Origin of the sequence: Streptomyces sp. NPDC001668, from assembly GCF_042893155.1 — a bacterium.
Classification (GTDB): Bacteria; Actinomycetota; Actinomycetes; order Streptomycetales; family Streptomycetaceae; genus Streptomyces.
The window spans coordinates 805,536-860,540 of the sequence record NZ_JBIAUQ010000002.1 but is presented as its reverse complement, the minus strand read 5'-3'; the positions used below and the strand labels follow the sequence as shown (position 1 = coordinate 860,540).

Genomic DNA, 55,005 nt, shown 5'->3' with positions numbered 1-55,005 from the left:
CTCCCTCGGGAGAGGCGGGGCCGGACGGCACAGCCGTGACCTCGCACGCCGCCCGCTCTGCGGCGTCCCGCGACGCACTGGTGTCCGCGCTGCGGGAGGTCGGAGCCTTCGTGTTCGACACCGACGGAGTGATCACCGACTCGGCCCGCGTGCACGCCGCCGCGTGGAAGACCGCCTTCGACACCTTCCTGCGCGACCATCCGCCTCAGGAACCGGGCGACCGGCGGCCCTTCGACATCCGGGACGACTACCTGCGGTACGTCGACGGGAAGTCCCGCCTCGACGGTGCCGCGGCCTTCCTCGCCTCGCGTGGTGTGGACCCGACCGCCGAGCGGGTTCTGTCCGTCGCCGCGTACAAGGAGCGGCTGTTCACCGAGCGGCTGCGCGAGCACGGCATCGACGCCTATCCGGGCACGGTGCGACTCCTGCACGCCCTGCGGTTGGCCCGGGTGCCCCTGGCCGCCGCGTCCGCGTCCCGGCACGCCCCCGAACTGCTGACCCGGGCCGGTGTGCTGGACCTGTTCGACGCCCTGGTCGACGGTGGTGAGGCGGCCCGTCTCGCCCTGCCGGGCAAGCCGCGGCCCGATCTGTTCCTGGAGGCGGCACGGCGGCTCGGTGTCCCCGCGGAGCGCACCGCCGTCGTCGAGGACGCCCTGGCGGGCGTCGAGGCCGGCCGGCGGGGCGGTTTCGACCTGGTCGTCGGAGTCGATCGCGCGGACGGTGCCGGTACCCGGGAGCGACTGCTGCGCCACGGCGCCGACATCGTCGTACGCGATCTGGACGAACTGCTCACCCGAGGAGCATCAACGTGATGGCCCTGACCTGGGAGTACGAAGGTTACGACCCCGAGCAGGAGAGGCTCAGGGAATCCCTGTGCACGCTGGGCAACGGCTACTTCGCCACCCGCGGGGCGCTGCCCGAGTGCGCGGCGGACGACGTGCACTACCCGGGGACGTACGTGGCGGGCTGCTACAACCGGCTCACCTCCGAGGTGTCCGGGCGCCGGGTGGAGAACGAGGACATGGTCAACGTGCCGAACTGGCTGCCGCTGCGATTCCGCCTCCGCGGTCGCCAGTGGCTCACACCGGACACGGGCACGGTGCTCGAACACCGTCTGATCCTGCACCTGGCCTCGGGCCTCCTGGAGCGCCGGAGCCGGTACGACCTCGGCGAGGGGCGCGTGCTGTCGGTACGTCAGCAGAGGCTGGTGCACATGGCCGATCCTCATCTGGCCGCGCTGCGCACCGAGTTCACGGCTGAGGGCTTCTCCGGCGAACTGGAGGTCGAGGCGGCGCTCGACGGCGGCGTCTCCAATGCCGGAGTGCCGCGCTACCGCGAGCTGGACGGCCGCCACCTGACCCATGTGCACACCGGCACCGCCGCGCCGGACACCGTGTGGCTGCGCTGCCGCACCCGCAGCTCGGACATCCGCATCGGCATGGCGGCCCGCCTGGCCGCCGACGCACCGCTCACGGTCCAGCACGCACCCGGGCAGACCACGCAGCGGGCCGAGTTGCATCTGGCCCCCGGCCGCGTCGCGACCGTCGACAAGATCGTCGCCCTGCACACGTCCCGGGACCCGGCGATCAGCGATCCGCTGGACGCCGCGATCGAACGGATGGGACAGGCTCCCGGCTTCGACGAGCTCCTGGACGCGCACATCACCGCGTGGGACCAGCTGTGGCGCCGGGCCGAGCTGGACGTACCCGGGGAGGCGGGCGGCATTCTTCGGCTGCACCTCTTCCACGTGCTGCAGACACTGTCGCCGCACACCGCGGACCTCGACGTCGGTGTGCCGGCCAGGGGGCTGCACGGCGAGGCCTACCGCGGGCACGTGTTCTGGGACGAGCTGTTCGTGCTGCCGTATCTGAACCTGCACTTCCCCGAGGTGTCCCGCGCCCTGTTGCGCTACCGCCACCGGCGCCTCGAACGGGCCTGCGGCGCTGCCCGGGCGGTGGGCCGCAGGGGCGCGATGTACCCGTGGCAGAGCGGCAGCGACGGGAGGGAGGAGACCCAGCAACTGCACCTCAACCCACGCTCGGGACGCTGGCTGCCCGACCACTCCCACCTCCAGCACCACGTCGGGTCGGCGATCGCCTACAACGTGTGGCAGTACTGCCAGGCGAGCGGCGACGCCGAGTTCCTGCACACCAAGGGCGCCGAGATGATGTTGCAGATCGCCCGGTTCTGGGCGGACTCGGCCACCTGGGACGAGCGGCTGGGCCGGCACCGCATCAAGGGCGTGGTCGGTCCCGACGAGTACCACGAGGCCTACCCCGGCGCGGCCGGACCCGGCATCGACGACAACGCCTACACCAATGTCACGGCCGCCTGGGTGCTCACCCGCACCCTCGAACTCCTCGACGCCCTGCCCGCACCACGTCGGCAGGAACTCGTCGAGCGCACCGGCCTCGACGGCGGCGAACTCGAACAGTGGGAGGACGTCTCCCGCACCCTCCACGTCCCCTTCCACGGTGGCGTCATCAGCCAGTTCCAGGGATACGGCGAACTCACCGAGCTCGACTGGGGCGGCTATCGGCAACGCTACGGCGACATCCGGCGCCTGGACCGGATCCTGGAGGCGGAGGGCGATACCGTCAACCGCTACCAGGCTTCCAAGCAGGCCGACGTCCTCATGCTCGGATACCTCTTCTCACCGGCCGAACTGCAAGGTCTCTTCCAGCGGTTGGGTTACCGACTGGAAGAGGAGACCTGGCGGCGCACCGTCGACCACTACCTGAACCGCACCAGCCACGGCTCCACCCTCAGCGGCCTGGTACACGGCTGGGTCCTGGCCCGGGCCCGGCGCGCCGAGGCGTGGAAGTTCTGCCAGGAGGCACTGCAGGGCGACATCGCCGACGTGCAGGGCGGCACCACCGGCGAGGGAATCCACCTGGGCGCCATGGCAGGCACGCTCGACCTCGTGCAGCGTGGGCTGACCGGCCTCGAAACCCGTGAGGGAGCGCTGTGGCTGGACCCCGTACCGCTGCCGGAGCTGTCCTCCTACGGTTTCGCCCTTCGCTACCAGGGCCACTGGGGCGTACGGCTGCGCCTGGAACGGGAACAGCTGGAGATCGCCGTACCGTCGTCCGACCGGTTCCCCATCGACGTCCGGCTGCCCGATCGCGCGCTCAGCGTACGACCGGGGGAGACCTGCCGGCTGTTGCTCTCGGGCTGACGCTCACCCGGGGACAACGGCCGGCTGCTGTACCGAGCGGCCCAGGAGCAAGGGCCGTTCGGCACTGTGAGCGGGACCCCGGCAAGCGAGACCCTGACAGCGACGACAAGCGTCACACGCCATGACGAGCCGCCTGGGCGGCCCCTGTCCGCGCACCGAGGAAGTGACCCGCGATGTACTGGAACCACCACGACATGAGCGGATGGGACTGGTTCGCGATGTCGATCAGCACTGTCCTGCTGTGGACCCTGCTCATCACCCTCGCCGTACTGATCTACCGCACCCTGAACCGTGCACCCGACTCCATGCGCAGCACGGCCGCCGCGTCGCCCGAGCAGCTGCTCGCCGACCGGTTCGCACGCGGGGAGGTCGACGAGGAGGAGTTCCGCAACCGTCTGGCCGTACTGCGCGCGGAAAACACGGGGAAGGGAATTGCGGGCCTCGGCGCACGCTGACCGCTGCCGGCCGGTTTCCGGTGGAGCCGGGTGCTCCGGTGCCGGCCGGCGCGCGCATTCCGGCGATCGGGTCGGCCGACATCACACCGGCCCGATCGACGGCGCCCCCGCGCCCGGCCGCACGAGGTGGGCGGTGAACCAGTCAAGGGCCAGGCACGAGACCGCGTCCGAAGCCCCCTGTTCCGTGAAGAGATGAGTGGCGTACGGTTCTCGAAGCGCATGTGTGCTCACCTCCCTGGTGTGCCGGCAGCGCAACGGCCGCAAGCCGCCGCCACTGCCATTGCAGCGCGCGGGTACCGGGGCCGGGCAGAATCGAGCGGCCCCTGGTGGAGGGACCGTTCGGACCTTTTCCCGGGCAAGGCGGGAACCGGTCGTTTCGCGGTACTGCGCCGGTGCCGTGGGTGTGATGTCACCCGGTCTTCTGGTTCCATCCGGGCCCCACCAGGGCCCATTCCCTGTCCCACTGCTGCAGGCGATGCTGGTCGAGCCGCCACCGGGCGAGAGATCCTGCTCCGAAGACGAGACCGGAGAGGGCGAGCGTGGCCGCGACGCCGAAGAGACCCGCCGCGACGGAGGCCTCGGTCGCGCCGGTCGGCTCGGTGGCGAGCGCACCGCGGCTGTCCTGCCACACCGTGACGGCCGATCCGGTCCGCAGGCCGGTCTTCACCAACGTCTGTCCGGTACGGGTGGCGCCGCCGGGCGTCGTCCAGCGGACCGTCACCAGAGCCCGGTAGCTCCCACTCCTCACCGACGAGGTGCTCTGTGGGGTGTCGGTGAGGAGTACGGCCCGGACGGGATGCCGCTCGGCCCGCTGCTGGGCGAACACCTCGTCCGCGGCGTGCGCCGTCACCAGTGCGGCGATCGTGCCTCCTACCAGGACGACCGCCCACATCACCACCAGGATCCATGCTTCGCAGACGTCGTCGTGGCGGCGCAGCGGATTGTTCCGCCACCGCCACAATCGCTTCCGCGTGACTTTGTTGCCGCCCATCGCTCCCCACCTCCTTGTCGTCGTCACCCTTCCGAAGGTGACAGCGGGGGAGCGAAGGCGACATGGGCCGACCAGGCGGCATACCTGGGCCGACCGGCCCCGTTCCGTCGTCGGCGAAAGGCCGGTCAGCCCGGACCACGGCCGCCGCGGGAGGCGGATCCGCTTTCCCGTGGTCATCAGCAGATGCGCGGCAACTGCTCGCCCAGCGGCATGTCCACCACCCGACGGGCACCGACCAGCGTGCGCAGTGTCACCCGGCCGCCCGGGCCGTGCGGCAACACCTCGCCGATGCGGACGGCGTCCCGGCCCTCGGGCAGCGACCGCAGGGCGGCCAGTGCCTCGTCCGCCGCCGGCGGTGCGACGAACGCGACCAGACAGCCCTCGTTGGCGACGACGAGCGGACCCACGCCGAGCAGGTCGCAGGCGGAGGCGACCGCCTCCGGCGGCCGACGGGCGCAGCACCTGGTGATGCTGCCCGACGCCGGTGGTGTTGACGAAAATCTTGTTCATGGGCAGCCTCGGTGTCCAGCGGTCACACGGTCTCGGACACACCGTTCGACGTGGGGGCCGGGATTGTCTTGGTGGGGAGTTCAGCGGGCAGTGCTGGGGAGGTGGCCGCTGCTGTTTCCCGGGCGAGGAAGGAGCCGAGTTCGCCGATGGTGCTCATGAGGGGAGCGGGGAAGACGACGGTGGTGTTCTTGTCGACGCCGATCTCCACCAGGCTCTGCAGGTTGCGCAGTTGGAGGGCCAGGGGGTGGGCCATCATCGTGTCAGAGGCGTCGCCGAGCGCGGCGGCGGCCAGGGACTCGCCCTCCGCGTTGATGATCTTCGCTCGCTTCTCCCGCTCGGCCTCGGCCTGGCGGGCCATGGCGCGCTTCATGCTGTCGGGCAGCTGGATGTCCTTGAGTTCGACCAGGGTGACCTCCACGCCCCATTCGACGGTGGCGACGTCGAGGATCTCGCGGATGTCGAGGTTGATGCGGTCGGTCTCGGAGAGCGTCTCGTCGAGCGTGTGCTGTCCGACGACTTTCCGCAGGGTGGTCTGGGCGATCTGGTTGATCGCCGCGTGGACGTTCTCGACGGCGATGACCGACTTCACCGCGTCGACCACCCGGAAGTAAGCGACCGCGGACACGTCCACACTCACGTTGTCCCGGGTGATGATGCCCTGGGACTGAATCGGCATGGTGACGATCCGCAGGGACACCCGGTGCAGCACGTCGACGAACGGGATGATGATCCGCAGTCCTGGAGACCGGGTTCCGACCAGGCGGCCGAAGCGGAACAGCACTCCTTGCTCGTACTGCTTGACGATTTTCACGGCCATCGCGAGTGCCAGGACGGCTAGCACCGCGACGACGATCAGAAGGAAGACCAGAACTTCCATGTGCTGCTCCTCGGATGAGGACCACGTCGTTGTCGCGAGGTCCCGGTGATGGGTCGGCGGCGCGTGAGCCACGCTGCCACTTGAGCGGGGCGTGGGACGGGGTGCGGACCGCGGGCCGCCGTGTGTCCAGCATTGCTCGCCGCGTACGTCTGCCGCTTGGGCCGAACGGTCCCGACGTGCCCCGGGATTCCCGGGGATGTTCAGCTGATGCCAGCGGAGAGCGACTCTCCCCTCCAAGGCCGACTCGGCGTGATGCCCGAAGCGGGGATGAAGACCGCGCCGCCGTGAACGCGGCCATGAACGACTACGCGGACGCTGGACTGCGTGTCCTGGCCGTCGCCGTCCGTCAACTGCCCACCGGGGCAGTGGCCCCCGCCCGGCGCGAGGAAGCCGAACGCGACCTGTGCCTGCTCGGCCCGGTCGCCATGACCGCCCTCCCCGCCCCCAGGTGGCGGCCGCGATCGCCCGTGGCCATCAGGCCGGCATCCGCGTGCACGTCGTCACCGGCGACTACGGCGGACGATGAGGGCCGACCGGCCCAAGCCAGGACCGACGGACCCGGTCACGCTGGACACACCGGGGGCAGTCGATCGAATGGGAAGGAACGTCATGAAGGGCTTCGTCTTCCACGGCCCGGGACAGTCCTCCTGGGACACCGTCCCGGATCCTGGCATCAAGGACGCCACCGACGTGATCGTGCGCGTCGACGCCGTCACCATCTGCGGGACCGATCTGCACATCCTCAAGGGCGACGTGCCCGAGGTCCGCCCCGGCACCGTTCTCGGCCACGAGGCGGTCGGCGAGGTCGTGGAAGCGGGCTCCGACGTGCGGACCGTACGGCCCGGGGACCGGGTCCTGGTCTCCTGCATCACCGCCTGCGGGCGCTGCGCCTACTGCCGCAAGGCCATGTACGGCCAGTGCCGCGGCGGCGGAGGCTGGATCCTCGGCCACCTCCTCGACGGCACCCAGGCCGAATACGTGCGTGTCCCGCACGCCGACCTCTCCGTCCACCCGCTGCCCAGCACGCTGGACGCGAAGGACGCCGTCCTGCTGGCGGACATCTTCCCCACCGGGTACGAGGTGGGCGTGCTCAACGGACAGGTGCGTCCCGGAGACACCGCCGCCGTCGTCGGAGCGGGCCCGGTCGGACTGGCGGCGATCGCCACCGCCCGACTGTTCTCGCCCGAGCGCGTCGTCGCCGTGGACCTGGCCCCCGCCCGACTGGACGCGGCGAAGCGGTTCGGCGCGGACGCCGTCGTGGATGCCCGCGAAACCCCCGAGCAACTGATCGCGGACCTCACCGACGGGCTCGGCGCCGACGTCGTCATCGAGGCGGTCGGCGTGCCCGAGACCTTCGAACTGTGCACCCGCATGGTGCGCCCCGGCGGCCACGTCGCCAACGTCGGCGTACACGGCAAGCCCGCGACCCTCCACCTCGAAGACCTGTGGATCAAGAACATCACCATCACCACCGGCCTGGTCGACACCCACTCCACACCCACCCTGCTGCGCATGGCGGCGGCCGGACGGCTGCCCACCGGCGCGCTGGTCACCCACACCTTCCCACTGGAACTCATGGAGGAGGCCTACGACGTCTTCGCCAAGGCGGCCGACACCGGCGCCCTCAAAGTGGTGCTCGGCGGGACCCGCCACGGGGAAGTCGCCGTCCCGGCGGCCGGATGAAAGGACGTGAACAGCCATGGCTGACCCGTTCCCGATGAGCGTGACAGCGGGCTCACCCAGGGGTGACCTCGGACGCCGGATCGCCGTACGGCGCAAGGCACTTGACCTCTCCAGGGAGGAGGCGGCCGCACAGACGGGCGTGGCGGCGAGCTACCTCCAGTACCTGGAGGAGTTCCCTGGTGCCGCTCCGGGCCGGAGCGTTCTGCTCAGGCTCGCCGAGGTCCTGCACACCACCGTGACCGACCTCGCCGGAGGCGACAGCGACCAGACGCCCGGCCCGGGGCGAGCCGGCTCCGACCCGACGTTCGCCGAACTGACCGTCCAGGAGTGCCGCGAGCTGCTGTCGACGCATGGGGTGGGCAGGGTCGCGATACCGACCGTTTCGGGACCCGTCATCGTCCCCGTCAACTACAGCGTGGTCGACGGCGCGATCGTGTACCGGACCGCTCCCGGTGCGATGCCGTCCCGGGCAGCGGGCTGCCAGGTGACCTTCGAGATCGACCGTATCGACGACGCGTTCAGCGAAGGCTGGAGTGTGCTGGCGATCGGCCGGGCACGGACCGTGACCGACGCGGACGACGTACGGCGTCTGACGGAACACGCGTTCAGCACGCCGTGGGCCGGGGGCCCGCGCGAGGAGTGGGTCCGTATCGACGCGCTGAGCCTCACCGGACGCCGGATCACCACGCGTCAGGGGACGTTCTCCGAAGCGAGGGGGACCGATGGCCCCTCACCCGCCGACCCTGCGGAGCGAAACATGGACTGAGACCCGCAGACCCGCACACGGGACGAGAAACGGACTGGCTGATGTATTCCAACGATGGGTTCCGCGAACTGGAACGACACGAGTGCCTGCGCCGGCTGGGGCAGGCACTCGTCGGCCGCATCGTCCACACCCGCCAGGCCCTGCCTGCCGTCCTGCCCGTGAACTTCTCCCTGGACCACGACGGGGCGGTGCTGCTGCGTACCTCCGCGGCCTCGGAGCTGGTGCGCGCGATCGACGGCTCGGTGGTCGCCTTCGAGGTCGACGAGGTCGATGCCGTCGCACACTCCGGCTGGAGCGTCGTCGTCACCGGGTCGGCCACCGTGGTGACCGACCCGGCCGAACACGAACGCCTGACCCGAACCGGGCCGTCCTCCTGGGTGCCCTCGCCCCAGGAGGTTTTCGTGCGCGTCGAGCCCGAGCTGGTGACGGGACGTGAACTCGTCGGCGGGCGTTCGATGTACGGGGTGGATCTCACCGGTGCGACCTGATGACCGGCGCCCGTGCCTGCGGCGGCCTGCTATCCGTAAGCCCTTAGCTCCGGCGAGGGGCACTTGGCACGATCCGACGTGTGGGACGGCACAGCAGACATCGCGACAGCACCTCGTCTCCCAGGTCCTGCTCAGACAGTTCACGATGCCTGGGCCGAAGGGCAGTGGCTGGCAACTGCTTCCGTTCGACCTGCGAAACCCCGCACGCCGGCACAAGCCAAGAGGCACACGAGCCTGCGGCTGGGCCGAGAACTTCGTCGCGTTCGACTCCGTATCCGCCGAAGAGCTGTGGTGCGCAGTGGAGCGGCGCGTCCCGTCAGCGTTGTCCGCCGTACACGCCGGCACCCCCTTCGCCGACCCGCTTCATGCGGCCGCCCTTCATGACCTGATCGTGCTCCACTACGTCCGGTCGTACCACTACCGCCGTGTGCACATCGACGCCTTTGCTCGGGCACGTGTGGGTTTGGTCGGCCAGCTGGTCAGGAACCACCCGGCGCAGTTGGGCCGCGAGGCGCTGCGCGAGACGGGCCCGGGGTCGTCCGCGACCATGAGAGCGGGAAGATCTTCCGCACCAGCGTCGAGGACATGTTCCACAAGGTGCGGGCCATGGCGTCGACTTGGCGGCTGGAGGTGCTCATGCCCGAGACAGGCCAGTTTCTGATCGGGGACAACCCCGCAGTGACCATCCGTCGGGAAGGGACGAACGTTTCGTACGGTGTGGCCTTCGGCGTCGCCAACACCCTCGTACTGCCTATCGGCCCAGGGCACTTGCTGGCGCTGGGGCCGGAGAACGTCATGGGCACCGTGTCCCGTTCCGTCGTCGACGAGCTCAACACCGTGCACCCCCGGAGCGGCCTGGAGGCGTTCGCCCAGGACGCCGCACAGTGGCGAACCGTCACGGACGTGAGTGAGGGCTCGACAGCGGGGTGTTGAGGGCGCCCCTGAACGGCATCGGGGGATGGTTTCCGACTCGTACAGTGACAGAAATGCCTCAGGAGAGTCTGTGAGCGAGCAGCGACACGGTGCCTGGTGGGCGCCCGAATCCCCGACGGAACGTGTGTCGGGATCGCTGACCGGTGTCGGCGGTGCCTGGCGGCTGACACTCGTCGGCGGTTTCCAGGTGGACCGGGGCGGCGACGGGCTTCATCTCGTCCCGCCGACGACCATCAACAAGCCCGGCACCACCGAGAGCACGAACGACCAGTGGGTGACGACATGGCGCGTAGGCAGCCTCGTACGCGGAGGCCATGTCAGAGACACCACACGATTCTCCAGCGCTTTCTTCGAGATCACCGGCCTTCCGGCGTGGTGGCCCCTGAGCGGCTTGCGCGGTCCACAGGTGCGCCCAGGGCCCTACGTCGCGCCCGAAGACGTCGTCGCCTCCCTTGACAACGGCTCGATCACCATCGGCGTTCGGGACGAGCGCCTTTCGGGACGGCGTATGAAGTCGGTACGTGAGCGGGTGATCGTCAGGGCGTCCCGAACCCCGGGTTCACCCTGGACGACCTCGACAAGGACATCACAGGGCCGATGAGAGCCCTGGTGGCGATCGGCGTCGACGAACCGGTCACCGTCTTCAACCTGCCCGTCAGCCCCGAGGCCCCGCCTTCCGAGGGGAGACTCTCCCTTCGACCGTGCCTCCTCCTTTCCCTCTGTCACCTGCTGTGGAGGACATGGCATCGTTCCTGCTCTCGTGGCTGGAAGTGGCTCGCCGCTGCTCGGTCCCGTTGGACGCGGTAGAGCCCCGTCCGCGTTCGGGATCCCTGCAACTGCAGTTCCTGGACGTCGTGAACGCCGCGGAAACCCTGCACCGTGCCCTGCACGCCGACCCGACCGAGTACCCCTTCGCGGAGCGCGTTCGCAAAGGCCTTGAACAGTCGGAGATCACGTTCACGTCCCGTGAGCGACGGAATGTCCGCGACGCGATCAAGTTCACGGAAGTGACGCTGGAGCAACGCCTCCTCGCTCTGGCCGAGGGCCTTGGCCCAGACGTCTGCGCATGGCTGTTCGCCGGGACCGTCCGCCCCTGGGCCTTCGTCACCGCGCGCATCCGCAACGTGCTCAGCCACGGTTTCTCAGCATCCGACGGCGTCCATGAAGAGCCTGGCGCGCTTGCCGGAGCGCTGCGCCTGACGGAAGCGGTGATCACACTCCGGCTTGTCACCGAGGCGGGCCTGCCTTCCGGCGCAGACCTGCTTGCCCGGCTCGACCGACACCGCGGCCTGCGCTCGCTCTCGAAGCAGACGGTCGCCGACTGGGACGCACTGGCACACCGGATCAGTCCGCAGCAGTGGGCTCTGCCGGATCCCGGCCCTCAACTCGCCATCGGCAATGCCGAAGCCATGGAACAGGGGACGGATCCAACTACTCCGGTGCGCCCCGCGTAACTGCGGGGGAGCAGAGGTGTTACTGCCCTCGCCGGGGGTGAACGGCGACAGATTCCCTCTCGGTGAGCCAGCGCGCGTCGGGTCTCTCCCTTTTCTCTTCGTCCGTGACGGGACGACGCCTGGACCGTACGGCCCCACAAGAAGGGGCCGTACGGCGTGTCAGCAGGTTCCCGTGGCCCCTGCCCCGGTTCGTCCGCGCAGGACGAGCATCGCCAGCGGAGCCGTTGTGCGCATGGGCGGCCCCTTCCCGCCGAACGCCGTGAGCACGCAACAGTCAGAAGGGAAACGGAACATGACTCTCCATCATGTGGTCGCCGGAGTGGACGGTTCGCTGGTCTCCGTCCGGGCGCTGGACCTGGCCGCAGACGAAGCCGCGCGCCGCGGTGCCGAACTGCGTGTCGTGTACGCCGTGCCCGACAGCGACGAGGCGGGACCCGTCCTGGCATCCGCGGTCACGCGCGTCCGTGAGCGTCACCCCGCGCTGCCGGTGGTGACCAAGGACGCCGTCGGCGGTCCGGTGCGCACGCTCGTGCGTGAGAGCGAGAGCGCGGATCTCACCGTCGTGGGGACCCGGGGCATGGGCGGCTTCGCCGGCCTGCTGTTCGGCTCGGTGAGCCTGCGGCTGGCCGCGCAGGTGCACGTCCCGTTGCTGGTAGTCCGCGGCGATCACCCGTGCGACGGCGGCCGGCACGTGCTGCTCGGCCTGGAGGACGACAGCGACGAGGACACGGCGCTCTACGCCTTCCAGGAGGCCGAGCGCCGCGGTGTCCCGCTGAGCGTCCTGCACTCCTGGACACACCGGCACGTCACCCCCGAACTGCCCTCACTGGTCCCGGGGACGAGCCCCGGCCAGAAGCAACTCGCCCAGCAGGAAAGGGCAGAGGACTCCGTTCCGCGCTTCAGCCTGGCCCGGCTGAGCGAGCGGCACCCCAGCATCCAGGTCGAGAGCCGCACGGTCCGCACCGGGCCGGCGCACGCCCTGCTGGAGGCCACGCGCGACAGCGCCGTCGTGGTCGTCGGCGCGCACCACCGCACTCACCGGTTCGGCCCGCGGCTTGGCCCGGTGGCGCACACCCTGCTGCACCGCTCCCACTGCCCCGTGGTCGTGGTGCCCACCGCCAAGTGACCCGGCAGACAGGGCCGTCCGGGCCCTCGACCGGGGACCTGCAGTCCCTCTACCGCCACCGCCCCTCGCGAGACATTGAGGGCGCAACGAGAGTCGTCGAATCCCAAGCGTCGTTCCCTCGAAAGGGATGAGCATCATGGCAGTCCACAACCACCCCCAACACCACCCGCGATTCCGCTTCCCGTCCTTCCACCGGACCGCAACGGCACAGGCCGCCACCGACACGACGGCGGCGACCACTGCGGCGCGTGCCTACGCGTTCGCGTCGCTGCGTCTGCTGACGGGGTTCGTCTTCCTGTGGGCGTTCCTGGACAAGACGTTCGGGTTCGGTTACGCGACTCCGTCCGGCAAGGGCTGGATCGACGGCGGCTCGCCCACCAAGGGTTTCCTGAGCTCTGTGGCGGCCGGCCCGATGGAGTCCACATTCCATGACTGGGCCGGTGCAGGCTGGGCGAACTGGCTGTTCATGCTCGGTCTGCTCGGTGTCGGCATCGCGCTGGTCTCCGGTGTCGCGCTGCGACTGGCCGCTGTAGCCGGTACGGCGATGATGGCGCTGATGTGGATCGCCGAATGGCCGCCCGCGCAGCACCTGTCCGACGGCACGCTGAGCATGTCGTCCAACCCGTTCGCGGACTACCACCTGATCTACGCCGTCGTGATCATCGCCCTCGCGGCGGCGGGCGCCGGTGCCACGTGGGGTCTCGGCAAGGTCTGGGCCACGCTGCCCATCGTCCGCGACCACAACTGGCTGAAGTAGACAGCCGGATGCCCGTCGCGACCGGGGCGCCACCGCCAACTGGCGGTGGCGCCCCGGTCGTTCATGCGCAGCCGCGAAGCGTCACCTTCGGCCTGGACGGCTCGGCCGAACGCCTTGCCGCTGCGGACTGGGCCGCCGCCCGCGAGACGGCTTTGCGCTGTGACGTCGTACTCCGTCTCGAGCGGTGCGAACTCCACGAGCCGTAACCGAGTTCACCTCGAAGCGGCCGAGCATGGCGCCCCCACCCTGCGGATCGTGCACGACTGGAAGGAGCCGTCCGGTCCGCCCGATGCCGCTGCCGAGCCGAAGCGGGGGGCCGCTGATCGACCTACTGAGGGCGTGGCGGGACAAGCTCCCGGGCGTCGAGGTGATCGAGGAGGCCGCGGTCGGGCAGGCCGGTACACGCCTGGCCGATGTGGCACGTGACGTCTCGCTGTTCGTCATGGGCCACAAGCACCGGGGCTGCCCGCTTGGCGCGCTCGTCGGCCCGGTGACCCATGCGGTCCTGCGCGGCGCTGATGCGCCCGTAGCGGTGGTTCCTCACGGCTGACGCGTACATGGCCGTGCCCGCCCGGGCGGGCACGGGAGAGTCAGGTGTCAGGCTTCGGCCGACTGGTCGACGGGGACGAGCAGGAGCCCGGTGATCAGGTCCGGGTGGATACGGACCGCGTAGTCCATCGGCTGCCGCACCCAGGGATACAACAGCGCCTGATAGCGGGCCAGTTCGCGGGCGTCGGTGACCAGGTGGGCGTATCCCGTGACCACCACGCTCCAGCCGAGGCGCGTGTCGGGGTCGATGGCGTCCGCTTCGTAGGCCACGACGACCCCCGGGCCGTCGGCTTGGAGGGTGTGTGAGGTCAGGGCCGCGCCTTCATGCGTACGGATGACGATGTTGCCGTCGTCCACGATGTGGTTCACCGGGCGGATGGTCGGCAGTGCCTGCCGGGTGAAGGCGATCCTTCCCAGCGGCACGCTGCCCAGCAGCCGCAGTGCCTCCGTGCCGTCGATCTCGACGGTCCGGCGCGGCGGCTCCGCGGCGACCGGCTGCTCTCGGTCCGGGGCCCCGGGAGGCCTCCCTGCAAGTTCGTCACTCACTGGTCGATGTCTCCGGCCGACGCTCCACCCGGACGCCCTGATGGCGGTCGGTAGGTGGGGTGTCTGTGTTTGATCAGGCCATTTGAGCCGCCCCGGTACCCGTCGGGCTAGGGCCGTTCGGCCCTGTGCTGTGTCCGCTCGGCCCTTTGCCCCTGACGCCTCCGTGCGGGCGGCGGTCAGTCGTCGACGCGGTGGGTGAGACCGTTGACCATTCCGGCGACGCCCTCCAGCTGCCACACCGCCCTGATCGCCTTCGGGACGTCGCTACGGCGTTCCACCGGCCCGGTCAGCGTGACCAGACCGTCCCGGACGAGCACCGTGACGGCGTCGGGCGCCAGACCGAGGGCGCCGACCATGACGTCGTCGATCACCTCACGGCGGACGTCCTCGTCCGTACGGAGGAAGACCCGGAGCAGATCGCGGCGGGTGGCGATGCCGATCAGGCGGTCCTCCTCGTCCACCACAGGCAGCCGCTCGATGCCATGACGTTCCATCACCCGAGCGGCGCCCGGGACGGGCTGCTCCGGGTGCACCGTGACCGCGGGCGTCGACATCAACTGTTCCGCGGTGCCGGCACGGCCCTCGCCGACGTCGGCCCGGTGCGCCTGCTCACGCACCAGATCGGTTCCGGAGATCACTCCGATCACCTTGTCGTCGTCATCGACTATGGGCACCCCGCTGATCCGGTGCCGCTCCAGCAGTCGGATCACTTCCCTGAACGATGTCGTGGGATGCGCCCGGACGACGTCACTGGTCATCACTTCACCGACGGTGCGGGATTTCACGGCACTTTCTCCTTCACCTGCGCCGGAGGGGAACAGCCTCCCCACTGCGATGCCGGGAGCGGCCGTTCCTCTCGTGCCGGGCGACGGGCCGTCGCCCGGAGCATGCCTCACAGATCCTGCCGACCGTCCGCCGGGCCGCCGCGCCACGGGGGCGGGGTGGCCGACCTGCGGGCTGTGTCCTCACGGTGAACGGCCCGGTCCAGGCGGCTGCGCAGCCGGTCCTGCAACCGGTCCGCGAGCTCGTGCGCGCTCGCTTCCCGCGCATGGACGACGAGGAGCTCGCGCCCCACCCGGATCTCGGCCCCGGCCGACCACGGCTGCTCGGCGTGGTGCGCCGCGGCCCTGGTGATCCGCACCTCGCCGCCGACGGGAGCGAGCCCCGGGCGGTCGAGGACCGCGCTCAGCTTGGCCCGCAGGTAGGTGAGTGCTTCCTCGTCCACGTCCCCCTCGGTCCGTACCTGTACGGCGGCGGGGGAAGGGATGTGGCTGCCGGCGTCCTTGAGCGTCATCTGCTCCACTCCTTTGATCGTTCGTCAGCAGTTCCAGACTGGCCCTGGTGCCGAGGGCGCACACAGGGCCGCCCGGCCCTGCGTGCGGGCCAGTGGGTCCCCTTTCCGTGTCGTCGGACCAACTGGTCAAGGACGGCATCGAGCGGAGCGGTCAGGCGGGCATCGCCGCTCAGGACGGGTGCCGCCCGGAGACGAGGGCCGCTGATCGAGTCCTCGGGTTCCGGAACATCTCTCCAGGTACTTGATCCCCGTATCCTCACCGGCGTGGGGCGGCTACCGTGGCACATGACCGGAGCGGTGGGCCGGCGGTGTGTTGAGGGGATCTGGAGGATCACCAGTGGGAAGCCCTGAGGAGTCCCGGGTGGCTCGGGTCCGGCTGCCGCAGCTGAAGATGGACGAGCTGCTGGAGGAACTGCAGGCCCGTCTGGACATCGCTCGGGGTACGCGCGACCGGGTGCACAGTCTCCTGGAGGCGGTGCTTTCAGTCGGCCGGGAGCTGGACCTGGAGCAGGCCCTGTACAGCATCGTGGAGGCGGCGGCGGTTCTGGTCGACGCCGAGTACGCCGCGCTCGGCGTGATCACCCCGGACGGCAAGGCACTGTCGGCCTTCCATACCGTCGGCGTCACCGAGGAGCAGATCGCCGAGATCGGCCCCTATCCACAGGGCCACGGCATCCTGGGCGAGCTGATCCGCCACCCGGAGCCGTTGCGGCTCGCGAAGATCTCCCAGCACTCCGCCTCGTACGGCTTTCCGCCCAACCACCCGCCGATGAACAGTTTCCTCGGTGTCCCGATCCGCGTACGCGACCAGGTATTCGGGAACCTGTACCTGACCGAGAAACGCGGAGGTGGGCAGTTCGACGAGGACGACGAGTCGGTCCTGTCGACCCTGGCCGTCGCGGCCGGTGTCGCGATCGACAACGCCCGCCTCTACGAGGAGTCCCGGCTGCGCGAGCGCTGGCTTCAGGCCAACGCCGAGATCACCCACAGCCTGATGTCCAGCGGCGCGCGCACCGACGTCCTCGCCCTGATCGCCGAGCGGGCCGGCGAGATCACGGGATCGGCCCTCGCGGTGGTGGCGCTGCCGATGGAGGACACCGGATCGCTCGCCGTGGAGATCGCCGTCGGGATGGACGCGGAGGCGCACCAGGGGCTCATCCTGTCCATGGACCGCAGCCTGATGGGGCTTGCCTTCGCCCGCGCCGCCCCCGTCACCAGCGCGGACGTAGGAAACGACGGTCGCATCTCGCTGGATCCACCGCGCTTCGGAGGACTCGGTCCTGCCGTGGCCGTGCCCATCGGTACGGCAGAGGCTGGTGTGCGCGGCGTCGTCCTGCTGGCGCGGGAGGCCGGGCGGCAGCCCTTCTCAGCCACGGAGACCGAGACCCTTCAAGACTTCGCCGCCCAGGCCGCCGTCGCGATGGAACTGGCCGACCACCGTCGGGACGCGGCGGAGATCGCTGTTCTTCAGGACCGCGACCGCATCGCCCGCGACCTGCACGACCTGGCTATACAGCGGTTGTTCGCCACCGGCATGACCCTGCAGAGCGCCGGCCGCTTCATCGAGCACGAGGAGGCCGCCGAACGCGTGGCGCGGGCGGTGGATGACCTGGACGAGACCATCAAGATCATCAGATCTACGATCTTCGGCCTGCGGGCGCGTGACGGCGGCGCCGGGACGGGACTTCGGGCTCGTGTCGTGCGCGCGGCCGGCGAGGCCTCTGCGGTGCTCGGCTTCGCGCCCAGCGTACGGATGGAGGGACTGGTCGACACCGACGTGCCCCGGGAGACCGCCGACCACGTGATCGCCGTGCTCTCCGAGGCGCTGACCAACATCGCCCGGCACGCCCAGGCCGGCCGCGCCGACGTCGCCCTGGTGACCGACGGCCGCGAGGTGCGCCTGACGGTCACCGACAACGGGGTGGGCGTACCGGCCGAGGGCCGACGCAGCGGGCTGCGCAACATGGAGGAGCGGGCCCGTCAACTGGGCGGAGACCTGGAGTGGACCACTCCGCAGGGCGGCGGCACCGCGCTCGTGTGGAAGGTACCGGTGACCGGGAAGCAGGCGCCTGCTCCGCCACCGTAGATCGTTCCTCCCCAGCCCTGGCCGGACCGCGAGCACCGAACGTCATGCGGTTGCTGCATCCCCATGCCCGGCGCACCGGCGACCGCTCCGGAGAAGGCATGTGGGAGGTTCGATGCGAACTCCCGTCACCACCTCGGCACCCGCGCTGTGCACGGCACACGAGCAGTTCGTGACCACGCCCGGAGTGTTGCCGCAGACGCGAGACCTCGTCGCCGAGTCGTGGCGACGCTGCACTCTGCGCGGCGTACACCCCGACGGCAGTCGGCCGCTGCGCGCGACCGCTGCGGAACTGGCCGCGTACCGACGCACCCGTCCACTGGCCGCGGCGCTGCCCCTGTTCCGGGAACTACTGGGGGACGGTGCCGCCGGCGACGGACACGTCTTCGCAGTCGCCGACACCGACGGCACCCTGCTGTGGGTCGAGGGCGTCACCGCGGCGATCGAACGCGGTGAGCGAATGTACTTGGCCGAGGGAGCCGTCGGGTCCGAGGCCCGTTCGGGAACCAACGCCCCAGGTACGCAGTGGAGTTGGGGCGCCCTGTCCAGATCGTGACCGGTGAGCACTACAGCTCCGCCGTGCACGCCTGGTCGTGCGTCGCCGCCCCGGACGTGACCCGTCCACCGGACGCGTCCTCGGCCTCTCCGGCGGCGGCACCATCGCCACATCCTCATGAACAACCTCGACCTCCTCACCGCGATCACCGTCTTCGTGCTGAGCGTCCTGGTCGGCATCGAGGTCATCACCAAGGTCCCGGCGACCCTGCACACCCCGCTCATGTCCGGTTCCAACTCGGTGTGTTCAAGGCCCGGCCCACCGCCGGCACCCCGGACAAGGTCAGCACCGAGACACCGGACAAGGAGGTGCGACCGCCATGGACACCGTCTCCAACGCCGTCCACTGCGTCTTCCTGATCGCCGCCTGCTTCGTGATCGGCCTGCACCTGATGAACCACCGACGCACGGGCCGCCGCGGCAACACACTCTCCGCCGGGGCGATGGCCGTCGCGATCGTGGCGACGGTGTGGCTCGTCGTCCACGAGGGCCCAGAGCCGGCCGGCTCGTTCTGGTCAGTGGCGGTGTCGTCGGCACCTCGCTCGGCCTGTGGGCCGCACACGGGATCAAGATGACCGCCATGCCTCAACCGGTCAGCATCTTCAACGCCGTTGGCGGTGGCGCCGCCGTCATCGCGGTCAACGACCTGCACCAGGCCGACCATCCGGCCGCGACGGGCGCACGTGTCTCGGTCCGGGGCGCCCTGAGCATCGTCATCGGCGCGGTCACCTTCTCCGGCTCGCTGGTCGCGGCGGGCAAGCGCCAGGGCCTCGTGGCCGGCTCTCCGGTGGTGTTCCCAGGGGCGCGCCTGCTCAACGTGCTGCCCCCGGCGTCCTTCGCCGTCGGCACCGTCTGGCTGGTGCCGGCCCCGGACTCGCTCATTGCCCTGTACGGATTCGTCGTCGTGGCTTTGCTGTTCGGCGTGACGATCGTCCTGCCGATCGGCGGCGCCGACATGCCGGTGGTCATCGCCCTGCTGAACGCGTTCACGGGGTCGGCGGTCGCCATGGCGGGCTTCGTCCTCAACGAGACCCCCTGATCATCGCGGGCATGCTCGTCAGCTCCTCGGGCGGCATCCTCACCAAGCCGATGGCCGACGCCATGAACCGGTCCATCATGAACATCGTGATCGGCGGCTTCGGCACCGTCGACAGCGCTCCGGCGACGACCGGATCCGGGGCTCCGGCCCAGTTGCGCGCCCTCTCGGCCGACCACGTGGCGATCCAGCTCGCGTACGCGCGCAAGGTCATCTTCGTCCCCGGGTACGGACTCGCCGCCGCCCAGGCACAGCACGAACTCGCCGACCTGGCCAAGCTGTTGACCGAGCACGGCGTCGAGGTCAGCTACGCGGTCCACCCAGTGGCCGGAGGTATGCCGGGACACATGAACGTGCTCCTGGCTGAGGCCGACGTGCCGTACACACAGCTCAAGGAGATGGACGAGGGCAACCAATGACGTGACCAACCCGATCGCCCGCCGCCCTGGCAACGCGATCTCCGGCATGCGGAATGTTCCTCACCGACGCGGAGAAGGGGCTGACCGAACCCCGGCGGTGCTTTTCACTCGTGCGGGACGATCGCGACCGGGCAGCGGACGTGGTGAATCACCGCGTGGTCGACCCGGCCGGTGTGCGCGCCGACCTTGGCCGGTCGGTTGCGGCGGCCGACGACCAGCAGACCGGCGTCTGCGGCAGCGCCCTGGATCAGGTGCGCTGCATGGTCGTTCGCCACGCGCTCATGGACCTCGACTGTCGGATACTTCTCGCGCCACGGTCCGAGGACCCTGGCCAGGTCCCGCTCGGCGTCGTCCTGCGCGCTCGTGTTCTTCGCTCCGGGCCCCGGCGAGATCGACTGCTGCCACGCATGCACCACACGCAGCGGTGCGGACCGCAGAGCAGCGCTCTCGAAGGCGAACGCGAGAACCTCCTCGCACGGACGCGCCGTGTCGACGCCCACCACCACGTCGCGGTACGCCGTACGGGCCGACGGCGCGCCGTCGGAGCCGGGCATCCGCTCGCTCTCGGGGGTCTCGTCGGCACGGACCAGTACGACCGGCCGCGACGCGTGGGCCACGGTGGCCAACGCCACGGAACCGGCCAGGAACCCGCCGAACCCGCTGAACGCGCGGCTGCCCAGCACCAGCAGCTCGGCCTCCGCACCCGCCGCCACGAGGGCGTCGGCCGGGGGCCGGGAGATCTGGTCGGCACTGAGACAGACCTGCGGATAGCGCTCGTTGACCCGGGCCACGGCCTCACGCAGAATCCGCCGCGCCCAGAACCGGGGCGCATCCAACTCGGGCAGCTTCGACGTCTCCGGCGACGCAGCCTCCCACGCCTGCACCAGGCGCAGAGGCATACCCCGGCGCAGTGCTTCCCTCGCCGCCCAGTCGGCGGCGGCGAAGCTCTCGCGTGAACCGTCCAGTCCTACGGCAACAGGGCGCAGCACGGTCAACACCTCCCTGCAACGATGCCCGCGGACTGGGCCGTGGGCCCTCTACCACCAGGGTCGTCGTGACCGCACAAGGGCAGGAGTGCCCATCGGGGCCGAGAAGGGGACCACTTGGCCCATGTGTCGAAATACTGCTGTGACCGAGGCTGATGGTGTCCCGTGACGACATCGGAGGACATCATGCACGGCACTCCCCACATCGTGAACGATGTGATGACCCGCACCGTCGTCGCCGTTCGACGCGACGCGGCTTTCAAGGACATCGTCAAGGCCATGCAGCGGTGGAAGGTCAGCGCCCTGCCCGTCCTGGACGACGGGGAGCGAGTGATCGGCGTGGTCTCCGAGGCCGACCTGCTGCCCAAAGAGGCGTTCCACGACGGTGACCCGGACCAGTACTCCGAACTGCGCCGCCTGTCCGACCTGACGAAGGCCGGGGCCGTCACAGCAGGTGAGCTGATGACCGCCCCGGCTCTCACGGTCCACGCCGACGCCACCCTCGCCCGGGCCGCGCGCACCATGGCCCAGACCCGGACCAAGCGGCTCCCCGTGGTCGACGACCAGGGCCTGCTGAAGGGCATGGTCAGCCGCTCCGACCTCCTGAAGGTGTTCCTCCGGGACGACGAGGACATCGCGGACGAGATCCGCCGCGAGGTCGTCGCCCGTCTGTTCCCGGAGGTGGCCGAACCGATCCGGGTGGAGGTGTGCGACGGCGTCGCCACTCTCACCGGCCGGATCCCAGACACCGCCCTCGTCCCCGTCGCCACCCGCCTGGTGCGGGCGGTGGAGGGCGTGGTGGACGTGGACTGTGTGCTCGTGGGACCACCCCGCCGTCCGGACCCCGAGCCTTTCTGAGAGCCGGAAGAAGATCGGCCGCCAGGGCCGACCGGGTCGTCCACGGGGCCGGTCGGCCCACGCGTGCGACGCCTTCGCGCGGGACGCTGGAAGTGGAAAAGAGAGGGAGGGACACCATGAGCGGCATGATCGAGCGGCTGCCTGGCTGGCCGACACTTCCCGACCTGTTCGGTTGGGTCGAGACCGGGTTCCCGGGCACGCACGTTGTTGCGGGGCTGCACCACATCCGGATCGAGGAGAACCTGACGGACGGGATGTACGTGGTGCGGGCCGAGCTTCCGGGCATCGACCCCGCCAAGGACGTCGAGATCACGGTTTCGGAAGGCGTTCTGACCCTGCGGGCCGAGCGCAGTGAGGAGACCACGGAGAAGTACCGCACGGAATTCCGCTACGGGACGTTCGCCCGCGCCCTCCGGCTCCCGGCCGGCGCGCAGGGCGACGAGGCCGCCGCCGCGTACAAGGACGGTGTCCTGACGATCACGGTCCCGGTGCCTGAGACGAAGACGGGCACCCTGACCATCCCGGTGCAGCACGGTTGAGCACACGTACAGGCCGTGTCGCGCCAGGTGTGCGCGGCCGGGGCGGTTCTCCCGGCCGCGCACATCATCGAGCCCCGCTCCTTCGACGAGAAGAGCGCCATGACCCTGAACGGAGTGGCACCGTCGGTACAGCCGGTGAAAACCCGCACCAGACCCCCACTGCTCACGTTCCTGGGCGGGGTGGGGACGGTGACCGGCAGTAAGTTCCTCGTCGAGAGCGACCACGCGCGCGTACTCGTCGACTGCGGCATCGGCTGCCCTGCGACGCCGCCGACATCGAGGCGGTTGTCGTCACCCACGCCCATCTCGACCACTGCGGATACCTGCCCAAGCTGGTGCGTCACGGCTTCCACGGCCGCATCGTGACGACCGGGTACAGCGCACGCCTCATCGAGATCGTGCTCCGGGACAGCGCCAAGCTCCAGATGGAGGCCGCCCAGCACGCCAACGACCACGGCTGGTCCAAGCACCGCCCCGCACAGTCGCTGTACGACGACGCGGACGTCGACCGCGCCCTCGGGCTCATCGACCCGGTACCGACCGGCGCGAGCACCGAACTCGCCCCGCGCACCCGCCTCACGACCACGCACCGGAGCCGACCGGCCCCACCTCGTCGTACTCCGGACGGCACTCCTCGTACCCCTCCGGCGCGAGAAGCCGGCCCGGACCCCAGGGGTCCGAGCCGGTCGGCCCTCCACCCGCTCTGGTGCTACGAGGCACCGCTCACGGCCAGTGAGGGTGAGCCGACGGCTTCCAGCGGTCCCCGGGACCGGTCCGCGACCGGCACGGTCACCACGGGGACGGTTGCGTGCCGCAGGCACTCACGTCCCACCGGACCGACCGAAGGCAGTCCGAAGTTCCCGTGCGCCTTGCGTCCCAGGGCCAACAGCAGGGCGCCGCGCGCCTGTTGGAGAAGTACGCGGGCGGGCGGCCCCTCCACCACGATGCGAAGAACAGCATCGCCGGTCCGGGGTCCCAGGGCCTCGCGCACGGTGGCGGCGAGGATCTGCGTGGCCCGTTCGCGCTCCTGGGCGAGCGTCTGGCCGACGGGCGCCGGGGCGTAGGGCGCGTGTCCGTTCGTGGACGGTTCCCAGGCGTGCACGGCGACGAGGTCCGTGTGCAGGACTGTTGCCTGCTCGGCCGCCCAGCGCAGGGCCGCCATCGACGGCTCGGAGCCGTCGACGCCCACCACGATGGCGTTGCCGTCGGTGTGTCCAGTCATGGCAGCCTCCTTGGTCGGTCTCCTGTCACCACGATGGCCCGGACACGGCGGCCGTGGCGTGGGCCGACGGGGCCGTGTCCGGGCCCGACGGGCCCTTGCCGTCCGGGCCCTGAGGGCCCTGCGCCCCCACGGGTGCCGTGCTCAGGACGCGGCTTCGGGCTCGTCACCTCCCTGGTCGAGCCGGAACGGCGGGTAGACGTCGGTGAGGAGTGCCGCGTAGGCGACCACGCGCAGCACCCACCGGTTGAGCCCGATCACCAGGTCGAACAGGCCGCGCGGGTAACGCCCAGTGGCGGCCGGCGACACCCCGGCGAATATGGCGAGCAGTGCGATGAGGCCGGCCGAGGCCCAGGGCACCTTCAGCCCGCCGAGCAGGAACGCCAGGATCAGATGGTGCGGAACGGCCAGGAGCCACCACTTCACCAGGACGAGACCGCGGGACAGCTGTTCCGGGTAGGCCACGTCCCAGTGAGCGGGGTAGTCGGGCACGTCGGCGAGGGTGAAGGGCGGGTAGCGGTCGGTGCCCAGGGCGCCGTACGCGTAGTACGCCACGCGCCAACTCCAGCGCAGCACACCGGTGTTGAAGTCGAACAGTGGGCGCGGGTAGCGGCCGGTGAACAGGATCGAGAAGAGGGCCACCACGCTCATCCCCAGGAACGCCACCCACAGGAAGAACAGGACGACGTAATGGGGGAGGGCGAGCAGCCACTTCACCGGCCACAGCCAGCGCGAGGACGTGTCCCGCACGCTCCATGTGCCCTTCCACGACGGCGTCATCAGTCAGTTCGAGGGCTACGGCGACCTTGCCGAACTCGACTGGGACGGCTACCGCGAGCAGTACGGGGACATCTGCCGCCTGGACCGGATCCTGGAGGCGGAGGGCGACACCGTCAACCGTTACGCGCCTCCAAGCAGGCCTTCAGCAGGCTGGGCCACCGGCTGGACGAGGACACGTGGCGGCGCACCGTCGACCACTACCTGTGCCGCACCAGCCACGGCTCCACCCTGAGCGGTCTGGTCGTCCGCCGGTCCCGACGGCTTCGTCGCCGGACGCGCTGGTGGCCGCCGGGGATCGTCTTCGTGATGTCGACGGGCGGTGCGGGGGAGATGGCTGCTGTCTCCCGGGCGGGAAGGTACCGAGTTTGCCGATGGTGCTCATGACATGAGGGGTGCGAGGAAGACGACGGAGGTGTTCTTGTCGTCAGCGATGTCCACCAGGTTCTGCAGGTTGCGCAGTCGGAGGAGCCAGGCCGCAAGGTCGCCTTCGTCCCGTCAGCCGCCGTTCTGCGTGGCCGTCTTGGAATAGTTGTCCTTCCAGGCTGCCTTGGCGCCCGAGTCGCCGATCCGGTAGACGTCCACCACGGCGCCGACCGCGACAGCGAGGGAAACAGCCACGACCACGCCCCGAACCAGTACCGAGGGCGACCATGAGGCCCCCGCCGCGCCGTCCGCGGCGGGGGCCGACCGGCGGGCCGTCCACCAGACGACGGCCGAGATCACGAAGAGGCCCAGAGCCCACGGGAGCAGGCCGTCGCCGAGTTCGGCGTGCTTGCGCACCAACGGGTTGCTGCCGACGTGCTGTTCGAGCCACTCTCCCGCGTGGGTGGCCACCGGCACGCTGGCCAGCGTCACGAGCGCGAGGATGGGGAGCAGCAGGCCGAGTCGGCGGGCACCCGCGGGCCAGGCCGCGCACACCACGAGTGCCAGGGCGCTCAGGGGCACGAGCACGATGACGAAGTGCACGAACAGAACGTGCACGGGTAGTCCGTTGACGACGGTGAGGCTCATGAGGGCTTTCTCCATGGGGGGTTGGCCGGAGAGTGGGCGGTACGGGAGCGTCGGAACTCTTTCACAGGGAGTTCTCAGTTCCCTCTGAGTCTCATCAGGAGCACTGGCCGCGTGGCCCCCACGGGCGGGCGGGCTCAGGGAGCGAGTGAGAAGTAGCTCTCCTCCTCCTGGCTGAAGTGCGGGCAGAGGACTGAGTGGAGCCCGTACAGGCAGGCGCGCAGGTCGTCGATTTGTTCCGGCTTCAGCGTGCCCGTCTCGTCCGCCATACGGAGGTGGGTCGTGACACGTCGGGACAGGCGGGCGATCTCGGTGTGGACCCGGCTCATTGTCTCGGTGGTTTCCGGTCCGCCGAGCTGTCTGTTCAGCGCGGGATAGAGCTGGTGTTCCTCCGCGTATTCGTGGGGGAGCAGCCGGGTGGTGAGCAGCTCGTCGACGTGGCGTACGGCGGCCAGCGATCCCGGACCGGCCTGCGCGGAGAGCAGGACGGTCCGGGATCGCGGATGGCGTCGAGGGCGTCCCGGAGGTCGTCGTGTTCGGCCGCGAAGCGGTGGATGACGTCCTCGGCGTCCGGTTCGAGAGCGGTCCGGGCGCCACGGGCCGGCAGCAGTGCGCGCAGGGCGTTGAGGATGACGGCGACGTCGATGCCTTCCTGGAGCAGGGCTCCGACGGCGGGCGGCAACCAGCCGAGGAGGGCCGCGATCATGGCGAGCAGCGACATCGCCATGCCGCCCGCGGCGCTCTGTACCGCGATCCGGCGGGCCCGTACGGCGATCTCCATGGCGTCGGCGAGGCGGTCCACACGGTCGGTCGTGAGGACGATGTCGGCGGCTTCGGAGGTCGCGGTGGAGCCGCGAGCGCCCATGGCCACGCCGATGTCGGCGGCGGCCAGGGCGGGCGCGTCGTTGACGCCGTCGCCGACCATGACGGTGACGGCCCGCGTGCGTTCCTCCTGTACCGCCGCGACCTTGTCGGCGGGGAGCTGACCGGCCCGGACGTCGTCGAGGCCCAGGACGGCGCCCACTTCGCGGGCGGGTTCGGCGCGGTCACCGGTGAGCATGAGCAGCCGGGTCAGCCCCGCCGACCGCAGTCGGCGGACCGTACGCGGGGCGTCGTGGCGCAGCGGGTCCTGGAGCAGGACGGCACCGGCGAGGGCGTCGTCGACGGTGAGCCAGGCGACGGCGGCCCCATCGAGAACGGCGCGGTTGTCCACGGCACGGGCCCAGTCGGGGAGGGCCGCCTGAGGGACATCGGACTTGCCGACGCCGACACGGAGGCCGTCCGCTGTGCCCGCGGGTCCGCGCCCTGGTTCCTCCGTGGCGTCGACGGGCATGGACAGCGTGAGGTTCCGGGCTCGTGCTTCGCGGACGATCGCCTCGGCCGGCACATGCGCGGAGACCTGGTCGAGCGATGCGGCCAGCCGCAGCACCTCGGACGGCGTCCGCCCGGGGGCGGCGGCGACCGCCAGGACGTGCGGTCGGCCGACGGTCAGGGTGCCGGTCTTGTCGATCACCAGGGTGCGGGCCCGGCCCAGGCGCTCCAGCGCCCCGCCGTCCCGGACGATGACGCCGCGGCGGGCCGCCCGGGACAATCCGGAGACGACGGCGACCGGTGCGGCGAGCAGGAGCGGGCAGGGGGTCGCCACGACGAGAACGGCGACCGCGCGGACGGCGGACCCGCTCAGCAGCCAGGCGAGAGCGGCCAGCCCATCGACAGCGGCAGGAACCAGGCCGCGTAACGCTCCGCCAACCGCACGGTCGGTGCCCGCTCCGCACCCGCGTGCTCGGCCAGTCGCACGATCTCCGCGTACGTGCTGTCCTGTGCGGTGGCGCTCGCCCGGAGTTCGAAGACACCGCCCGCGTTGACGACGCCGCTGCGTATGGGCTCGCCGGTGCCGCGCTCGACCTGGGCGGACTCGCCGGTCAGCACGGACTCGTCGAGTTCCGCCGTACCGGCCAGGACACTGCCGTCGACGGGGACCACGTCTCCGGGGCCGACCACGAGCACGTCGCCGACGACGACCTCGGCGAGCGGGACCACGGCCACGTCCTGGCCGGTCCGGCGGCGCGCCGAGCGGGGGCGTGCTCCAGCAGGGCCCGCAGGTCGTGCGAGGCCCGGCGCTCGGCAGCGGCGTCCAGTGCCCGGCCGACGAGGACTTCGCACTCGCCGAGACCTTGTCCGAGCTGCGCAAGCGGTACCCGGACGTCACCCTGCGCTGCCGTCGGCCGCAGGGCCGATCCCGCCGAGCCCTCGCCGAGGCCGGCGCGGACAGCCAGCTCCTGGTGGTAGGGGTACGTGGCCGGTCCCGGTTCGGAAGCTGCCTGCTGGACCCCGTCGGGCGGACCGCCCTGCGCGAGGCCGACTGCCCCGTCGTCCTGGTCCGCTGCTAGCCCCCGGTGGACGGCCGCAGCAGCAGAGAGTGGCCGGTGGAACACCGTCTGGTGTTCCACCGGCCACTCGCCTGTGCGGCGGACGATCGGATCCAGGGCCGTGGCCTCGGACGACGGTCACTTCACCGGGCGGCCACACCCGGCATGGCGGTCAGCGGTGCGCCCCGCTCCAATGACTGACCCGCCGTACGGCGTGGTGAGGCGGGCCCCTGCCTGCCGTAGCCGAGGCGGAGCACCATCTGTGCGTGCTCCCGTCGGCCGTCCGCGAGTTGCTCGCGCAGGTCGGGCCACTCCAGCGCCTGGTGCAGGAGCGATGCCCGCACGCCGTGGACAGTGGCCACCAGCAGGAGGCGTTCGAGTGCCTCTCCGGCGCGCAGCCAGTCCGTCCGGCGGTCGTGGAGGGTGGACAGTACGGCGATGGAGGGCCGTTTCTCGAAGGGGCGGGCGGCGAGTGCCGTCGGGTGCCGGTGGGCGCCGAAGTCCCGGACGGGTATCTGCTCCCGGGAGTCCTGCGGACCGATCGTCTCGGGTGGCATGCCGAGTGACTCGGTGTCGGGCGGGTGGACCCAGCGGCGACTCTCCACGGCCCGGCCGGTGTCCGCGATGTTGCGCCGCTCCGCCTCCCGCGTCAGCCGCAGCAGCCCGTCGGTCCGCGTGGGTCCGGGGAGGTCCAGTACGGCGCCTTCCGCGTGGGCGGCCTCGGTCAGTTCGGTCAGTACGGCGGCGGGCACCGGCCGGTCGGAGAACGGGAAGCGGCTGCTGTGCCGGCGCCACACCGCGTCGTACAACTCCGGTGCCGCCGGGAACCGTGCGATCCCGGCGAGTCGTACGGTGGCGAGCAGGTCCGGTTCGTCGGGCCGGGGGAGGCGTCGGGTCACGGGCTCCCAGCCGTGGTGGGCGACCGCGATACGCAGGTTGAACAGTGCACAGCCGACCGAGATGTGCAGGGCGCGTCCCGTCGGGTCGGTGTGGCGCAGGCCGCGTTCCGCGACGGCCCTGATCTCCAGTGTGACCGTGTCCGGGTCGAGCCGGAAGCGCCAGGGCTGGGTGTTGTGGATCGAGGGTGCGGCGACGGACGCCGCGATCAGCGTTTCCAGGGTCGGGACGTCGAGAACCGTGCTGGGCATGGGGTCTCCTCCCCGCCCCGCGCCCGAAGGCGGCCGGGCTGTTGGCTGTTCCTGCCCAGCGTGGTGCCGCCGGGAGGGCCGGAGGGAGGGGCCGTACGGCCTCTGGTTGCGCCGGACGTCCCGACGCGCGGCTCAGGCGCCGGAACGGTCGCCGGACTCGGGCTGCTCCAGATGCGAGGCGAGCACGGCGGCCTGCACCCGGCGGTGGACCCCCAGCTTGGCGAGCAGCCGGGAGATGTGGTTCTTGACGGTCTTCTCCGACAGGTAGAGCCTCTTGCCGATCTCGCGGTTGGTCAGGCCGTCCCCGATCAGCGTGAGGATCTCCCGCTCACGCGGGGACAGGCTCGCCAACTCCGGTGCGAGCTCAGGGGCTTGAGTGGGTTCGGCCCGCAGCGAGCGCATCAGGCGGGCCGTGGTCGCTGGGTCGAGCATCGACTGCCCGGAGGCGACCGTCCGAACCGCGGAGACCAGGTCGCTGCCCTTGATCTGCTTGAGCACGTAACCGGACGCGCCGGCCATGATGGCGTCGAGCAAGGCGTCCTCGTCGTCGAACGAGGTCAGCATCAGTACGGCCAACTCCGGCATCTGGTCGCGCAGTTCGCGGCAGACGGTGATGCCGTCGCCGTCGGGGAGACGGACGTCCAGGACGGCGACGTCCGGGCGTACGGCGGGGGCTCGTACCAGGGCGTGCTCGACGTTCTCGGCGTCGCCGACCACCGAGATGTCGTCCTCGGCGTCCAGGAGGTCGGACAGGCCGCGTCGCACGACCTCGTGGTCGTCCAACAAAAAGACACGGATCGGGTCCTGCGCGGTGAAGCTGCGTGCCTCGGTCATCTCGACCCCTTGTTCCCCGGAGTGTGGACGGACTGCGGGCCGTCCGTGAGCACGATCATCACGCGCCCGGCCCGGAAGCACTAGGGCCGACCGGCCCAACCGGCCCTTTCGGCGTGTCCTCATCGGCCCCCTCGCGACGGTCGGGCGGCCCATCCCCGCGGCGATCACCCGGTGGGACCGTCCTGTTGTTCTCGTCTTCATGATGCCCGTGAGGGGGTGTGACCGATGCGGAAGACCAAGTGCGTGAAGGTCCTGGGGTGGCGCTGGCGGCGCAACGAACTGCGTCGGCACAGCGACGCGGTCGAGGCATGGATCGTCCTTGCCGCCTGGGCGTTCGCGACGGCCGGTGGTGCCGTCGCCGGGGTGGCGGGCGCGCAGGCCGTCGCGAACGCCCAGGCGAGGGACGGTGCGGAGCGTCGGCCGGCCACCGCCGTGCTGCTCCGCACCGTGCCACGCGGTGCGCGCGCCGCGGCCGACTACAACCGTGTGCGGGCGGAGGTGCGCTGGACCGACGCGCAGGGCTCCGTCCGTACCGCCACGGCGGACGTGAAGGCCGGAACCGCCGCCGGCGGCACGGTGACGGTGTGGACGGACGGGAACGGCCACCTGGTGGACGAGCCCGCGAGCCCGGCCGTGGCGACGGCACGCACGGTGTTGGCCGGTACGGGGACCGGACTGGCCGGCGGACTGTTCGTGCTCGCGGGTGGTCGTCTGATCCGGCTGCGGGTGGAGCGGCGGGCCACCGACCGGTGGGGCGAGGAGTGGGAGCTGACCGGGGAGCGCTGGGGGCGCAAGGCCGGCTGAGACGCCGTTGCCTCGTCGGCAGTCGGTGGCCGGCGGGGCAACGGCTCACGGGCTCACGGCACTTCGCGCTACGCGGAGCGCTCCTCCGGCCCGTCGAGTCCGAACTCCACGTCCACGACCCCCTCGACGGCCCGCGCCAACCGCGCGGTCACGGGAACCAGGGACGTGTCCCGCACCCGGCCGCCGAGCCGTACGACTCCGTCCTGTACCTCGACCCGCACCGTCGATGCCGGACCCGGGAACAGGTACGCGACCACCTCGTGCCGTACCTCCTCCGCGATCTCCTCGTCGTCCCGGAGGAACACCTTCAGCAGGTCGGCGCGGCTGACGACGCCCTCCAGCCGGCCCGCGTGGTCCACGACGGGCAGTCGCTTGACCTTGGCCCGGGCCATGGTCCGGGCGGCCTGCGCGAGGGTCGCATCCGGCTCCACGGTCAGGGCGGGGGCGGTCATCAGCTCGCCCCGCCGTCACCGAGCCGGCCTTCGCGAGGTCGGACAGCCGGCGCAACTGGGTGTACCGGTCGGGGTCGTTGTCCCGGAACTCCTCCTTGGGCAGCAGATCCGCCTCCGAGACGATCCCGATCACCCGCTCCGCCGCGTCGAGCACGGGCAGGGCGCTGACCTTGCGCTCCTGCATCGTGCGCACGATGTCCTTGAACGCGGCCCCTGGAACGACGGTGGCGACGGTGCGGGTCATCACGTCGCTCACGATGTGCGGTGTTCCACGCATGGTCACTCCTCGCTCGTCACGGTCCGCCGGCGCGGTCACCGCATGCTCCCGCTGCCGTACGGGGCGTACAGGTCCAGCAGCCGGATGCGGGCCGCGCGGAGCCTGTGGGCCACGATGTCGCCCACCCACTGGGCGATGTTCATGCCGAACGCGGGATCGTCCTTGCACAGCGCGCGCACGGCTGTGGCGTCGAACTCCCAGGCGCGTACCGGTGTCGTCGCCTCGGCGCCCAGGTGCCAGGTGTGCGGGCCGAACAGCCAGGACCAGCCGACGAGTTCGTTGTGTCCCAGCGATTCGATGACGGCGGCCTGGCGGCCGGCCACGTGCATGTCGAGGGCGATCGTGCCGGTGCGGATGATCCAGAACCGATCTGCGCCGGCGCCCTCCTCGAAGAGCCGGGTGCCCTGGGGAATCGACACCTCCCGTGCGAGCCCCATCAGGCGCTCGCGGTGCTCCACGGGCAGGGCCCGCGGCATGCCGTGGCGGGTGAAGCGTTCATGGCGTGCCTCCAGAGAATGTTGCGGACCCACCACCTCCAGCGTGTGCCCGTGGGTCCCGCCCTGCCATGGGCCACCTGGCCCGCAGACCGGGCCGACCGGCGCCCCGGGGGAGCCCTGCGGCACCCTGTGCCGTCGCGTCTCTCGCGGTTCGATGAGATCGAGAGAAGTACTCGACAGACAGAGCTCGACACACAGAGGGGGTGGACACCGTGGGCACGACCTTGACACCGGAGTTCTGGAGGCAGTTCGCCGTCCTGCTGGTGATCGCGACCGCGGTCACCGTCGTGGTCAGCGCCGCACTCGACGCGCTGGTGCTGCGGATGCGCGCCCACCGGACGCCGCGGCGGCCCTCGACCTCTCCAGTGGTTCGCACGCACCGGCCGGCCGGGCGGACGCCCGTTCACCACTGACGCACCGTTCGTGAAGCGTGACACCCGCAGTCGCCGATGCACTTCGGTGACCTGCGGGTTCGTCGCTTCTCGGAACCTGAGGGTGTTGTCGGCGGCCCAGCGGTGGGCTCGTACGATCGGACAGTGATCAGGCAGACTACGGTGCGCATGGGGCGGAAGCAGGTCCTCGGGGCTGTCGTCTGCGGTGTGATCGCCCTCTCCCTCTTCGGCGTCGCCGTCTACATGGCCGTCTCGGCCGTCGGGCGCCTGGGGCTGGTCGGGCAGCAGCTGATCTGCGGGTCACGTACTGCGACGCGTCCGAGCCGGCTACGACATCCCGGGGCGGCGGTCATCCCGACCTCGTCTGTCGGGGGTTCGTGGATCCGGCGCAGGTCTCCGACGACAGGACACACTGGATGACGGCGACCGGCTTCCCCTCCGAGCCCCGCCTCGGTGCGCCCGTGTAGCTGTCCAAGGAACCGTGGGGGTCCTGGGTGCCGGTGGATCAGGGCGACTGGAACCGGCTGGGCCGCGCCCTCTCCCCGCTGATCCCGCTCGCCTTCGCCGGCTTGTTCGTCAAGGTGCCCGTTGCCGTCCGCCGCGGCCGGAGGAACTCCGGGCAGATGGTCGCGGGGTCCTCGGCGTAGGAGAGGGCCGCGCCCCCGATGCCGGCGCCTGGTCCGTCGGGCCGGGGGCTGGGCAGAACACATCGCTGGACTTGGGGCATCGGCCACCCGTGCCCTGGTCGGCGTCGCGCCGAAGTCGCCATGCGTCGAAGCGAGTTCGATGCCGCGAATTCTGCCGAGCCAGCCGACGAACAGCCGTGTGCTGACCGGAGCCTGTCCTGCGAGAGGCCTAACAGGCCCTGAGGAAGGGGCCGTTCAGCCTGGCACCGGCGGACCAACGGCATCAGGTGACGGACGTCCCGGCGCACCAGAGTGAGGGGTGCAACGAACGACCCGACACCTCGAAAGGACCACGATCATGGCTGTGCACGAGCACCCGCACCGCACCGCCGGCTTCCACCTGCCGACGTTCCGCAGGAACGGGTCCGCGTCCGAGGGCGCCGCGACGGCAGCCGCCACGGAGACCACCACGGCGCGTGCCTACGCCTTCGCGTCCCTGCGCCTGCTCACCGGGTTCGTCTTCCTGTGGGCGTTCCTGGACAAGACATTCGGGTTCGGTTATGCGACCCCGTCCGGGAAGGGCTGGATCGACGGTGGCTCGCCGACCAAGGGCTTCCTGAGCAGTGTGGCCGCCGGTCCGATGGAGTCGACGTTCCATGACTGGGCCGGTGCGGGCTGGGCGAACTGGCTGTTCATGCTCGGTCTGCTCGGTATCGGTGTCGCGCTGATCTCCGGTGTCGCGCTGCGGCTGGCCGCGGTGGCGGGCACGCTGATGATGGCACTGATGTGGATCGCCGAGTGGCCGCCGGCGAAGCACCTCTCCGACGGCACGCTGAGCATGTCGACGAACCCGTTCGCGGACTACCACCTGATCTACGCCGTCGTGATCATCGCCCTCGCGGCGGCGGGCGCCGGTGCCACGTGGGGTCTTGGCAAGGTCTGGGCCAAGCTCCCGATCGTCCGCGACCACAACTGGCTGCGCTGACCACAGCAGACACGGCGGGTCCTCGTGCGGGGGCCCGCCCTGCGGCTGCCCATTGGGCCGAACGGCCTCTGCCGGGGACCTGCGCCCCCTGCCGCGGGAACCCCTACGCCACGAAGCTCGAATCAGACATCCGTTCAGGAGGAAGAACCATGGTCCGCACTGTTGTCGCAGGTCTCGACGGTTCCCCCGAGAGCCACGCCGCCGCCGAATGGGCGGCCCGCGAGGCCGGGCTGCGCGGCCTGCCGCTGAAGATCGTCCACGTCTGGGAGCCCGCCCCGGACCCGTTGGCCCAGGCTCCGCCGCTGGGCGCAGAGACGCAGCAGCACTGGAGCCGGCGCATTCCGCGCGAGGCGGGCGAGGGCCTGCGCCTGCGTCATCCCGGTCTGGACGTGACCGAGGACCAGGTGACCGGCACGCCCGCGGACGCGCTGCTCGACGCGGCGAAGGACGCCGAACTGCTGGTCCTCGGCTCGCGCGGACTGAGTGGCGTCGGTGGATTCCTCGTCGGCTCCGTCGGCCTCTCCGTGATCGCCCACGCCGAGCTGCCCGTGATCCTGGTCCGGGCCGGCGAACAGGCCGCCGACGAACACGAGACGGACCCGGCGGGCAGTCCGTCGACCGGCACCCCGTACCGGCCCGTGGTCCTCGGCCTCGACGCCGGCACCCCCGCCGACGCGGTGATCGAGTTCGCGTTCGCCGAGGCCGCCCGCCGCGACACCGGCCTGCGTGTCGTCCACGGCTGGAACCTCCCGCCGTACTACGCCTACGGCCTCGCGATGGACGCGGGCCTGAACGACGAACTCTCCCGCGAGGAGACGACCGCACTCACCAAAGCCCTGAGCCCCTGGCGCCAGAAGCACCCCGACATCGAGGTCGCCCTGGAGCCCCGCGTCGGCAGCGCCGCCAACCACCTGGTGGACGCCTCCCGCGAGGCTTCCCTGGTCGTCATCGGCCGCCGGATCCGCCGTGGCGCGCTCGGCGCCCACATCGGCCCGGTCGCACACGGCGTCCTGCACCACGCCGTCGCCCCCGTGGCCGTCGTCGCCCACGACTGACCCCACGCCCCACGCCCCGCCCCCGTCCCCCCTCTCCCTGAGGAGCAGTAGTCATGAAGGCAGCAGTTGTACGGGCGTTCGGTGAACCCCTGGTCATCGAGGAGCGTCCCGATCCCGAGCCCGGCCCTGGCCAGGTCCGCGTCCGTGTGGAGGCGTCCGGGCTGTGCCACACCGACATCCACGCCGCCCACGGAGACTGGCCGGTCAAGCCGAACCCGCCGTTCGTGCCCGGTCACGAGGGTGTGGGCCTCGTCGAGAAGCTCGGCGACGGCGTCACCCACCTGAGCATCGGGCAGCGGGTCGCCGTGCCGTGGCTCGGCCGGGCCTGCGGGCGGTGCGAGCACTGCCTGTCCGGCTGGGAGACGCTGTGCGAGCGGCAGATCAACACCGGGTACGGCTGCGACGGCGGGTACGCCGAGAAGATGCTGGCCTGGGCCGACTTCGCCCAGCCGGTGCCCGACGGCGTGAGCGCGATCGACGCCGCGCCACTGACCTGTGCGGGCGTCACGACGTACAAGGCCCTCAAGGTCGCCGGCGTCCGGCCCACGCAACTGGTCGCGATCTCCGGTGTCGGCGGGCTCGGCCACTTGGCCGTGCAATACGCGAAGATCGCCGGCGCCACCGTCGCCGCGATCGACGTCACCGACGAGAAGCTCGAACTGGCCGCCGAACTCGGCGCCGACCTCGTCATCGACGCCCGCAAGGATGACGTCGGAGAGGTCCTCAAGCGGCACGGCGGTGCCCACGCGGCGATCGCGCTCGCGGTGAACGAGGCCGCGTTCGCCGCCGTCAACTCCGGTCTGCGGCGCGGCGGGAAGCTCGTCATGGTCGCCCTGCCCGCGCACGGCAGCATCCAGGTCCCGATCTTCGACACCGTGCTGAACGGCACCTCGGTGATCGGCTCGATCGTCGGCACCCGGCAGGACCTCTCCGAGGTCTTCCATCTGCACGCCGCCGGCCGGACCAAGGTCATCTGCGAGACCCGCCCGCTGAGTTCGGTCAACGAGTCCATCGACGAGGTGCTGCGCGGCGAGGTCAAGGCCCGGATCGTGTTCGACCTCCTCGGTGCGGGGCGGTGACGGAGATGACCAAGGCCCTTCCGATCGTGGTCGGCGTCGACGGTTCCGAGCCCAGCCTGCGGGCCGTCGACTGGGCGGCCGACGAGGCCGCCGTACGCGGGCTGCCGCTGCGGCTGGTGTACGCGTCGCTGTGGGAGCGGTACGAGGGCACCTCGCTTGCCGAGGACCTCGCCAAGCCCGACGAGCAGGTGCGGGCCGAGGACATCGTCGACAACGCCGCACGCCGGGCGCATCGCCGTCATCCGGAACTCGACGTGAGTGTCGCGGTGTTGGCGGAGGAGCCCGAGTACGCGCTGGTGCGGGAGAGCCGCAGCGCCTCGGCGCTGGTGACGGGCACCCGCGGCCGCAGCGGCCTCGCCGAGGCGCTGCTCGGCTCCGTGAGCCTGACCGTGGCCGGACACGCGCAGTGCCCGATGATCGTCGTCCGCGCCAACCACGACAACCAGGCTCGGACCGGCACACACGGCCGCGTCGTCGTGGGGGTCGGCGAGAAGCCGGCGGGCTCGGCAGCGGTGCGCTTCGCCTTCGAGGAGGCGCGGCGACGCGGGGTGCCGGTGGAGGCCGTACGGGCCTGGCGCTGGCCCGCGCACGAAACCACGGACCATCCCCTGATGTCCGGCGAACCGGCCCGGCTGCACGAACAGCAGGCGGCGGAGGCACTGGAAACGGCCCTCCAGGACGTACCCGCCGACGTCGAAGCGCACCGCCGTACGGTCGAAGGCCCCACCCGGACCGTGCTCGTGGACGCCTCGCGCGACGCCGACCTCCTGATCGTCGGAGCCAAGCGCCGCCCCGGGCACTACGGACTCCAACTGGGCCGCGTGGCCCACGGGGTACTGCACCACTCCACCTGCCCGGTCGTCATCGTGCCCGAGCAACTGTGAGCACGGTGACCGGCTGCTCGGAGAACCGCCGCGTGATTCGGACGTAGGTCTGCAGATCGCGCGGCGGGCACTCGTCGCCTTCACCAACTCTGCTTGTAGGCAGAGCAGTTCGAACTCACACGTCTAACGCGGCAGCCTCGCAGTGTCCTTGCCGGCCCTGCCGCTTCCATCGCCCGTTGACCGATGTCGATGACTTCCGGAGCCTCTGATGCCCAAGGCCGAAAACCTGGACTCAACCGTACTTTCCGATGAGGAACTGCACACCCTGGACGCCCACTGGCGCGCCGCCAACTACCTTGCCGCAGGCCAGATCTACCTGATGGCGAACCCGCTGCTGACCGAACCCCTGAAGCCGGAGCACATCAAGCCCCGGCTGCTCGGCCACTGGGGTACCTCGCCCGGCCTCAACCTCGTGTACACCCACCTCAACCGGGTGATCAAGGCGCGCGGCCTCGACGCACTGTGCGTGTGGGGCCCCGGACACGGCGGCCCGTCCGTGCTCGCCAACTCCTGGCTGGAGGGCAGCTACAGCGACACCTACCCGGACGTCTCGCGCGACGGGACAGGCATGGAGCGGCTCTTCAAGCAGTTCTCCTTCCCCGGCGGTGTGCCGAGCCACGTGGCGCCGGAGACACCCGGATCGATCCACGAGGGCGGCGAACTCGGCTACTCCCTCGCCCACGCCTACGGCGCCGCCTTCGACCACCCGGACCTGCTGGTCACCTGTGTCATCGGCGACGGCGAGGCGGAGACCGGCCCGCTGGCCGCCGCCTGGCACTCCAACAAGTTCCTCGACCCGGTCCACGACGGCGCCGTCCTGCCGATCCTCCACCTCAACGGCTACAAGATCGCCAATCCGACCGTGCTGTCCCGCCTGCCCGAGTCCGAACTCGACGAGCTGCTGCGCGGCTACGGCCACGACCCGATCCATGTGACCGGAGACGACCCGCTCACGGTGCACCGTGCGATGGCCGCCGCGTTCGACGACGCGCTGGACCGTATCGCCGTGATGCAGCGGACCGCCCGCGAGGACGGCGTCGCCGAGCGGGTGCACTGGCCGATGATCGTGCTGCGTACGCCCAAGGGCTGGACCGGTCCCGCCGAGGTGGACGGCGTCCAGGTCGAGGGCACCTGGCGCGCACACCAGGTCCCGCTGTCCGAGGTGCGCGAAAACCCGGAGCACCTGGGGCAGTTGGAGGCCTGGCTGCGCTCCTACCACCCGGAGAAGCTGTTCGACGCCGACGGCCGGCCCGTCGCGGACGTCCTCGCCTGCCTGCCCGAGGGCACCAAGCGCCTCGGCTCCAGCCCGTACGCCAACGGCGGTCTCCTTCTACGGGACCTGCCGGTCCCGTCGCTCGACCAGTTCGCGGTGCCCGTCGACAAGCCCGGAACCACCCTGCACGAGCCGACCCGCATCCTGGGCGACCTCCTGGAAAGGGTCATGCACGATACCGCGGCGAGCCGTGACTTCCGTGTCGTGGGCCCGGACGAGACTGCCTCCAACCGACTGCAGGCCGTGTTCAACGCCAGTGGCAAGGCCTGGCAGGCCGGGTTCCTGCCGGTGGACGAGCACCTGGACCGGCACGGCCGGGTCCTGGAGATCCTCTCCGAGCACACCTGTCAGGGGTGGCTGGAGGGCTATCTGCTCACCGGTCGGCACGGGCTGTTCTCCTGTTACGAGGCGTTCGTGCACATCGTCGACTCGATGGTCAACCAGCACATCAAGTGGCTGAAGACCTCACGGGAGCTGCCGTGGCGGGCGCCGATCGCCTCGCTCAACTACCTGTTGACGTCGCATGTGTGGCGGCAGGACCACAACGGCTTCTCCCACCAGGACCCCGGCTTCGTCGACCACGTCCTCAACAAGAGCCCCGAGGTCGTCCGCGTCTACCTCCCGCCGGACGCCAACACCCTGCTCTCGGTAACGGACCACGTGCTGCGCAGCCGTGACTACGTCAACGTGGTCGTCGCGGGCAAGCAGCCCTGCTTCGACTGGCTGTCCATCGACGAGGCCCGCGCCCACTGCGCGCGCGGCGCCGGGATCTGGGAGTGGGCGGGCACCGAGAACGGCGGCGAACCGGACGTCGTCCTGGGCTGCGCCGGCGACGTGCCCACCCTGGAGGTACTGGCCGCCGCCCAGTTGCTGCGCCACCACCTGCCCCAGCTCGCCGTGCGCGTTGTCAACGTCGTCGACATGACCCGGCTGCTGCCGCGTGAGGAACACCCGCACGGGATGAGCGACTTCGAGTACGACGGGCTGTTCACCACGGACAAGCCGGTCATCTTCGCCTACCACGGCTACCCGTGGCTCATCCACCGCCTCGCCTACCGTCGTACCGGCCACGCCAACCTGCATGTCCGCGGCTACAAGGAGATGGGCACCACGACCACCCCGTTCGACATGGTGGTCCGCAACGACCTCGACCGCTACCGCCTGGTCATGGACGTCATCGACCGTGTCCCCGGCCTCGGCGTGCGCGCCGCCGCCGTACGCCAGACCATGGCCGACGCCCGCACCCGCCACCACGCCTGGATCCGCGCACACGGCACCGACCTGCCCGAGGTAGCCGACTGGACCTGGAACGCCTGACCCGCTCCCGTACATCCCCTGCGCCGCAAAGGAGTTCACTGCCATGACCGTACGCGTCGGCATCAACGGCTTCGGCCGGATCGGCCGCACCTATCTGCGCGCCGCCCTCGACCGCGCCGAAGCGGGCACGCAGGACGTCGAGGTGGTCGCGATCAACGACATCACCTCGCCCGCCACCCTCGCCCATCTCCTGGAGTACGACTCGACGTTCGGGCGCATCGGACGCGAGGTCCTCCACGACGACAGCTCGATCACCGTCGACGGCAGGCGCATCGCCGTCAGCGCCGAACGCGACCCGGCGGCCCTGCACTGGTCCGACTACGGCGCCGACATCGTCGTCGAGTCCACCGGCCACTTCCGCGACCGCGACTCGGCCGCCCTGCACCTGAAGGCGGGTGCCCACACCGTGCTGCTGTCCGCGCCCGGCAAGAACGCGGACGCCACCATCGTGATGGGCGTCAACGACACGACGTACGACCGCAGCCAGGACCGGATCGTCTCGGCAGCCTCCTGCACCACCAACTGCGTCGCCCCGATGGTCAAGGTGCTGAACGACGCCTTCGGCATCGAGCGCGGCATGATGACCACCATCCACGGCTACACCAACGACCAGGCCCTGATCGACGGCCCGCACAAGGACCTGCGCCGGGCCCGCTCGGCCGCGCTGAGCATCATCCCGACCAGCACCGGCGCCGCGCGCGCCGTCGGCCTGGTACTGCCTGAGCTGGCCGGCGCCCTGGACGGCATCGCCGTACGCGTCCCCGTCGAGGACGGTTCGCTCACCGACCTCGCGGTGGTGCTGCGGCGCGAGGTGACGTCCGAGGAGATCAACGCGGTCTTCGACGAGGCCGCCGAGGGTCCGCTCAACGGCATCCTCCGCGTGACGAAGGCCCCGATCGTCTCCCGCGACGTCATCGGCGACCCCGCGTCCTGCGTCTTCGACCCCGCCCTCACCCAGGCGCACGGCACCCTGGCCAAGGTCTTCGGCTGGTACGACAACGAGTGGGGCTACACCAACCGCCTCCTCGACCTGACGGCACTGGTCGCCGACGACTGAGCACGACCGCGAGAGGCCCCGTGCGGTGGGCCTGTGTGGCGGGTTCCTTAGGGCCGATAGGCCCCATGGTCCGCCCCCAGGCAGCCCATGGGGCCTCTCCGCGTTCCGCGGGACGCTCGAAGTGTCGAAGAAACCCCGAGGAGACCCGTGATGACGGACGATGTGCTCAGCCGACCCACAGTCCATGCGCTGCTCGCGGACGGCACCACCGTGTGCATTCGTCCCGTCGTGGCGGGCGACCACGACCAACTGCCTGGGCTCTACGAGGAGATGTCGCCGGAGAACCTGCGGCTGCGGTTCTTCGGGCTGAGCCGCCGGTCCGCCGAGCTGGCGGCCGACCGGGCCTGCCGACCGCACCCCGGATACCGGGCCCTGCTGGCTGAGACCAAGGGCCAGGTGATCGGCCTCGCCGAGTACGACAACGGCGGCACCGGCACAGCGGCCGACATCTCCATCGCGGTCGCCGACGGACTGCACCACCGCGGTATCGGCACCCTTCTCGTTGAGCATCTGGTCTCCGCCGCCCGCGCCGAGGGCATCACCACGTTCACGGCCGACGCGCTCAGCGAGAACCACGAGATCCTGCGGCTCTTCGCCGACCTCGGCCTGCGCACCGTCCGTCGTCTCGAGGGCCCCGAGATGCGCTGCACCATCGAACTCGCCGAGGACGAGAACTACTTGTCGGCCACCGAGGCGCGGGGCCGTGCCGCCGACGTCGCCAGTCTCGTCCCGCTGCTGCGCCCCGGCGCGGTCGCCGTCGTCGGCGCCGGGCGCACCGCCGGCTCTGTGGGCCGGGCGATCCTGCACCATCTGAAAGCGGGCGGCTTCACCCGTCGCCTCTTCGCGGTGAACCCGGCGGCCACCTCGATCCTCGGTGTGCCGAGCTACCCGTCCGTGAGCGCCCTGCCCAGGACGCCCGACCTCGTGGTCGTGGCCGTACCCGCCGCCGCCGTCCCGGCCACCGCCGAGGAGTGTGGCAAGGCCGGGGCGCGCGCTCTCCTCGTCGTCACCGCGGGACTCGACGCGGCCCAGGCCGAGGCGCTCACGGCGGCCTGCCGGACGTACGGCATGCGGCTGGTGGGCCCCAACTGCCTGGGTGTCTCCAACACCGACCCGGAACTGAACCTCGATGCCACCTTCGCCGCAGACCACCCCCGCCCCGGTACCGCGGGCATCGCCGTGCAGTCCGGCGGCGTCGGCATCGCCCTGCTCGACGGGCTGTCCCGGCTCGGTATCGGCGTCTCGACCTTCGCGTCCCTGGGCGACAAGTTCGACGTCAGCGGCAACGACATGCTCCAGTGGTGGGAGAGCGACGGCACCACTGACCTCGCTCTGCTGCACCTGGAGTCCTTCGGCAACCCGCGGGCGTTCTCCCGCACCGCGCGCCGCGTCACGCGCCGGATGCCCGTGCTGACCGTCGACGCGGGCCGCACCGACGCGGGCCGCCGCGCCGCGGCCTCGCACACGGCGGCGGCCGCCACCCGCACCATGACGCGCGGGGCGCTGTTCACCCAGGCCGGCATCACCGCGACCCGTTCCGTCGGCGAACTCCTGGAAGCCGCCGCCCTGTTGCACTCCCAGCCGCTGCCGGCCGGATCCCGCGTCCTGATCGTCACCAACGCCGGGGGAGCCGGGGTCCTCGCGGCCGACGCCTGCGCCGAGGCCGGGCTCAGCCTTCCGACACCCACCCCCGAACTCGTCGGCGATCTGCTGGCCGTACTGCCCACGGGCGCGGCCGTCGGCAATCCCGTCGATGCCACCGCCGCCGTCACCGAGGAGCAGCTCACGGACTGTGTCGACCGGATCATGCGGCACGCCGGCGTCGACGCCGTCCTCGTGGCCCTGGTGCCCACGGCGGTCGCCGAGGCGACCGGCGACGACCTCGTCCGGGCGTTGACCCGAGCACCGGGACACAGGCCCAAGCCGGTGGCCGTGGTGCGGCTCGAACAGGCTCTGCCCGTCGAGCTGTTGCCCACAACCGACCTGAGTACCGTCCCTGCCTACGCCGAACCCCAGGCGGCGGCAAGGGCGCTGGCCCACGCCGCCCATCGCGCGGCCTGGCTCGCCCGGCCCGCCGGGACGATTCCCGACCTCGAAGGAGTCGACACGGCACGCGCCCACACCGTCGTCGAGACCTACCTCGACGCCACCCCGGACGGCGGCTGGCTGGGCCCGCGCGAGTGCGCCGAACTCCTCGGCTGTTACGGCATCCCCCAACTCGCCTGGGCCTGGGCGGAGACCGAGGACGACGCCGTCCTCGCCGCCGACCGGATGCGCGGGGCCGACGGACGGGTGGTCATGAAGGCCCACTGGCCCGGGCTGCTGCACAAGAGCGAACAGCACGCCGTCCACCTCGACCTGCGCGGCGACTCCCAAGTTCGTGCCGCCTTCCGGGATTTGGAGAACAGGTTCGCCGGACTGCTGACAGGCGTGGTCATGCAGCCGCTCGCCGAACGCGGCACCGAGCTGTTCGCCGGCGTCGTCCAGGACCAGGTCTTCGGACCGCTCGTCCTCTTCGGCCTCGGCGGCACCGCGACCGAGCTTCTCGCCGACCACACCGCCCGGCTCGCCCCGCTCACCGACCACGACGTGCACGACCTGATCACCGCCCCGCGCTGCGCCCCGCTCCTGTTCGGCGCGCACGGCAGCCCGCCCGTCGACCTGGAAGGACTCGAACAACTGCTGCTGCGGCTCTCCCGGATGGCGAGCGACCTGCCGCAGTTGGCCGACGCCGACTTCAACCCCGTACTCGCGGCACCGGGCGGAGTCTCCGTTCTCGATGCCCGCGTGCGCCTGCTGCCCAACAGGCCGCAGGACCCGTATCTCCGCCGACTTCGCTGAGGAGGGAACTCCATGAAGCACAACAAGGTCGGCTCCGTGATGACCACGGAGGTCGTCCGGGCCACGTACGGAACGCCGTTCAAAGAGGTGGCACGCCTGCTCGGCGAACACCGCATCAGCGGCATGCCCGTGATCGACGAGGACGACCAGGTCATCGGAGTCGTCTCCGAGACGGACCTGATGGCCCACCAGGCCGAAGCGCCCGACCCCTACGAGCCGAAGAAGCGGTTCCGGTTCGCCGGCCTGACGCGCAGCGGCAGGCAGCAGGCCGCGAAGGCCACGGCCCGCACCGCAGGCCGGCTGATGACCGCGCCGCCCGTGACGGTGCAGGCCGACGACACCATCGTCAGGGCCGCGCGGACCATGGCCAAGCACCGTGTGGAGCGGCTGCCCGTCCTGGACGAGGAGAGCCGGCTCGTCGGCATCGTCACGCGCCGCGACGTGCTCCAGGTCTTCCTGCGGCCCGACGCGGAGATCCGCGACGAGGTCGTCGCCGAGGTGCTGGTGCGCGCCCTGTGGCTGGCGCCGAGCAGCATCGACGTCTCCGTGGTGGAGGGCGTCGTCACGCTCTCCGGCCACATGGAACGCAAGAGCGAGACGGAGATCGGCCTCTCCATGGTCCGGCAGGTTGACGGTGTCGTCGCGGTCGTCGACAAGCTCTCCTACAGCCTGGACGACTCGCACATCCAGCCCGAGGACCAGCAGTACCACGGTGTCTCCGAGACCTGGCTGCGTCACCTGTGAACGGAGAGGAGGCGGACCGCCATGCCCACCAGCGTGCTGGTCGCCTACGGGACCACCAACGGATCGACCGCGCAGATCGCCGAGGCCGTGGCCGACGTCCTGCGCAAGGAGGGACTCATCGCCGACCTGTTGCCTGCCAGGTCCGTCGTGGACGTGACGCCGTACGGCGCCGTGGTGGTCGGCAGCGGGCTCTACGCCGGGCGCTGGCACCGCGACGCCCGCCGGTTCGTGAGCCGGCACGGTCGCCAACTGGCCGAGCGCCCGCTGTGGTTCTTCAGCGCCCGCTCGACGCCTCCGCCTCGGAGCGGGACATCCCGCCCGTGCGCGGCGTACGGCGTGCCGTGACCCGGCTCGACGCCAGGGGCCATGTCACCTTCGGCGGCTGCCTGGAGGAAGGGGCCAAGGGACGTATCGCCCGGTCGATCGTGCGCAACGGGAAGGGCGGCGACTTCCGGAACTTCCCCGAGATCGAGGAATGGGCGGCGCGGATCGCCGCCGAGCTGTTGGACGAGGAGAAGATGGACTGAGCTGCCGTACCCCGCGGCACGGAGGAACCCCGGCGCGGAACCGCCGGGGTTCCTCCGTGCCGCGGGCCGGTGTCAGCGGTTCACGGTCAGCGGCGCCGTGTCGACGGTCACCGCCCTGCCGTCCTCGGGCGACAGGAAGTACGCGGTGAGCGACCCGGGCCGGTGCGGCCCGCCTTGTAAGGCGCGCTGGTGGCGGCTTCGGCCCAACCCGCTCCGCGCGGGCGCATGGACGGCACTCGCCGTCGAGCGGCACGTCGATGCCCTGCGGGCCGAGTGGCACCCGGTGCCGGCCGTGCTCGTCGAGGACGCCGAGCCCACCGTGGGCACGAGCGACGACAGCGACAGCTACCGGGCCACCGTGCGCAGCCGCGGCGGACGGGAGGGGCAGCACGGGGCTGGCCCACGTGGACTCCCACAGCGAGGCAGGGTCACCACCCACGTGTGGCTGGATGCCCTGGGCCGTCTCGTGCCCACCCCCGTGACCGCCGAACAGGCGCGGTTTGAGGGTGCGCTGCCGGCAGCGTGGACCGCCGCGGGCGTCGGCGGGGCGGTGCTCCTCGTGGGCTGGGGGGTGTCCGGGCGGCTGGAACGGCGGTGCCTGGAGCAGTGGGAAGCCGAGTGGGCGCGGGTCGGTCCAGGGTGGGGGCACAAGACCGGCTGACGAGCCTGCCGGGCAACGGTCAGCAGATGCGCGGGAGCTGCTCGCCGAGCGGCATCTCCACGATGCGCCGGGCGCCGACCAGCGTCCGCAGGGTCACCCGCTCCCGCTGCCCCTCCCGCAGTACCTCGCCGATCCGCACCGCCTGCGCCCCCTCGGGAAGCGACCGCATCACGGTCAGCGCGTCCTGGGCCGCGTCGGCGTCGACGAAGGCGACCAGACAGCCCTCGTTGGCGACGACCAGCGGGTCCAGGCCGAGCAGGTCGCAGGCCGAGGCGACGGTCTCGGGCACGGGAACCGTGCTCTCCTCGATCTCCACGGCGGCGGACGAGTCACGGGCGATCTCGTTGAGCGCGGCGGCCAGCCCGCCCCGGGTCGGGTCGCGCAGCACGTGCACGGCGTCGCCGAGCGGTGCCAGGGCCCGCACAAGCCGGTGCAGCGGCCGGGAGTCGGAGACGATGTCGCCCTCGAAACCGAGGTTCTCGCGGGTGCTGAGGACGGTCGTGCCGTGCAGTCCGATCGGCCCCGACAACAGGACGGCGTCCCCGGGCCGGGCCAACGCGGCCGACGGTGCAAGCAGTTCGTGCCGCTGTCCGATGCCGGTGGTGTTGATGAACAGCCGGTCGGCCGCGCCACGCCCCACGACCTTGGTGTCCCCGGTGATCACGGGCACCCCGGCGTCCTGGGCGGCCTTGCCCAACGACTCCATGACGGCCCGGAGTTCGGACAGAGGCAGTCCCTCCTCGACGATCAGGGAGACCGACAGGGCGAGCGGCCACGCGCCCCGCATCGCCAGGTCGTTGACCGTGCCGTGCACGGCGAGGGACCCGATGTCCCCGCCGGGGAAGAACAGCGGGCTGACGACGAAGCTGTCCGTGCTCATCACCAGGCCGGGGTGCCCGGGCAGCAGCGCAGCGTCCTCCAGCGGCTCTGTGCCGCCGCCGACGGCGGGCAGCACCAGGTGGTCGAGCAGTTCCCCGGTGAGCCGTCCGCCGGCGCCGTGGCCCAGCAGGACGACCTCGTCCTCGTGGGCGGGGGTGGGGCACTGGATGTTCATGCCGTGCTCCTCGTGGGAGTGCGTCCGGCCCCGTGAAAGGCGGCGCAGGTGCCCTCGGACGACACCATCGGGGCGCCGAGAGGATGACGGGGGGTGCAACGGGTGCCGTCCGCGGTGCAGTCGGTGGGCAGCCGGGCCCCCGTGAGGATGGCTCCGGCGATGCACTCGGGGTCCTCGACCGGGCACAGCCCGCCCACGTCGAAGCGGCGGGCGGCGTCGAACTCCTGGTACTCCGGGGCGAGTTCCAGCCCGCTGTCGGGCAGCTCGCCGATCCCACGCCAGGCCCGGTCGGTCACCCGGAACACCCGGCGGACCGCGTCCTGCGCCGCCGTGTTGCCCGCCCGCCGCACGGCCCGCACGTACTGGTTCTCCACCTCGTGCCGGCCCGACTCCAGCTGCCGTACGGCCATGAGGATGCCGTCCAGCAGATCCAGCGGCTCGAACCCCGTGACCACGATGGGCACGTGATACCGGGCGGCGATCGGCTCGTACTCCCGCCAGCCCATCACCGCGCACACATGCCCGGCGGCGAGGAACGCCTCCACCTCGCAGTCGGGGTCGTCGAGCAGCGCTGTCATAGCGGGCGGCACGAGGACGTGACTGACCAGCATCGAGAAGTTGGTCAGTCCGAGCCGGGCCGCGTGCAGCACCGCCATCGCGTTGGCGGGCGCGGTCGTCTCGAAGCCGACGGCGAGGAACACGACCTCACGGTGCGGGTGTCGGGCGGCCAGGCGTACGGCGTCCATCGGGGCGTAGACCACCCGTACGTCCGCGCCCCGCGCCCGCAGCGACAGCAGGTCGGTGTCCGTGCCGGGCACCCGCAGCATGTCACCGAAGCTGGTGAAGAGCACGCCGCGGCGGGCGGCGACGGCCATGGCCCGGTCCAGGGTCTCCAGCGGGGTGACACAGACCGGGCAGCCCGGGCCGTGGATCATCCGCATTCCGGCGGGCAGCAGCTCGTCGATGCCCTGACGGACCAGAGTGTGGGTCTGGCCGCCGCACACCTCCATGATCCGCCAGGGACGTGTGGCCGTCCGCCGCAACTCCTCCAGCAGCCGCCCGGCGAGCACCGGATCGCGGTACTCGTCCAGGTACTTCATCGGTGCGTGAGGTCGAGCCGGACGTCGACGACCCCCTCCACCGCCCGCACCGCGCGGGCCACCACGGGCGCCAGCGTCCGGTCGGGCAGGGAACCGCCGAGCGTGACGACGCCCTCGGTGACGCTCACCGTGAGGGAAGAGGTCACCGGAAGCCGGCCGAGCACACCGTGCCGGACCTCCTCGGCGATCTCCGCGTCGCCCCGCAGGAAGACCTTCAGCAGATCGCTGCGGCTCACCACGCCCTGGAGCATGCCGACCGCGTCCACGACGGGCAATCGCTTGACCTGCCGCCGCGCCATGATGCGGGCGGCCTCGGCGAGCGTGGCGTCCGCGTGCACGGTGACCGCCGGGGCGCTCATCAGCTCGCCCGCGGACACCGCGCCCGCCTTGGCGGGCACCGCCGGATCGCCATCAGGGGCGCCCCGGTACTCCTCCTTGGCCAGCAGATCCGCCTCGGAGACGACCCCGACGACCCGGCCCTCGCCCGCCAGTACCGGCACGGCACTGACCTTCCACTGGTCGAGCAGCTCGACGATCTCCTTGAAGGGCGCCTCACTCCCGATGGCGACGGCGGTGTGGGTCATCACATCGCTCACGGTGTACGGAGATTCAGACATCACAGCCTCCCGCGGTTGTGTCCGAGGTACGGACGACGGTCAGGTCGAGAAAGTGGGTGGAGCAGGAGATGCACGGGTCGTGGTTACGGATCGCCCGCTCGCACAGGGCCGTCAACTCGTCGTCGTCCAGGTCGTGTTCGCGGATCGCGTGCTGGGCCAGGCGGCGCAGGTCGTCCTCGATGGCGCCCTGGTTCTGTGCGGTCGGCGGCACCAGCAGCGCACTCTTCACGATGCCGTCGGCGTCGATCTCGTAGCGGTGGTACAGCAGCCCGCGCGGTGCCTCGGTGGCGCCGTGCCCGACGGCCGCGACCGGCGCCACCTCCGTGTACGGGTGCGCGGGCGGCTCGTAGCCGTCGATGATGCGCAGCGCCTCGGCGACGGCGTACACCGTCTCCACCGCCCGCACCAGGATGGACCGGTACGGGTTGCGGCACACCGCGCCCTCGCGCGGATCGCCGAGCCCCGCCGCGACCGCCGCCTCCAGAGCCACGGGCGACAGCAGCCGGCCGCTGTTCGCGAACCGGGCCAGGGAACCGGTGAGATGGAGGCGCCCGTCGAGGCGTGAGTGCAGGGCGGTGGAGTGCGCGACGTGGGTCTCCACGACGTGCTCGGTGAAATTGCCTATGGGGAAGGAGAAGCTGGTGTTGTCGGTCCGCAGCACGGTCGGGGTGCCGCCCTCGATGGCGTACGTGTCCGCTTCGGTGAGCGCGAGCAGGTCGGCGTCGACGCTCGCGTCCGGGAACTCGAAGCCCGCGACCCAGCGCACGGTCTCCCACGCGTCGTCGAGGGCGCGCTTCAACTCCTCGGTCAGCGAACGAAGTTCGATGCGCGCCGGGGCCCGGTGGAAGCCGCCGAGACGGACGTTCACCGGGTGTACGGCCCGGCCGCCGAGCAGCTCCATCAGGGAGTTGCCGGCCTTCTTCAGCCGCAGTCCCCGCTCGACCTCGGCGCGGTGCGTGCGGGCCAGGTCGATCGCGCTGGGGCTGCCCAGGAAGTCCGGGGCGTGCAGGAGGTAGATGTGCAGGGCCTGGCTCTCGATCCACTCGCCGCAGTAGAGAAGCCGGCGCAGATCCCGGATCACCGGATCCACCGTCACCCCGCAGGCGTCCTCGATCGCCGCACACGCGCTCATCTGGTAGGCCACGGGGCAGATTCCGCACACCCGGGCCGTGATGTCCGGCGGCTCGGTGTACGAACGGCCGCGTAGGAACGCCTCGAAGAAGCGCGGTGGCTCGTAGATCTCCAGCCGGGCGTCGGTGACCGTGCCGTCATGCACATGGAGGCTGAGCGCGCCCTCGCCCTCGACCCGCGAAAGCGAGCCGACGTGCAGCACACGGGATCCACGGTGCGTCACTTGGACAACTCCTCGTCAAAGGAAGCGGCGTTGAAGGTGTGCAGATACCGCACCACGGCGTCGTCGTCGAGGCCGTCGCGGCGCAGCAGCGGGATCAGGGCAGGCAGGTTCACCGACTCGGACGGGCCGAAGCAGCCGAAGCAGCCGCGCTGGTAGGCAGGGCACAGTGCCCCGCACCCGGCGTGCGTGACCGGGCCCAGGCAGGGGGTGCCGTGGGCGACGGTGACGCAGACCGTGCCACGCCGCTTGCACTCGAAGCACACGCTGTGGTTCGGGACGTCCGGCTTGCGGCCGGCCAGGAACGCGGTGATCACCTCGATGAGCTGCCGTCGGTCGACCGGGCAGCCGCGCAGTTCGAAGTCGACGTCCACATGGGCCGACACGGGCGTGGAGGTGGCCAGGGTGGAGACGTACTCGGGGTGCGCGTAGACCGTGCGCCGGTACTCGTCCACGTCTGCGAAGTTGCGCAGGGCCTGGATGCCGCCGGCGGTCGCGCATGCCCCGATGGTCACGAGATGGCGTGAGTCGGCCCGGATCGCGTGGATGCGCTCGGCGTCCTCGGGCGTGGTGACCGAGCCCTCGACGAGGGACAGGTCGTAGGGGCCGGGGGCCATTGTGCTGGAGGCCTCCGGGAAGTGTGCGATCTTCACCGCGCCGGTCAGTGCGAGGAGTTCGTCCTCGCAGTCCAGCAGGGTGAGCTGGCAGCCGTCGCAGGAGGCCAGCTTGAACACGGCGAGTGTGGGTGCCATGTCACAACTCCCTTACGGAAAGAAGGGGTTCGGCCAGGTCCCAGCCCACGACCGGACCGGCCTGGCATACCAGCACCGGACCGAGCTGGCAGTGCCCGCAGTGTCCGGTCGCGCAGCGCATGTTGCGCTCCAGCGAGACCCGGATCCGGTCGCGGGGAACGCCGCGGTGGGCGAGTTCGCGGGCGGTGGCTCGGATCATCGGCTCGGGACCGCAGACGAACGCCGTCGTCGCGTCCGGGTCGAAGTGCGCCCGCCCGAGCAGTTGGGTGACCACGCCGACGTCCCCGTGCCAGTCGGCGTCGGGCTGGTCGACCGTGACGCCGGTGTACGCGGTGGCCCAGCTCTCGATCTCCTTCCGGCCGATCAGGTCGTCCGGGGTGCGTGCTCCGATCAGCACGTTGACCCGGCGGTACGCCTCAGGCTCGGCCAGCGCGCGCAGGATCAGCGGCCGCAGCGGGGCGAGCCCGATGCCGCCCGCCACGACCAGCATGTCGCGCCCGCGCGCCCGCTCCAGCCCCCAACTCATGCCGTACGGACCGCGGATGCCGACGACGTCACCGACCCGGGCCGCGCACAGCCCGTCGGAGACCGCGCCCACCGAACGGATCGTGTGCGCGAGCCCACCGGTGGCCTGCACGGAGCTCACTGAGATGGGGATCTCCCCGCGGCCGAAGCAGTGCACCATCGCGAACTGTCCCGGCACGAAGTCGGGCAGCGCGTCGTTCACGGGTTCGAGTCGCAGTGTCACCGTGTCGCCGGTCTCCTGTCGGCGGGCGACCACGCGGTGGGGGACCGGTACGGCGGTCATCGTGGTTCCTTCGTCTCGTACGTCCCGTACAGGTCGACCATGCGGGCGCGGGCCGCGTTGAGCCGGTGGGCCAGCACCCGGCCGACCCAGTGCTCGATGGCCTGGCCGAAGGGAGGGTCGTCCAGGCACATCAGTCGGACGGCCACGGCGTCGAACTCGTAGGCCCGCAGCCGGGTCACCGCCACGGCGCCCAACTGCCAGACGTACGGCTCGTACAGCCAGGACCAGCCGACGAGGTCACCGACACCGAGTGTCTCGACGACCGGGGGCCGGCGGCCTGGCACGTGGATGTCGAGGGCGACGGTGCCGTCCCGGACGATCCAGAACCGGTCGGCGTGCCCGCCCTCCTCGAACAGCCGGGTGCCGGGCGGGAATTGGACCTCGCGACCGACGCGCAGCAGTCGTTGACGGTGGTTGTGGGGCAGCGCGTGGTTCATACGGAGGGCCATCGAGGGAGGCATCAGTCCGTCTCCGTTCCGTGTTCGGCATCCAGAGCCGCGACTTCCTCCGTGATGTCGATGCCGGCCGGGCACCAGGCGATACAGCGCCCGCAGCCCACGCAGCCGGAGGTGTCGAACTGGTCGTGCCAGGTGGAGAGCTTGTGGGTGAGCCACTGCCGGTAGCGGCTGCGGGGCGTGGCGCGGACCGGCCCGCCGTGCAGATTCGAGAAGTCCAGGTCGAAGCAGGAGTCCCAGCGCTGCCAGCGCTCGGTGTGGTCACCGGTCAGGTCGGTGACCTCCTCCGTGGTGGTACAGAAGCAGGTGGGGCAGACCATCGTGCAGTTGCTACAGGTCAGACAGCGTTCGGCGACGTCGTTCCAGCGCTCTGCGTCCAGGCTCGCGCCCATCAGTGCCCGCAGGTCGACCGGCGGCATGGCACGGCCCATGCGGTCACGCGCCGCGTCCACCGAGGTACGGGCGGTGGCCTCCGTGACCATGTCGGCCGTGCGGTGCGGCACCTGCTCCAGCAGCCGGGCGCCCTCCTCGCTGCCGACCCTTACCAGAAACCGGTGACCGTCCTCGTCGACCACCTCGGTCAGCGCGAGGTCGTAGCCGGGATCGGCCGCGGGCCCGCCGCCCATGGACACGCAGAAGCAGGTCGCGCCCGGTTCGGTGCACTCGGCGGCGATCAGCAGTGCGCGCCGCCGGCGCTTCCCGTACCCGGTGTCCTCGTGCGCCCCGCCGGTCAGCACCCGGTCCTGGATCGCGATGGCCCGCAGGTCGCAGGGGCGGACACCGAGGAAGGCGTACGACGGCGGTTCGGCCGAGTGCTCGCTGAAGACCACACGGCCCTCCGGCGACCGGTCGGCGCTCCACAGCCGTTCACGCGCGGGGTGCAGATACGACTTCCAGGACTGTGGTCCCGCGCTGTGCGCGAAGGCGGCGCCGTCCTCCCGGGAGACCAACCGATAGCGCCCGGCGTCCAGTTCGACGCCCCAGCCGTACGGGAGCGCGTCCGCCGAGGCCAGTTCCGACAGCACGATCGCGCCGTCGCGGACGGTCGGTCCGACGACGGTGCGTCCCTGTGCCACCAGAGCCGTGACCAGAGCGTCCAGACCGTGCCGGTCGAGTACGACGGCAGAGGCTGCGGTGGGGGTCATGCCGGTCCTCCCAATCGAGGGGTTCGTCCGAGATGGCGCTGTGTTCCTCCACTGCCAGGTTCGGCCCCCGACGGGGGCCGGCGGCAGGGGCTGACCGGCCCCTCCCGGGCCGACCGGCCCACGCCGTCAGGGAAGCGGCTCGCCCAGCTCGCCCTCCACCGCGCCCGCCATCGCCCGCAGCACGTCGAGCGTGCGCCGCGCCTCCGCCTGGTCGACCAGGGTGATCGCGAAACCGACGTGCACGATGACGTACGACCCGACGTCCGCCTCGGGCGTGCAGCTGAGGCAGACCTCGCGGCGGACACCGCCGAAGTCGACCGTTGACATCAGGAGTCCGGCGTCGTCGTGGATCTCCAGGACGCGTCCCGGTATGCCCAGGCACATGCGCGTTCACCTCTCCCCGGCCAGCCGCGCGGCCGCGACCGCCGCCTGGCCGTAGCTGATTCCGCCGTCCCCGACCGGGACCTGACCGCCGACCAGCACCCGCATCCCCTGCGCGTGCAGTCGGCGTTTCACCTCGGTCAGCAGCCGCCGGTTGACGAAGCAGCCCCCACCCAGGCACACGGTGTGCGGCGCGCCCTCGGCCACCGCCCGTGCGACCAGTTCCGCGGTGACCAGTGCGAGCGTCACATGGAAGGCGGCGGCCAGCCGGGCCACGGGCTCCCCGTCCGCCTGCCGCTCCAGCAGGTCGGCGAGGGTGGGGGCAGGGTCGTACACCCACAGGCCCTGTGCGCGTACGACGCGGTGGGCGAGAGCTGCGGCGTGCTCGTCGCCCGCCGCCGCTTCGAGCAGGACGGCCGCCTCGCCCTCGTAGCTCACCCGGTCGGTGAGGCCGAGCAGGGCGGCCACCGTGTCGAAGAGCCGACCGGCGCTGGACGTGAGCGGGCAGTTGACGTCCTGGGCGACCATGGCGCGCACGATGTCCACCTCGGCCGGATCGAGCCGGTTCGTGAAGGACCGGGTCAGCCACGCGTACGGGCGCGGAGAGCCCAGTGGCTCGCCGCCGAGCAGCCGGCCGAGGGCCGCACGGGAAGGATGGCGTACCGCCGCGTCGCCGCCGGGCAGCGGAGCTGTCGCGAACCGGCCCACGCGGCGGTAGCCGCTCAGGTCGGCGACGAGGATCTCGCCGCCCCACAACGTGCCGTCGTCGCCGAGCCCCAGGCCGTCGTAGGCGACCCCGAGGAACGGACCCCGCACCCCGTGCTCGGCCGCGCAGGCGGCCACGTGCGCGTGATGGTGCTGCACCGGGACGCGGCGCAGCCCCTGCGCCTCGGCCCACTGTGTGGACAGATAGCCGGGGTGCAGATCGTGGGCGAGGGCCACCGGCTCGATGCCAGTGAGCCGCTTGAGCTGGTCGTACGACGCCAGGAACGCCTCATGGGTCGCCGCGTCCGCCAGGTCGCCGGTGTGCGGCCCGAGATGGGCCCGGCCGTCGGCGGCGAGCGTGAACGTGTGCTTCAGCTGGGCGCCGGCCCCGGCGACGGGTTCGTGCACACGCAGGGGCAGTGGGGCCGGGGCCAGCCCGCGCGCCCGGCGCACCGTGATCCGGGTGCGACCGGTGCACTGCACCACCGAGTCGTCGTAGCGGGAACGGATCGGCCGGTCGTGGGTGAGGAAGCCGTCCGCGACGCCCGAGAGGACGCGCCGGGCCTCGTCGTCCTCGATGGTGATGGGCTCGGCGCCGAGGTTTCCGCTGGTGACCACGAGCGGCCGGTTCAGGTCGTCGAGCAGGAGGTGGTGCAGGCCGGTGGTGGGCAGGAGCAGACCGATCCGGTGCAGGCCGGGATGCACCTCGGCCGCGAGCGGGTCCGTGCCGTGCCACGGCATCCGGGCGAGCAGCACCACGGGGCGTTCCGGCGATGTCAGGACGCCGCGCTCGGTGGCGCCGATCCGGGCCAGCCGGGCCGCCGTGCGGAGGTCACGGACCATCACGGCGAAGGGTTTCGTCGGGCGCCTCTTGCGGCGCCGCAGCTCCGCCACGGCCGCCGGATCGCCCGCGTCGCACACCAGTTGGTAGCCGCCGAGCCCCTTCAGCGCGACGATCCCGCCCCCGGCGAGGCACTTGACCGCTGCCCGCAGCGCCGCCTCACCGCGCAGCGCCTCCCAAGCCGGCTCCGGTCCGCAGACGGGACAGGCGATGGGCTCGGCCTGGAAGCGCCGGTCGGCCGGGTCGGCGTACTCGGCCGCGCAGTCCGCGCAGAGCGGGAAGCGGCTCATGGTCGTGCGGATCCGGTCGTAGGGAAGGTCCTCGATGATCGTGGCGCGCGGTCCGCAGTCCGTGCAGTTGACGAACGGGTAGCGATGGCGCCGGTCGCGTGGGTCGCGCAGTTCGCGCAGGCAGGCGTCGCAGATCGCCGCGTCGGGCGGGACCTCGCGGACCGTGCCGTCCGTGTGTACGGGCGCGCTCTGCCGCACGTGGAAGCCCGGCCGGTACGCCGACTGCCGTGCGCCATCGGCCAGTTGGACCCGGCGTACCCGGGCCAGGACGGGGGCGGCGGTGCGCAGCCGGGCCGCGAACTCGTCGATCGCGCGGGGCGGTCCGGTGACCTCGCCCTCCACATGACCGTTGACGTTGGCCACCCAGCCGTCGAGGCCGAGGTCGGCCGCCGTGCGGTACACGAAGGGGCGGAAGCCGACGCCCTGGACGGTGCCGTACACCTGGAAACGCCGCATCATCAAGACCAGCCCCCCGCCAACTCGTCCTGGTGCCGCGCGAGCTCGTTCTCGACGGCGGTCACGATCGGATCCACCGCGGCCGCGACGGTGGGGGAGAGACCGGTACCGAACGAACCGTCGGCGCCCTCCACCGCG

General features: G+C 71.1%; 52 protein-coding genes and 8 pseudogenes (2 of these 60 running past the window's edge). 34 read left to right on the top strand and 26 right to left on the bottom strand.

Features of this window, described 5'->3' with window-relative positions:
- From ACFYZ8_RS09405 to ACFYZ8_RS09395, 3 genes are all read left to right on the top strand, one after another.
- Positions 1–812, top strand: the 3' portion of a protein-coding gene (locus ACFYZ8_RS09405; protein WP_388530964.1) for an HAD family hydrolase. The gene continues 43 nt to the left of window position 1, outside the view; the window shows 812 of its 855 coding nt (coding positions 44–855); its start codon lies beyond the left edge, outside the window; its stop codon occupies positions 810–812.
- Positions 812–3,178, top strand: coding sequence for a glycoside hydrolase family 65 protein (locus tag ACFYZ8_RS09400; RefSeq protein ID WP_388530967.1), 2,367 nt, complete (start codon positions 812–814; stop codon positions 3,176–3,178). Before ACFYZ8_RS09405 ends, ACFYZ8_RS09400 begins: the two co-directional genes overlap by 1 nt.
- Positions 3,179–3,351: 173 nt before the next feature.
- Positions 3,352–3,633: an SHOCT domain-containing protein gene (locus ACFYZ8_RS09395; RefSeq protein ID WP_388530970.1), complete on the top strand. Its 282-nt coding sequence runs from the start codon at positions 3,352–3,354 to the stop codon at positions 3,631–3,633.
- Positions 3,634–4,042: 409 nt separating this feature from the next.
- Here ACFYZ8_RS09395 and ACFYZ8_RS09390 read toward each other — a convergent pair whose 3' ends face one another.
- From ACFYZ8_RS09390 to ACFYZ8_RS09380, 3 genes and pseudogenes are all read right to left on the bottom strand, one after another.
- Complete coding sequence (locus ACFYZ8_RS09390) at positions 4,043–4,624, bottom strand: hypothetical protein (RefSeq protein ID WP_388530973.1); 582 nt, start codon at positions 4,622–4,624, stop codon at positions 4,043–4,045.
- 176 nt (positions 4,625–4,800) lie between these two features.
- Positions 4,801–5,067: pseudogene (locus ACFYZ8_RS09385) on the bottom strand (AIR synthase-related protein); the annotation flags it as partial.
- 89 nt (positions 5,068–5,156) lie between these two features.
- Positions 5,157–6,011, bottom strand: a complete 855-nt coding sequence (locus tag ACFYZ8_RS09380; RefSeq protein WP_359028514.1) for a slipin family protein — start codon at positions 6,009–6,011, stop codon at positions 5,157–5,159.
- Between the two features lie 609 nt (positions 6,012–6,620).
- Between ACFYZ8_RS09380 and ACFYZ8_RS09375 the strand changes: the two genes are divergently transcribed.
- From ACFYZ8_RS09375 to ACFYZ8_RS09340, 8 genes are all read left to right on the top strand, one after another.
- The gene (locus tag ACFYZ8_RS09375) at positions 6,621–7,694 is read left to right on the top strand and encodes a zinc-dependent alcohol dehydrogenase family protein (RefSeq protein ID WP_388530976.1); all 1,074 of its coding nucleotides are present in this window, start codon (positions 6,621–6,623) and stop codon (positions 7,692–7,694) included.
- 16 nt (positions 7,695–7,710) lie between these two features.
- The gene (locus ACFYZ8_RS09370; protein ID WP_388530979.1) at positions 7,711–8,460 is read left to right on the top strand and encodes a helix-turn-helix domain-containing protein; all 750 of its coding nucleotides are present in this window, start codon (positions 7,711–7,713) and stop codon (positions 8,458–8,460) included.
- A 41-nt stretch (positions 8,461–8,501) separates the two neighbouring features.
- Positions 8,502–8,948 (top strand): pyridoxamine 5'-phosphate oxidase family protein, encoded by a 447-nt coding sequence (locus ACFYZ8_RS09365; protein ID WP_359028517.1) that lies wholly within the window; start codon positions 8,502–8,504, stop codon positions 8,946–8,948.
- Positions 8,949–9,533: 585 nt separating this feature from the next.
- Positions 9,534–9,881 carry a hypothetical protein gene (locus ACFYZ8_RS09360; protein ID WP_388530982.1) on the top strand — a complete coding sequence of 116 codons (348 nt, stop codon included), beginning with the start codon at positions 9,534–9,536 and terminating at the stop codon, positions 9,879–9,881.
- Between the two features lie 740 nt (positions 9,882–10,621).
- Positions 10,622–11,335: a HEPN domain-containing protein gene (locus tag ACFYZ8_RS09355; RefSeq protein ID WP_388530985.1), complete on the top strand. Its 714-nt coding sequence runs from the start codon at positions 10,622–10,624 to the stop codon at positions 11,333–11,335.
- A 292-nt stretch (positions 11,336–11,627) separates the two neighbouring features.
- Entirely contained in the window at positions 11,628–12,461 is an 834-nt protein-coding gene (locus ACFYZ8_RS09350) for a universal stress protein (protein ID WP_388530988.1), read from the top strand.
- A gap of 136 nt (positions 12,462–12,597) precedes the next feature.
- Positions 12,598–13,218 (top strand): hypothetical protein, encoded by a 621-nt coding sequence (locus ACFYZ8_RS09345; protein WP_388530991.1) that lies wholly within the window; start codon positions 12,598–12,600, stop codon positions 13,216–13,218.
- Positions 13,219–13,507: 289 nt separating this feature from the next.
- Complete coding sequence (locus tag ACFYZ8_RS09340) at positions 13,508–13,768, top strand: universal stress protein (protein WP_388530993.1); 261 nt, start codon at positions 13,508–13,510, stop codon at positions 13,766–13,768.
- Positions 13,769–13,815: 47 nt separating this feature from the next.
- Here the strand turns inward: ACFYZ8_RS09340 and ACFYZ8_RS09335 are convergent, their stop codons facing one another.
- The 3 genes from ACFYZ8_RS09335 to ACFYZ8_RS09325 form a co-directional block, all read right to left on the bottom strand.
- Positions 13,816–14,226: a pyridoxamine 5'-phosphate oxidase family protein gene (locus ACFYZ8_RS09335; RefSeq protein ID WP_359028639.1), complete on the bottom strand. Its 411-nt coding sequence runs from the start codon at positions 14,224–14,226 to the stop codon at positions 13,816–13,818.
- Positions 14,227–14,489: 263 nt separating this feature from the next.
- Positions 14,490–15,098 (bottom strand): CBS domain-containing protein, encoded by a 609-nt coding sequence (locus tag ACFYZ8_RS09330; protein ID WP_359028523.1) that lies wholly within the window; start codon positions 15,096–15,098, stop codon positions 14,490–14,492.
- Between the two features lie 107 nt (positions 15,099–15,205).
- On the bottom strand, positions 15,206–15,607 hold the full coding sequence (locus ACFYZ8_RS09325) for a hypothetical protein (protein ID WP_359028524.1): 402 nt from the start codon (positions 15,605–15,607) through the stop codon (positions 15,206–15,208).
- 337 nt (positions 15,608–15,944) lie between these two features.
- On the opposite strand from ACFYZ8_RS09325, the gene ACFYZ8_RS09320 reads away from it, so the two are divergent.
- The 5 genes and pseudogenes from ACFYZ8_RS09320 (at position 15,945) to ACFYZ8_RS09300 (ending at position 19,700) form a co-directional block, all read left to right on the top strand.
- On the top strand, positions 15,945–17,693 hold the full coding sequence (locus tag ACFYZ8_RS09320; RefSeq protein WP_388530997.1) for a GAF domain-containing protein: 1,749 nt from the start codon (positions 15,945–15,947) through the stop codon (positions 17,691–17,693).
- A gap of 112 nt (positions 17,694–17,805) precedes the next feature.
- Positions 17,806–18,246, top strand: coding sequence for a hypothetical protein (locus tag ACFYZ8_RS09315; RefSeq protein ID WP_388531000.1), 441 nt, complete (start codon positions 17,806–17,808; stop codon positions 18,244–18,246).
- 117 nt (positions 18,247–18,363) lie between these two features.
- Positions 18,364–18,489, top strand: a pseudogene (locus ACFYZ8_RS09310) (proton-translocating transhydrogenase family protein); the annotation flags it as partial.
- 76 nt (positions 18,490–18,565) lie between these two features.
- Positions 18,566–18,820, top strand: a complete 255-nt coding sequence (locus ACFYZ8_RS09305) for a hypothetical protein (protein WP_388532146.1) — start codon at positions 18,566–18,568, stop codon at positions 18,818–18,820.
- Positions 18,817–19,700: pseudogene (locus tag ACFYZ8_RS09300) on the top strand (NAD(P)(+) transhydrogenase (Re/Si-specific) subunit beta). Before ACFYZ8_RS09305 ends, ACFYZ8_RS09300 begins: the two are co-directional and overlap by 4 nt.
- Positions 19,701–19,804: 104 nt before the next feature.
- Here ACFYZ8_RS09300 and ACFYZ8_RS09295 read toward each other — a convergent pair.
- Positions 19,805–20,689, bottom strand: coding sequence for a universal stress protein (locus ACFYZ8_RS09295; protein ID WP_359028527.1), 885 nt, complete (start codon positions 20,687–20,689; stop codon positions 19,805–19,807).
- Positions 20,690–20,872: 183 nt separating this feature from the next.
- Here ACFYZ8_RS09295 and ACFYZ8_RS09290 point away from each other — a divergent pair, with 183 nt between their 5' ends.
- From ACFYZ8_RS09290 to ACFYZ8_RS09280, 3 genes and pseudogenes are all read left to right on the top strand, one after another.
- Positions 20,873–21,544 (top strand): CBS domain-containing protein, encoded by a 672-nt coding sequence (locus ACFYZ8_RS09290; protein WP_388532092.1) that lies wholly within the window; start codon positions 20,873–20,875, stop codon positions 21,542–21,544.
- A 116-nt stretch (positions 21,545–21,660) separates the two neighbouring features.
- Positions 21,661–22,083: an Hsp20/alpha crystallin family protein gene (locus tag ACFYZ8_RS09285; protein ID WP_359028528.1), complete on the top strand. Its 423-nt coding sequence runs from the start codon at positions 21,661–21,663 to the stop codon at positions 22,081–22,083.
- Between the two features lie 242 nt (positions 22,084–22,325).
- Positions 22,326–22,403 (top strand): annotated as a pseudogene (locus ACFYZ8_RS09280) (MBL fold metallo-hydrolase); the annotation flags it as partial.
- Between the two features lie 389 nt (positions 22,404–22,792).
- On the opposite strand, the gene ACFYZ8_RS09275 reads toward ACFYZ8_RS09280, so the two are convergent.
- Entirely contained in the window at positions 22,793–23,305 is a 513-nt protein-coding gene (locus tag ACFYZ8_RS09275) for a universal stress protein (protein ID WP_388531004.1), read from the bottom strand.
- Between the two features lie 141 nt (positions 23,306–23,446).
- Positions 23,447–24,082: a DUF4389 domain-containing protein gene (locus tag ACFYZ8_RS09270; RefSeq protein ID WP_388531007.1), complete on the bottom strand. Its 636-nt coding sequence runs from the start codon at positions 24,080–24,082 to the stop codon at positions 23,447–23,449.
- Between ACFYZ8_RS09270 and ACFYZ8_RS09265 the strand changes: the two are divergent.
- Positions 24,036–24,343, top strand: a pseudogene (locus tag ACFYZ8_RS09265) (glycoside hydrolase family 65 protein); the annotation flags it as partial. The gene ACFYZ8_RS09270 and the pseudogene ACFYZ8_RS09265 sit on opposite strands and share 47 nt — an antisense overlap.
- Before the next feature lie 234 nt (positions 24,344–24,577).
- Here ACFYZ8_RS09265 and ACFYZ8_RS09260 read toward each other — a convergent pair.
- Positions 24,578–25,093 (bottom strand): DUF2231 domain-containing protein, encoded by a 516-nt coding sequence (locus ACFYZ8_RS09260; protein WP_388531010.1) that lies wholly within the window; start codon positions 25,091–25,093, stop codon positions 24,578–24,580.
- Between the two features lie 134 nt (positions 25,094–25,227).
- Positions 25,228–27,240 (bottom strand): annotated as a pseudogene (locus tag ACFYZ8_RS09255) (heavy metal translocating P-type ATPase); the annotation flags it as partial.
- Between ACFYZ8_RS09255 and ACFYZ8_RS09250 the strand changes: the two are divergent.
- Positions 27,172–27,480, top strand: coding sequence for a universal stress protein (locus tag ACFYZ8_RS09250; RefSeq protein WP_389049775.1), 309 nt, complete (start codon positions 27,172–27,174; stop codon positions 27,478–27,480). The pseudogene ACFYZ8_RS09255 and the gene ACFYZ8_RS09250 sit on opposite strands and share 69 nt — an antisense overlap.
- Before the next feature lie 122 nt (positions 27,481–27,602).
- Here the strand turns inward: ACFYZ8_RS09250 and ACFYZ8_RS09245 are convergent, their stop codons facing one another.
- Both ACFYZ8_RS09245 and ACFYZ8_RS09240 read right to left on the bottom strand, forming a co-directional pair.
- On the bottom strand, positions 27,603–28,607 hold the full coding sequence (locus tag ACFYZ8_RS09245; protein WP_359028532.1) for an Acg family FMN-binding oxidoreductase: 1,005 nt from the start codon (positions 28,605–28,607) through the stop codon (positions 27,603–27,605).
- Between the two features lie 132 nt (positions 28,608–28,739).
- Positions 28,740–29,441: a response regulator gene (locus ACFYZ8_RS09240; protein ID WP_388531013.1), complete on the bottom strand. Its 702-nt coding sequence runs from the start codon at positions 29,439–29,441 to the stop codon at positions 28,740–28,742.
- A 225-nt stretch (positions 29,442–29,666) separates the two neighbouring features.
- Between ACFYZ8_RS09240 and ACFYZ8_RS09235 the strand changes: the two genes are divergently transcribed.
- Positions 29,667–30,245, top strand: coding sequence for a hypothetical protein (locus ACFYZ8_RS09235; protein ID WP_388531015.1), 579 nt, complete (start codon positions 29,667–29,669; stop codon positions 30,243–30,245).
- Positions 30,246–30,313: 68 nt separating this feature from the next.
- Here ACFYZ8_RS09235 and ACFYZ8_RS09230 read toward each other — a convergent pair.
- Positions 30,314–30,974: pseudogene (locus ACFYZ8_RS09230) on the bottom strand (CBS domain-containing protein).
- Between the two features lie 35 nt (positions 30,975–31,009).
- Complete coding sequence (locus ACFYZ8_RS09225; protein WP_359028643.1) at positions 31,010–31,450, bottom strand: cyclic nucleotide-binding domain-containing protein; 441 nt, start codon at positions 31,448–31,450, stop codon at positions 31,010–31,012.
- Between the two features lie 233 nt (positions 31,451–31,683).
- Here ACFYZ8_RS09225 and ACFYZ8_RS09220 point away from each other — a divergent pair, with 233 nt between their 5' ends.
- From ACFYZ8_RS09220 to ACFYZ8_RS09165, 12 genes and pseudogenes are all read left to right on the top strand, one after another.
- The gene (locus ACFYZ8_RS09220; RefSeq protein WP_388531018.1) at positions 31,684–31,884 is read left to right on the top strand and encodes a hypothetical protein; all 201 of its coding nucleotides are present in this window, start codon (positions 31,684–31,686) and stop codon (positions 31,882–31,884) included.
- 473 nt (positions 31,885–32,357) lie between these two features.
- Complete coding sequence (locus ACFYZ8_RS09215; RefSeq protein WP_388531021.1) at positions 32,358–32,510, top strand: hypothetical protein; 153 nt, start codon at positions 32,358–32,360, stop codon at positions 32,508–32,510.
- A gap of 337 nt (positions 32,511–32,847) precedes the next feature.
- Positions 32,848–33,474, top strand: a complete 627-nt coding sequence (locus tag ACFYZ8_RS09210) for a DoxX family membrane protein (protein WP_359028537.1) — start codon at positions 32,848–32,850, stop codon at positions 33,472–33,474.
- 149 nt (positions 33,475–33,623) lie between these two features.
- The gene (locus ACFYZ8_RS09205) at positions 33,624–34,529 is read left to right on the top strand and encodes a universal stress protein (protein WP_388531024.1); all 906 of its coding nucleotides are present in this window, start codon (positions 33,624–33,626) and stop codon (positions 34,527–34,529) included.
- A gap of 53 nt (positions 34,530–34,582) precedes the next feature.
- Positions 34,583–35,608 carry a zinc-dependent alcohol dehydrogenase gene (locus tag ACFYZ8_RS09200; RefSeq protein ID WP_388531027.1) on the top strand — a complete coding sequence of 342 codons (1,026 nt, stop codon included), beginning with the start codon at positions 34,583–34,585 and terminating at the stop codon, positions 35,606–35,608.
- 5 nt (positions 35,609–35,613) lie between these two features.
- Positions 35,614–36,492 carry a universal stress protein gene (locus tag ACFYZ8_RS09195; protein ID WP_388531029.1) on the top strand — a complete coding sequence of 293 codons (879 nt, stop codon included), beginning with the start codon at positions 35,614–35,616 and terminating at the stop codon, positions 36,490–36,492.
- 208 nt (positions 36,493–36,700) lie between these two features.
- A complete protein-coding gene (locus ACFYZ8_RS09190; RefSeq protein ID WP_388531032.1) occupies positions 36,701–39,082 on the top strand; it encodes a phosphoketolase in 2,382 nt (793 codons plus the stop codon).
- Between the two features lie 43 nt (positions 39,083–39,125).
- Positions 39,126–40,139, top strand: coding sequence for a type I glyceraldehyde-3-phosphate dehydrogenase (gap, locus tag ACFYZ8_RS09185; RefSeq protein WP_388531035.1), 1,014 nt, complete (start codon positions 39,126–39,128; stop codon positions 40,137–40,139).
- A gap of 150 nt (positions 40,140–40,289) precedes the next feature.
- Entirely contained in the window at positions 40,290–42,980 is a 2,691-nt protein-coding gene (locus ACFYZ8_RS09180; RefSeq protein WP_388531038.1) for a GNAT family N-acetyltransferase, read from the top strand.
- Between the two features lie 12 nt (positions 42,981–42,992).
- Entirely contained in the window at positions 42,993–43,724 is a 732-nt protein-coding gene (locus ACFYZ8_RS09175; RefSeq protein ID WP_359028544.1) for a CBS domain-containing protein, read from the top strand.
- A 21-nt stretch (positions 43,725–43,745) separates the two neighbouring features.
- Positions 43,746–44,251 (top strand): annotated as a pseudogene (locus ACFYZ8_RS09170) (flavodoxin domain-containing protein).
- Between the two features lie 97 nt (positions 44,252–44,348).
- On the top strand, positions 44,349–44,912 hold the full coding sequence (locus ACFYZ8_RS09165; protein WP_388531042.1) for a hypothetical protein: 564 nt from the start codon (positions 44,349–44,351) through the stop codon (positions 44,910–44,912).
- 19 nt (positions 44,913–44,931) lie between these two features.
- On the opposite strand, the gene hypE is transcribed toward ACFYZ8_RS09165, so the two are convergent.
- From hypE to ACFYZ8_RS09110, 11 genes are all read right to left on the bottom strand, one after another.
- Positions 44,932–45,966, bottom strand: a complete 1,035-nt coding sequence (gene hypE / locus ACFYZ8_RS09160; RefSeq protein ID WP_359028547.1) for a hydrogenase expression/formation protein HypE — start codon at positions 45,964–45,966, stop codon at positions 44,932–44,934.
- Complete coding sequence (hypD, locus tag ACFYZ8_RS09155) at positions 45,963–47,066, bottom strand: hydrogenase formation protein HypD (protein ID WP_388531045.1); 1,104 nt, start codon at positions 47,064–47,066, stop codon at positions 45,963–45,965. The genes hypE and hypD overlap by 4 nt, the downstream gene beginning before the upstream one ends.
- Positions 47,063–47,683, bottom strand: coding sequence for a CBS domain-containing protein (locus ACFYZ8_RS09150; protein WP_359028549.1), 621 nt, complete (start codon positions 47,681–47,683; stop codon positions 47,063–47,065). Before ACFYZ8_RS09150 ends, hypD begins: the two co-directional genes overlap by 4 nt.
- Complete coding sequence (locus ACFYZ8_RS09145) at positions 47,676–49,037, bottom strand: Ni/Fe hydrogenase subunit alpha (RefSeq protein ID WP_388531050.1); 1,362 nt, start codon at positions 49,035–49,037, stop codon at positions 47,676–47,678. Before ACFYZ8_RS09145 ends, ACFYZ8_RS09150 begins: the two co-directional genes overlap by 8 nt.
- Positions 49,034–49,786, bottom strand: a complete 753-nt coding sequence (locus ACFYZ8_RS09140; RefSeq protein ID WP_359028551.1) for an oxidoreductase — start codon at positions 49,784–49,786, stop codon at positions 49,034–49,036. Before ACFYZ8_RS09140 ends, ACFYZ8_RS09145 begins: the two co-directional genes overlap by 4 nt.
- Before the next feature lies 1 nt (position 49,787).
- Positions 49,788–50,594, bottom strand: coding sequence for an FAD/NAD(P)-binding protein (locus tag ACFYZ8_RS09135; RefSeq protein ID WP_388531053.1), 807 nt, complete (start codon positions 50,592–50,594; stop codon positions 49,788–49,790).
- Complete coding sequence (locus ACFYZ8_RS09130; RefSeq protein ID WP_388531056.1) at positions 50,591–51,055, bottom strand: Crp/Fnr family transcriptional regulator; 465 nt, start codon at positions 51,053–51,055, stop codon at positions 50,591–50,593. The genes ACFYZ8_RS09135 and ACFYZ8_RS09130 overlap by 4 nt, the downstream gene beginning before the upstream one ends.
- Complete coding sequence (locus ACFYZ8_RS09125) at positions 51,055–52,194, bottom strand: 4Fe-4S dicluster domain-containing protein (RefSeq protein WP_388531059.1); 1,140 nt, start codon at positions 52,192–52,194, stop codon at positions 51,055–51,057. The genes ACFYZ8_RS09130 and ACFYZ8_RS09125 overlap by 1 nt, the downstream gene beginning before the upstream one ends.
- A gap of 126 nt (positions 52,195–52,320) precedes the next feature.
- A complete protein-coding gene (locus tag ACFYZ8_RS09120; protein ID WP_359028555.1) occupies positions 52,321–52,578 on the bottom strand; it encodes a HypC/HybG/HupF family hydrogenase formation chaperone in 258 nt (85 codons plus the stop codon).
- Positions 52,579–52,584: 6 nt separating this feature from the next.
- Entirely contained in the window at positions 52,585–54,870 is a 2,286-nt protein-coding gene (hypF, locus tag ACFYZ8_RS09115; protein WP_388532096.1) for a carbamoyltransferase HypF, read from the bottom strand.
- On the bottom strand, positions 54,870–55,005 hold the final stretch of the coding sequence (locus ACFYZ8_RS09110) for a hydrogenase maturation protease (protein ID WP_388531062.1). 371 nt of this gene lie beyond the right edge of the window; only the last 136 of its 507 coding nucleotides appear in the window; the start codon falls outside the window, past its right edge — the gene reads right to left on this strand; it ends in the stop codon at positions 54,870–54,872. The genes hypF and ACFYZ8_RS09110 overlap by 1 nt, the downstream gene beginning before the upstream one ends.

What these genes read in the sequence shown, in the direction of transcription:
- ACFYZ8_RS09315 (WP_388531000.1), top strand. Translation starts at nt 17,806, where the DNA reads ATGCGAACTCCCGTCACCACCTCGGCACCCGCGCTGTGCACGGCACAC.
- ACFYZ8_RS09305 (WP_388532146.1), top strand. Translation starts at nt 18,566, where the DNA reads ATGGACACCGTCTCCAACGCCGTCCACTGCGTCTTCCTGATCGCCGCC.
- ACFYZ8_RS09350 (WP_388530988.1), top strand. Translation starts at nt 11,628, where the DNA reads ATGACTCTCCATCATGTGGTCGCCGGAGTGGACGGTTCGCTGGTCTCC.
- ACFYZ8_RS09370 (WP_388530979.1), top strand. Translation starts at nt 7,711, where the DNA reads ATGGCTGACCCGTTCCCGATGAGCGTGACAGCGGGCTCACCCAGGGGT.
- ACFYZ8_RS09380 (WP_359028514.1), bottom strand. Translation starts at nt 6,011, where the DNA reads ATGGAAGTTCTGGTCTTCCTTCTGATCGTCGTCGCGGTGCTAGCCGTC.
- ACFYZ8_RS09225 (WP_359028643.1), bottom strand. Translation starts at nt 31,450, where the DNA reads ATGCCGCGGGCCCTGCCCGTGGAGCACCGCGAGCGCCTGATGGGGCTC.
- ACFYZ8_RS09375 (WP_388530976.1), top strand. Translation starts at nt 6,621, where the DNA reads ATGAAGGGCTTCGTCTTCCACGGCCCGGGACAGTCCTCCTGGGACACC.
- ACFYZ8_RS09285 (WP_359028528.1), top strand. Translation starts at nt 21,661, where the DNA reads ATGAGCGGCATGATCGAGCGGCTGCCTGGCTGGCCGACACTTCCCGAC.
- hypD (WP_388531045.1), bottom strand. Translation starts at nt 47,066, where the DNA reads ATGAAGTACCTGGACGAGTACCGCGATCCGGTGCTCGCCGGGCGGCTG.
- ACFYZ8_RS09275 (WP_388531004.1), bottom strand. Translation starts at nt 23,305, where the DNA reads ATGACTGGACACACCGACGGCAACGCCATCGTGGTGGGCGTCGACGGC.
- ACFYZ8_RS09140 (WP_359028551.1), bottom strand. Translation starts at nt 49,786, where the DNA reads ATGGCACCCACACTCGCCGTGTTCAAGCTGGCCTCCTGCGACGGCTGC.
- ACFYZ8_RS09210 (WP_359028537.1), top strand. Translation starts at nt 32,848, where the DNA reads ATGGCTGTGCACGAGCACCCGCACCGCACCGCCGGCTTCCACCTGCCG.
- ACFYZ8_RS09390 (WP_388530973.1), bottom strand. Translation starts at nt 4,624, where the DNA reads ATGGGCGGCAACAAAGTCACGCGGAAGCGATTGTGGCGGTGGCGGAAC.
- ACFYZ8_RS09130 (WP_388531056.1), bottom strand. Translation starts at nt 51,055, where the DNA reads ATGCCTCCCTCGATGGCCCTCCGTATGAACCACGCGCTGCCCCACAAC.
- ACFYZ8_RS09150 (WP_359028549.1), bottom strand. Translation starts at nt 47,683, where the DNA reads ATGTCTGAATCTCCGTACACCGTGAGCGATGTGATGACCCACACCGCC.
- ACFYZ8_RS09195 (WP_388531029.1), top strand. Translation starts at nt 35,614, where the DNA reads ATGACCAAGGCCCTTCCGATCGTGGTCGGCGTCGACGGTTCCGAGCCC.
- ACFYZ8_RS09135 (WP_388531053.1), bottom strand. Translation starts at nt 50,594, where the DNA reads ATGACCGCCGTACCGGTCCCCCACCGCGTGGTCGCCCGCCGACAGGAG.
- gap (WP_388531035.1), top strand. Translation starts at nt 39,126, where the DNA reads ATGACCGTACGCGTCGGCATCAACGGCTTCGGCCGGATCGGCCGCACC.
- ACFYZ8_RS09240 (WP_388531013.1), bottom strand. Translation starts at nt 29,441, where the DNA reads ATGACCGAGGCACGCAGCTTCACCGCGCAGGACCCGATCCGTGTCTTT.
- ACFYZ8_RS09400 (WP_388530967.1), top strand. Translation starts at nt 812, where the DNA reads ATGGCCCTGACCTGGGAGTACGAAGGTTACGACCCCGAGCAGGAGAGG.
- hypE (WP_359028547.1), bottom strand. Translation starts at nt 45,966, where the DNA reads ATGAACATCCAGTGCCCCACCCCCGCCCACGAGGACGAGGTCGTCCTG.
- ACFYZ8_RS09180 (WP_388531038.1), top strand. Translation starts at nt 40,290, where the DNA reads ATGACGGACGATGTGCTCAGCCGACCCACAGTCCATGCGCTGCTCGCG.
- ACFYZ8_RS09355 (WP_388530985.1), top strand. Translation starts at nt 10,622, where the DNA reads ATGGCATCGTTCCTGCTCTCGTGGCTGGAAGTGGCTCGCCGCTGCTCG.
- ACFYZ8_RS09120 (WP_359028555.1), bottom strand. Translation starts at nt 52,578, where the DNA reads ATGTGCCTGGGCATACCGGGACGCGTCCTGGAGATCCACGACGACGCC.
- ACFYZ8_RS09270 (WP_388531007.1), bottom strand. Translation starts at nt 24,082, where the DNA reads ATGACGCCGTCGTGGAAGGGCACATGGAGCGTGCGGGACACGTCCTCG.
- ACFYZ8_RS09175 (WP_359028544.1), top strand. Translation starts at nt 42,993, where the DNA reads ATGAAGCACAACAAGGTCGGCTCCGTGATGACCACGGAGGTCGTCCGG.
- ACFYZ8_RS09395 (WP_388530970.1), top strand. Translation starts at nt 3,352, where the DNA reads ATGTACTGGAACCACCACGACATGAGCGGATGGGACTGGTTCGCGATG.
- ACFYZ8_RS09260 (WP_388531010.1), bottom strand. Translation starts at nt 25,093, where the DNA reads ATGAGCCTCACCGTCGTCAACGGACTACCCGTGCACGTTCTGTTCGTG.
- ACFYZ8_RS09205 (WP_388531024.1), top strand. Translation starts at nt 33,624, where the DNA reads ATGGTCCGCACTGTTGTCGCAGGTCTCGACGGTTCCCCCGAGAGCCAC.
- hypF (WP_388532096.1), bottom strand. Translation starts at nt 54,870, where the DNA reads ATGATGCGGCGTTTCCAGGTGTACGGCACCGTCCAGGGCGTCGGCTTC.
- ACFYZ8_RS09345 (WP_388530991.1), top strand. Translation starts at nt 12,598, where the DNA reads ATGGCAGTCCACAACCACCCCCAACACCACCCGCGATTCCGCTTCCCG.
- ACFYZ8_RS09125 (WP_388531059.1), bottom strand. Translation starts at nt 52,194, where the DNA reads ATGACCCCCACCGCAGCCTCTGCCGTCGTACTCGACCGGCACGGTCTG.
- ACFYZ8_RS09190 (WP_388531032.1), top strand. Translation starts at nt 36,701, where the DNA reads ATGCCCAAGGCCGAAAACCTGGACTCAACCGTACTTTCCGATGAGGAA.
- ACFYZ8_RS09200 (WP_388531027.1), top strand. Translation starts at nt 34,583, where the DNA reads ATGAAGGCAGCAGTTGTACGGGCGTTCGGTGAACCCCTGGTCATCGAG.
- ACFYZ8_RS09325 (WP_359028524.1), bottom strand. Translation starts at nt 15,607, where the DNA reads ATGACGCTCAAGGACGCCGGCAGCCACATCCCTTCCCCCGCCGCCGTA.
- ACFYZ8_RS09235 (WP_388531015.1), top strand. Translation starts at nt 29,667, where the DNA reads ATGCGGAAGACCAAGTGCGTGAAGGTCCTGGGGTGGCGCTGGCGGCGC.
- ACFYZ8_RS09245 (WP_359028532.1), bottom strand. Translation starts at nt 28,607, where the DNA reads ATGCCCAGCACGGTTCTCGACGTCCCGACCCTGGAAACGCTGATCGCG.
- ACFYZ8_RS09360 (WP_388530982.1), top strand. Translation starts at nt 9,534, where the DNA reads ATGTTCCACAAGGTGCGGGCCATGGCGTCGACTTGGCGGCTGGAGGTG.
- ACFYZ8_RS09365 (WP_359028517.1), top strand. Translation starts at nt 8,502, where the DNA reads ATGTATTCCAACGATGGGTTCCGCGAACTGGAACGACACGAGTGCCTG.
- ACFYZ8_RS09290 (WP_388532092.1), top strand. Translation starts at nt 20,873, where the DNA reads ATGCACGGCACTCCCCACATCGTGAACGATGTGATGACCCGCACCGTC.
- ACFYZ8_RS09340 (WP_388530993.1), top strand. Translation starts at nt 13,508, where the DNA reads ATGCCGCTGCCGAGCCGAAGCGGGGGGCCGCTGATCGACCTACTGAGG.